The 56158-nt window shown below is 63.7% G+C and carries 54 protein-coding genes, 1 tRNA gene and 4 pseudogenes (1 of these 59 cut by a window edge); 20 read left to right on the top strand and 39 right to left on the bottom strand.

The features are described 5' to 3' along the window. Together GR328_RS08615 and GR328_RS08610 are read left to right on the top strand one after the other, a co-directional pair. On the top strand, positions 1-780 hold the 3' portion of the coding sequence (locus GR328_RS08615) for an ABC transporter ATP-binding protein (protein ID WP_160884124.1). 9 nt of this gene lie to the left of the window's left edge; 780 of the gene's 789 nt are visible here — the last part of the coding sequence; the start codon falls outside the window, past its left edge; the stop codon is at positions 778-780. 15 nt (positions 781-795) lie between these two features. Continuing rightward, on the top strand, positions 796-1305 hold the full coding sequence (locus GR328_RS08610; protein ID WP_160884123.1) for an OsmC family protein: 510 nt from the start codon (positions 796-798) through the stop codon (positions 1303-1305). 140 nt (positions 1306-1445) lie between these two features. On the opposite strand, the gene GR328_RS08605 is transcribed toward GR328_RS08610, so the two are convergent. Next, positions 1446-2747 carry a penicillin-binding protein activator gene (locus tag GR328_RS08605; RefSeq protein WP_160884122.1) on the bottom strand — a complete coding sequence of 434 codons (1302 nt, stop codon included), beginning with the start codon at positions 2745-2747 and terminating at the stop codon, positions 1446-1448. A gap of 138 nt (positions 2748-2885) precedes the next feature. On the opposite strand from GR328_RS08605, the gene rsmI reads away from it, so the two are divergent. After that, entirely contained in the window at positions 2886-3824 is a 939-nt protein-coding gene (gene rsmI / locus GR328_RS08600; RefSeq protein WP_160884121.1) for a 16S rRNA (cytidine(1402)-2'-O)-methyltransferase, read from the top strand. Continuing rightward, on the top strand, positions 3821-4198 hold the full coding sequence (locus GR328_RS08595; RefSeq protein WP_160884120.1) for a YraN family protein: 378 nt from the start codon (positions 3821-3823) through the stop codon (positions 4196-4198). The genes rsmI and GR328_RS08595 overlap by 4 nt, the downstream gene beginning before the upstream one ends. A gap of 204 nt (positions 4199-4402) precedes the next feature. On the opposite strand, the gene GR328_RS08590 is transcribed toward GR328_RS08595, so the two are convergent. Next, complete coding sequence (locus GR328_RS08590; protein WP_343039329.1) at positions 4403-5275, bottom strand: LysR family transcriptional regulator; 873 nt, start codon at positions 5273-5275, stop codon at positions 4403-4405. 102 nt (positions 5276-5377) lie between these two features. Between GR328_RS08590 and GR328_RS08585 the strand changes: the two genes are divergently transcribed. Further along, entirely contained in the window at positions 5378-5596 is a 219-nt protein-coding gene (locus GR328_RS08585) for a YjiS-like domain-containing protein (RefSeq protein ID WP_160884118.1), read from the top strand. A gap of 45 nt (positions 5597-5641) precedes the next feature. On the opposite strand, the gene GR328_RS08580 is transcribed toward GR328_RS08585, so the two are convergent. After that, entirely contained in the window at positions 5642-6511 is an 870-nt protein-coding gene (locus GR328_RS08580) for a lipid kinase (protein ID WP_160884117.1), read from the bottom strand. A 183-nt stretch (positions 6512-6694) separates the two neighbouring features. On the opposite strand from GR328_RS08580, the gene gshB reads away from it, so the two are divergent. Beyond that, on the top strand, positions 6695-7642 hold the full coding sequence (gene gshB / locus GR328_RS08575; protein WP_160884116.1) for a glutathione synthase: 948 nt from the start codon (positions 6695-6697) through the stop codon (positions 7640-7642). A gap of 169 nt (positions 7643-7811) precedes the next feature. Here gshB and hemW read toward each other — a convergent pair whose 3' ends face one another. After that, positions 7812-8972 carry a radical SAM family heme chaperone HemW gene (gene hemW, locus GR328_RS08570; RefSeq protein ID WP_160884388.1) on the bottom strand — a complete coding sequence of 387 codons (1161 nt, stop codon included), beginning with the start codon at positions 8970-8972 and terminating at the stop codon, positions 7812-7814. Positions 8973-9177: 205 nt separating this feature from the next. Between hemW and GR328_RS08565 the strand changes: the two genes are divergently transcribed. Next, a complete protein-coding gene (locus GR328_RS08565) occupies positions 9178-9855 on the top strand; it encodes a TetR/AcrR family transcriptional regulator (RefSeq protein ID WP_160884115.1) in 678 nt (225 codons plus the stop codon). 114 nt (positions 9856-9969) lie between these two features. Further along, positions 9970-10446 (top strand): DUF2852 domain-containing protein, encoded by a 477-nt coding sequence (locus tag GR328_RS08560; protein WP_160884114.1) that lies wholly within the window; start codon positions 9970-9972, stop codon positions 10444-10446. A gap of 48 nt (positions 10447-10494) precedes the next feature. On the opposite strand, the gene GR328_RS08555 is transcribed toward GR328_RS08560, so the two are convergent. The 3 genes from GR328_RS08555 to rph are packed head-to-tail and all read right to left on the bottom strand — an operon-like array spanning position 10495 to position 12292. Continuing rightward, positions 10495-10902: a DUF5063 domain-containing protein gene (locus GR328_RS08555; RefSeq protein WP_160884113.1), complete on the bottom strand. Its 408-nt coding sequence runs from the start codon at positions 10900-10902 to the stop codon at positions 10495-10497. Between the two features lie 32 nt (positions 10903-10934). Next, positions 10935-11582 (bottom strand): RdgB/HAM1 family non-canonical purine NTP pyrophosphatase, encoded by a 648-nt coding sequence (rdgB, locus tag GR328_RS08550; protein WP_205789877.1) that lies wholly within the window; start codon positions 11580-11582, stop codon positions 10935-10937. Then, positions 11579-12292: a ribonuclease PH gene (gene rph, locus GR328_RS08545; protein ID WP_160884111.1), complete on the bottom strand. Its 714-nt coding sequence runs from the start codon at positions 12290-12292 to the stop codon at positions 11579-11581. Before rph ends, rdgB begins: the two co-directional genes overlap by 4 nt. A 144-nt stretch (positions 12293-12436) precedes the next feature. Between rph and hrcA the strand changes: the two genes are divergently transcribed. Both hrcA and GR328_RS08535 read left to right on the top strand, forming a co-directional pair. Further along, positions 12437-13528: a heat-inducible transcriptional repressor HrcA gene (gene hrcA / locus GR328_RS08540; protein WP_160884110.1), complete on the top strand. Its 1092-nt coding sequence runs from the start codon at positions 12437-12439 to the stop codon at positions 13526-13528. Between the two features lie 212 nt (positions 13529-13740). After that, a complete protein-coding gene (locus tag GR328_RS08535) occupies positions 13741-14148 on the top strand; it encodes a hypothetical protein (RefSeq protein ID WP_160884109.1) in 408 nt (135 codons plus the stop codon). A gap of 32 nt (positions 14149-14180) precedes the next feature. Here GR328_RS08535 and GR328_RS08530 read toward each other — a convergent pair whose 3' ends face one another. Further along, positions 14181-15548, bottom strand: a complete 1368-nt coding sequence (locus GR328_RS08530; protein ID WP_246215767.1) for an APC family permease — start codon at positions 15546-15548, stop codon at positions 14181-14183. Between the two features lie 331 nt (positions 15549-15879). On the opposite strand from GR328_RS08530, the gene GR328_RS08525 reads away from it, so the two are divergent. Next, positions 15880-17358, top strand: a complete 1479-nt coding sequence (locus GR328_RS08525) for a SulP family inorganic anion transporter (RefSeq protein WP_160884108.1) — start codon at positions 15880-15882, stop codon at positions 17356-17358. Positions 17359-17638: 280 nt separating this feature from the next. Further along, positions 17639-19444, top strand: coding sequence for a translation elongation factor 4 (gene lepA, locus GR328_RS08520; RefSeq protein ID WP_160884107.1), 1806 nt, complete (start codon positions 17639-17641; stop codon positions 19442-19444). Between the two features lie 34 nt (positions 19445-19478). Here lepA and GR328_RS27230 read toward each other — a convergent pair. From GR328_RS27230 to GR328_RS08500, 3 pseudogenes are all read right to left on the bottom strand, one after another. Next, a pseudogene (locus tag GR328_RS27230) lies at positions 19479-20283 on the bottom strand (arsenic resistance protein); the annotation flags it as partial. Positions 20284-20354: 71 nt separating this feature from the next. Then, positions 20355-20875: pseudogene (locus tag GR328_RS08505) on the bottom strand (arsenate reductase ArsC). Further along, positions 20868-21163: pseudogene (locus GR328_RS08500) on the bottom strand (ArsR/SmtB family transcription factor). Before GR328_RS08500 ends, GR328_RS08505 begins: the two co-directional pseudogenes overlap by 8 nt. A 394-nt stretch (positions 21164-21557) precedes the next feature. On the opposite strand from GR328_RS08500, the gene GR328_RS08495 reads away from it, so the two are divergent. Next, on the top strand, positions 21558-22808 hold the full coding sequence (locus GR328_RS08495) for an MFS transporter (protein WP_160884104.1): 1251 nt from the start codon (positions 21558-21560) through the stop codon (positions 22806-22808). 8 nt (positions 22809-22816) lie between these two features. Here GR328_RS08495 and GR328_RS08490 read toward each other — a convergent pair whose 3' ends face one another. The 4 genes and pseudogenes from GR328_RS08490 to GR328_RS08475 form a co-directional block, all read right to left on the bottom strand. Next, on the bottom strand, positions 22817-23596 hold the full coding sequence (locus tag GR328_RS08490) for an SDR family oxidoreductase (protein WP_160884103.1): 780 nt from the start codon (positions 23594-23596) through the stop codon (positions 22817-22819). Between the two features lie 101 nt (positions 23597-23697). Further along, positions 23698-23850 (bottom strand): annotated as a pseudogene (locus tag GR328_RS08485) (thioredoxin domain-containing protein); the annotation flags it as partial. Between the two features lie 11 nt (positions 23851-23861). After that, a complete protein-coding gene (locus GR328_RS08480) occupies positions 23862-25196 on the bottom strand; it encodes an HWE histidine kinase domain-containing protein (protein ID WP_160884102.1) in 1335 nt (444 codons plus the stop codon). Positions 25197-25346: 150 nt separating this feature from the next. Continuing rightward, on the bottom strand, positions 25347-25985 hold the full coding sequence (locus GR328_RS08475; protein ID WP_160884101.1) for a hypothetical protein: 639 nt from the start codon (positions 25983-25985) through the stop codon (positions 25347-25349). A gap of 138 nt (positions 25986-26123) precedes the next feature. Between GR328_RS08475 and GR328_RS08470 the strand changes: the two genes are divergently transcribed. Beyond that, positions 26124-26957, top strand: a complete 834-nt coding sequence (locus GR328_RS08470) for a lytic murein transglycosylase (RefSeq protein ID WP_160884100.1) — start codon at positions 26124-26126, stop codon at positions 26955-26957. Positions 26958-27018: 61 nt separating this feature from the next. Here the strand turns inward: GR328_RS08470 and GR328_RS08465 are convergent, their stop codons facing one another. From GR328_RS08465 to GR328_RS08440, 6 genes are all read right to left on the bottom strand, one after another. Next, positions 27019-28107, bottom strand: a complete 1089-nt coding sequence (locus GR328_RS08465) for a TRAP transporter substrate-binding protein (RefSeq protein WP_160884099.1) — start codon at positions 28105-28107, stop codon at positions 27019-27021. A 182-nt stretch (positions 28108-28289) separates the two neighbouring features. Continuing rightward, positions 28290-28463, bottom strand: coding sequence for a DUF1328 domain-containing protein (locus tag GR328_RS08460; protein ID WP_160884098.1), 174 nt, complete (start codon positions 28461-28463; stop codon positions 28290-28292). Positions 28464-28550: 87 nt separating this feature from the next. Continuing rightward, on the bottom strand, positions 28551-29642 hold the full coding sequence (locus tag GR328_RS08455) for an ATP-dependent DNA helicase (protein WP_160884097.1): 1092 nt from the start codon (positions 29640-29642) through the stop codon (positions 28551-28553). Next, positions 29639-30505, bottom strand: coding sequence for a DMT family transporter (locus tag GR328_RS08450; protein WP_160884096.1), 867 nt, complete (start codon positions 30503-30505; stop codon positions 29639-29641). The genes GR328_RS08455 and GR328_RS08450 overlap by 4 nt, the downstream gene beginning before the upstream one ends. Before the next feature lie 502 nt (positions 30506-31007). After that, positions 31008-31808, bottom strand: coding sequence for a hypothetical protein (locus GR328_RS08445; protein ID WP_205789844.1), 801 nt, complete (start codon positions 31806-31808; stop codon positions 31008-31010). 343 nt (positions 31809-32151) lie between these two features. Continuing rightward, positions 32152-32562 (bottom strand): PRC-barrel domain-containing protein, encoded by a 411-nt coding sequence (locus GR328_RS08440; RefSeq protein WP_160884094.1) that lies wholly within the window; start codon positions 32560-32562, stop codon positions 32152-32154. A 199-nt stretch (positions 32563-32761) separates the two neighbouring features. On the opposite strand from GR328_RS08440, the gene GR328_RS08435 reads away from it, so the two are divergent. Continuing rightward, a complete protein-coding gene (locus GR328_RS08435; protein ID WP_160884093.1) occupies positions 32762-33925 on the top strand; it encodes an SDR family oxidoreductase in 1164 nt (387 codons plus the stop codon). 237 nt (positions 33926-34162) lie between these two features. Beyond that, positions 34163-35074, top strand: coding sequence for a penicillin-insensitive murein endopeptidase (gene mepA, locus GR328_RS08430; RefSeq protein WP_160884092.1), 912 nt, complete (start codon positions 34163-34165; stop codon positions 35072-35074). 45 nt (positions 35075-35119) lie between these two features. Here the strand turns inward: mepA and msrA are convergent, their stop codons facing one another. Together msrA and GR328_RS08420 are read right to left on the bottom strand one after the other, a co-directional pair. Further along, complete coding sequence (gene msrA, locus GR328_RS08425) at positions 35120-35779, bottom strand: peptide-methionine (S)-S-oxide reductase MsrA (RefSeq protein WP_160884091.1); 660 nt, start codon at positions 35777-35779, stop codon at positions 35120-35122. Between the two features lie 82 nt (positions 35780-35861). Then, positions 35862-36182 carry a PetM family of cytochrome b6f complex subunit 7 gene (locus tag GR328_RS08420; protein WP_160884090.1) on the bottom strand — a complete coding sequence of 107 codons (321 nt, stop codon included), beginning with the start codon at positions 36180-36182 and terminating at the stop codon, positions 35862-35864. 203 nt (positions 36183-36385) lie between these two features. Here GR328_RS08420 and GR328_RS08415 point away from each other — a divergent pair. Next, a tRNA-Ser gene (locus GR328_RS08415) sits at positions 36386-36475 on the top strand. A 528-nt stretch (positions 36476-37003) separates the two neighbouring features. Next, the gene (locus tag GR328_RS08410; protein ID WP_160884089.1) at positions 37004-39184 is read left to right on the top strand and encodes a PAS domain-containing sensor histidine kinase; all 2181 of its coding nucleotides are present in this window, start codon (positions 37004-37006) and stop codon (positions 39182-39184) included. A gap of 153 nt (positions 39185-39337) precedes the next feature. Here the strand turns inward: GR328_RS08410 and GR328_RS26845 are convergent, their stop codons facing one another. From GR328_RS26845 to GR328_RS08400, 3 genes are all read right to left on the bottom strand, one after another. Then, on the bottom strand, positions 39338-39586 hold the full coding sequence (locus tag GR328_RS26845; RefSeq protein ID WP_205789843.1) for a hypothetical protein: 249 nt from the start codon (positions 39584-39586) through the stop codon (positions 39338-39340). A gap of 181 nt (positions 39587-39767) precedes the next feature. Further along, on the bottom strand, positions 39768-40190 hold the full coding sequence (locus GR328_RS08405; protein ID WP_246215766.1) for an MAPEG family protein: 423 nt from the start codon (positions 40188-40190) through the stop codon (positions 39768-39770). Between the two features lie 45 nt (positions 40191-40235). After that, on the bottom strand, positions 40236-40481 hold the full coding sequence (locus GR328_RS08400; RefSeq protein ID WP_160884088.1) for a BrnA antitoxin family protein: 246 nt from the start codon (positions 40479-40481) through the stop codon (positions 40236-40238). 187 nt (positions 40482-40668) lie between these two features. Between GR328_RS08400 and GR328_RS08395 the strand changes: the two genes are divergently transcribed. Continuing rightward, positions 40669-41112, top strand: coding sequence for a hypothetical protein (locus tag GR328_RS08395; protein ID WP_160884087.1), 444 nt, complete (start codon positions 40669-40671; stop codon positions 41110-41112). 76 nt (positions 41113-41188) lie between these two features. Here GR328_RS08395 and GR328_RS08390 read toward each other — a convergent pair whose 3' ends face one another. From GR328_RS08390 to proV, 3 genes are all read right to left on the bottom strand, one after another. Further along, complete coding sequence (locus tag GR328_RS08390; protein ID WP_160884086.1) at positions 41189-42076, bottom strand: glycine betaine ABC transporter substrate-binding protein; 888 nt, start codon at positions 42074-42076, stop codon at positions 41189-41191. Positions 42077-42145: 69 nt separating this feature from the next. Next, positions 42146-43060, bottom strand: a complete 915-nt coding sequence (locus GR328_RS08385; RefSeq protein WP_160884085.1) for an ABC transporter permease — start codon at positions 43058-43060, stop codon at positions 42146-42148. Positions 43061-43087: 27 nt separating this feature from the next. Further along, positions 43088-44329, bottom strand: a complete 1242-nt coding sequence (proV, locus tag GR328_RS08380) for a glycine betaine/L-proline ABC transporter ATP-binding protein ProV (RefSeq protein WP_160884084.1) — start codon at positions 44327-44329, stop codon at positions 43088-43090. 73 nt (positions 44330-44402) lie between these two features. On the opposite strand from proV, the gene GR328_RS08375 reads away from it, so the two are divergent. Then, a complete protein-coding gene (locus GR328_RS08375) occupies positions 44403-44621 on the top strand; it encodes a hypothetical protein (RefSeq protein WP_160884083.1) in 219 nt (72 codons plus the stop codon). 489 nt (positions 44622-45110) lie between these two features. Here the strand turns inward: GR328_RS08375 and GR328_RS08370 are convergent, their stop codons facing one another. The 10 genes from GR328_RS08370 to GR328_RS08325 form a co-directional block, all read right to left on the bottom strand. Then, the gene (locus tag GR328_RS08370) at positions 45111-45905 is read right to left on the bottom strand and encodes a putative hydro-lyase (RefSeq protein ID WP_160884082.1); all 795 of its coding nucleotides are present in this window, start codon (positions 45903-45905) and stop codon (positions 45111-45113) included. Between the two features lie 24 nt (positions 45906-45929). Further along, complete coding sequence (locus GR328_RS08365) at positions 45930-47285, bottom strand: amidase (protein ID WP_160884081.1); 1356 nt, start codon at positions 47283-47285, stop codon at positions 45930-45932. A gap of 41 nt (positions 47286-47326) precedes the next feature. After that, positions 47327-48010 carry a DUF2848 domain-containing protein gene (locus GR328_RS08360; protein WP_160884080.1) on the bottom strand — a complete coding sequence of 228 codons (684 nt, stop codon included), beginning with the start codon at positions 48008-48010 and terminating at the stop codon, positions 47327-47329. 44 nt (positions 48011-48054) lie between these two features. Next, positions 48055-49338, bottom strand: coding sequence for a TRAP transporter large permease (locus GR328_RS08355; RefSeq protein WP_160884079.1), 1284 nt, complete (start codon positions 49336-49338; stop codon positions 48055-48057). Positions 49339-49343: 5 nt separating this feature from the next. Further along, positions 49344-49955 (bottom strand): TRAP transporter small permease subunit, encoded by a 612-nt coding sequence (locus GR328_RS08350; protein WP_160884078.1) that lies wholly within the window; start codon positions 49953-49955, stop codon positions 49344-49346. Between the two features lie 110 nt (positions 49956-50065). Then, positions 50066-51115 carry a TRAP transporter substrate-binding protein gene (locus tag GR328_RS08345; RefSeq protein WP_205789842.1) on the bottom strand — a complete coding sequence of 350 codons (1050 nt, stop codon included), beginning with the start codon at positions 51113-51115 and terminating at the stop codon, positions 50066-50068. A gap of 234 nt (positions 51116-51349) precedes the next feature. Next, positions 51350-52261 carry a LysR family transcriptional regulator gene (locus GR328_RS08340; protein ID WP_160884077.1) on the bottom strand — a complete coding sequence of 304 codons (912 nt, stop codon included), beginning with the start codon at positions 52259-52261 and terminating at the stop codon, positions 51350-51352. A 141-nt stretch (positions 52262-52402) separates the two neighbouring features. After that, a complete protein-coding gene (locus tag GR328_RS08335; protein WP_205789841.1) occupies positions 52403-53206 on the bottom strand; it encodes a hypothetical protein in 804 nt (267 codons plus the stop codon). Between the two features lie 688 nt (positions 53207-53894). Then, positions 53895-54173 carry a DUF6894 family protein gene (locus tag GR328_RS08330; RefSeq protein WP_343039327.1) on the bottom strand — a complete coding sequence of 93 codons (279 nt, stop codon included), beginning with the start codon at positions 54171-54173 and terminating at the stop codon, positions 53895-53897. A 916-nt stretch (positions 54174-55089) separates the two neighbouring features. Next, positions 55090-56158: hypothetical protein (locus GR328_RS08325; RefSeq protein WP_160884075.1), on the bottom strand; the 1069-nt coding region annotated here is incomplete at its 5' end.

Raw genomic sequence — 56158 nt, 5'->3', positions numbered from 1 at the left:
CTCGAACACCTTTCCAAAACCTACGCCGACGGCACGCGTGCGCTGTCCGACATCAATCTCTCCGTTCGCGAAGGCGAGATCGTTTCTCTCATCGGCGGCTCGGGCTGCGGCAAGACCACGCTCCTACGCCTCATCGCCGGCCTAGACCGGGCGAGTGGGGGCGCCATCCGCCTCGATGGCGAAGCGCTCTCGGGCCCGCATCCATCTGTCGGCATCGTGTTCCAGGAGCCGCGCCTCCTGCCATGGCTCACGGTTTCCGAGAACATTGCCTTCGGGCTGGATCACCTCAGTGCGACCGAGCGCAAATCCCGCGTGAGGCATGCACTTGAGAAGATCGGGCTGTCCGAACATGCCGAACGCTGGCCGCGCGATCTCTCCGGCGGCCAGCAACAGCGTGTCGCCATTGCCCGCGCCTTCGTGACCAACCCGAAGGTGCTGCTTCTCGACGAGCCCTTCTCGGCTCTCGACGCGTTCACCCGCGCGAGCCTGCACGAGCATCTGCTGGGCTTGTGGGAAGAGACGCGCCCAACCGTCGTTCTCGTCACACACGACGTGCAGGAAGCGGTGACGCTCGCTGATCGCGCCATCGTCATGCAGCCGAAGCCGGGCCGAATCTTCGATGAACTGCCGCTCACCCTCGCCCGCCCGCGCGACAAGACGGGCTTGGCCTTCGAAAGCTCCGTGCGCCGTGTCTTGACGGCGCTCGATCATTCCCTCAACACCTCTCGACAGCAGCCGCAACGCGAGCGCGACCGCCAGGCCGCCGCTTTGTGGTGGTAACCAAGGACCGGCACCATGGACTCGACCGAACTGCGCGCCCTTCAGGCGCCACTGAAGGATCAATACCGCAGCAACCCCGAAGCCGCCGTCATCACGCTCAAAGCGCAAGGAACGCTCGATGACCAGCACATCGCCTGCAAGGTCGAGACCGGCCGGGCGCTGGCGGTGGCGGGCCTTCACCCGGCCACCGGCGGTTCAGGCGCGGAGCTGTGCTCCGGCGACATGCTCCTCGAGGCGCTCGTCGCCTGCGCGGGCGTGACCCTGAAGGCGGTCGCAACCGCGCTCGAAATCGATCTTCGTCATGGCTCCGTGAAGGCGGAAGGCGATCTCGATTTCCGTGGCACGCTCGGCGTCGACAAAACTGCGCCGGTCGGCTTCAAGAACATCCGCCTTTCCTTCGAGGTAGATACCGACGCGCCGCAGGAGAAGATCGATCAGCTGCTCAAGCTGACGGAGCGCTACTGCGTGGTGTTCCAGACCCTCAACCACAAGCCCGATCTGAGCGCGACGCTGACGCGCAAATAGAGTTGGAGCGCTGCGCTCTTCCCCATCGGGATCACCGGCACGAGACCGGTGATGACAATATCTGACTGGTTTTCCCGCTCACCCAGTCGGCCCCCAACCCTTCCGCATGGGGTGAGAAGAAGGGCAGTCGATCGATGTCCTCAGTAGCTCGCCATCAGAGTGCGCGGCGCGGTGCTGATGACGGCGGCCGTGCCGCCCCGCACCTCCTGAACGGTCAGGGCGCGGTCGTTGGTGCCGTTGGGATTGAGGCGGAACACACCGTCGGCCCCGTCGAAGCCCGCCCCATTCGTGAGCACACTGTCATTATAGGCCTGAGGCCCCTGCATGCGGGCGAGAGCCGCCGCCAGGGTCACCGCATCGTAGGACAGGGTGGCAAGGCGCACCGGCTCGTTGCCGAAGCGTGCCCGGTACCGCGCGGCGAAATCCGTGAAGCCGCGCTTGTCCGGCGCCGCGAACCAGCCGCCCTGGAGACCTGGCAGGGCGAACACGCGCGCCTCGTCCCACAGACCGGTGCCGAGCGGCTTCACCTGCTGCGCATTGAAGCGAACCGCCCGCAGCGCCTGAGCGACCGCAGGCAATCCGTCGCCATTGTCGGGAATGAACAGCGCATCGGCCTGCGGCGACGGACCGCCGACGATGGCGCCCAGGCGCGACACGGCGCCGTAGGGCTGTCCGGCCGGATAGCGCTCGACGGCGACGATGCGGATGCGGTTCTCGGCAGCCGCCTCCCGCATCTGCGCCTCGGCCACGTGGCCATAGGTCGTATCGGGAATCAGGGCCGCAAGGGAGCGGCGGTTCTGCGAGGCGGCATAGGCAACGATGCGGTCGACCTCAGCCTGGACCATGAAGCTCAGGAGATAGACGCCCTGCGTGGCGGCCGCCCTGTCGGAGGAGAAGCCGATGAGAGGCTTGCCAGCCTCCCGCGCCACCTGCCCCGCCGCCTGGACGGAGCCGGCGAAAAGCGGGCCGAGGATGAGTTGGGCTCCTTCCGCAAGGGCCTTGTGGGCAGCCTCCCGCGCGCCTTCCGGCGTGCCGCGATCGTCCTTCACGAGAACGCTGAGATCCGCGCCCGGAAACTCGCCGACCGCCAGTTCGGCGGCGTTGCGCATGCTCTGCGCCACCGCGGCTCCCTGCGAGGAGCCGGACAGCGGCAGGATCAGCGCGACCTTCACAGGGCCGCTGCCGATGACGGTGTCTCTCACCGGAGAGTGGGGTCCCCCGGCGGCGTAATCCTGCACCGGAGCAACGAAAGCGCCCTCCGGAGAATATTCAGCGTGGGAGACTGGCTGATGGGAAGCGGCTTTCGGAACGGGCCGGCTCGGCTTCTGCGCCCGGCGAGGAGATCCCATGCATCCAGAAAGCGCCAGCGCGCCCATCATCAGCACAGTCAGGGCCGCCCCGGCGGCGAGCCCCCTCTCCCTATCCTTGAAAGACGACGCCATCTCCCCCTCCTGGAAACAGCCTTATTGGATCTAGAATCGATCCTGGGCCCAAAAGGTAAACATTGTTTCTCTCGCCGTTCCTTCGGGGAAACGAGGCTGCTTCCGTCCGACGGGGCGTTCGTGCGAAAGTGAAAGGTGATGACACAGAGAATCGACAACCGGACTAGACGGCGCGAGCCCGGCGAGCGGACCGCTACCTTCACCGCCTTCGGCCTTGCCGCCGAGGCCAGTCCCCTGAGCCCCGGCCTCTATGTGGTCGCGACCCCCATCGGCAACCTGCAGGACGTGTCCTTCCGCGCCCTGAACGTGCTGGCATCGGCGGATGCGATCCTCGCCGAAGACACGCGGGTGACGAAGACTTTGCTCGCCCATTACGGCATCACCACGCCGCTGGTAGCCTATCACGAGCATTCCAACGATGCGGTGCGCGAGCGCATGGTTCACCGCATCCGCGAGGGGCAGTCCCTGGCGCTCGTGTCGGATGCGGGTACGCCGCTCGTCTCCGATCCCGGTTACAAGCTCGTCCAGGCCGCCATCGAAGAGGGATTGCCGGTCACGCCCATTCCCGGCCCCTCGGCCGTTCTTACCGCCCTCGTGGCTTCGGGCCTGCCGACGGACCGCTTCTTCTTCGAGGGCTTCCTGCCGCCCAAGAGCACGGCGCGGCGCGCGCGGCTCGCCGAGCTTGCCGCGATCCCCGGCACCTTGATGCTCTTCGAGGGTCCGCACCGCCTGCCCGACATGCTGGCGGACGCCGCGGCGGTTCTCGGCGAGCGCCAGGCCGTGGTGGCGCGCGAGCTCACCAAGATGTTCGAAACGATCCGGCGCGGCACATTGCCGGAACTCGCGGCACAATTCGCGGAGGAAGGCCCGCCGAAGGGCGAGATCGTGGTGCTGATCGGCGAAGCCACGAAGCAAATGCACGCGGAAAAAGCCGACGCGGCGCTCGACGGCAAGCTCGAATCCGCGCTCAGGAACCATTCCATCAAGGATGCCGCGGCGCTCGTCGCTGCGGAGCTCGGCCTGCCCAAGCGCGAGGTCTATGCCCGTGCCCTCGAACTCGCGAAAAGGAACGTATGAGGACGGCGCTCGAGAGACGCCGGGCGACCTTCCTGCGCGGCCACTATGCCGAGTGGATCGCGCTGCTCCTCCTGCTGTCCAAGGGCTATCGCCCGCTCGCGCGCCGCTATGCGGCGGCCGGCGGCGAGATCGATCTCATCGTGACGCGCGGCGACACCATCGTCTTCGTCGAGGTGAAGGCGCGGGGATCGATGGAGGATGCACTTTCCGCCATTACCGCCACCAAGCGCCGGCGCTTCTCCCGCGCCGCGCGCGCATGGCTCTCGCGCCACCCTCGCGCGCAGGGGAGGACGTGGCGCGCGGACGCCGTCTTCATCGCACCGCGACGTCTTCCGCGGCACGTCATGTCGGCGTTCGAGCTGGAGGTGTTTTAATGCAGATCTTCCGTCGTCATGCTCAGGCCTGTCCCGGGTAGCCACGCCTTGAACCGCAGAGGACGTGGGTGGCCGCACCACGGGCGGCCATGACGAATTGGCACGTTCGCTAAAGCCTTTTTCGGTGAGACGGGATCCGTCCCACCGCCCGAAAAACGCGGCACATCAAGGAAGAGAGACGATTCCACGCCAGCGGCAACAGCTCTAAGCCGCCAGCTTCCGCGGATCGCGCACCGCGTCGCGGATCATGCGCGCCATTTCCTGCACGATGTGGTTGCCGCCACCTTTCGGCAGGTAGAGGTTGACCATGAAGGGCGGAAGCAGCGGCAGGCCCGTTTCCGGCCCCAGCACTTCCAGGTTCGCCGGCACGGTGGAGGCCATCCAGGCCATCACGGCGGTGTCGGCGGCGACGGTCGCCACCTGAGCCGGCGTGTTGGTGGAATCGAACACCGAGCGCCACTCGATCCCCGCCTTCTGCAGGGCTTCGCGCACCGGCGTGCGGAATGCACAATCGGAACAGCCGATGGAAACGGGCAGCGGCCGTTTCCAGGCCGCCTCCCCGCCTCGTGCCCCAACCCAGACGAGACGGTCCATCACGAGGTTTTCGCCATCTGCGTCGCAGGCGAGTTCGGTCGCCATAACGACGTCGACCTTCCCGGCCGCGAGCCTCCCCCGCAGTTCGGCGCTCGAACCGCTCTGAAGCGTGATCTGAACGCGCGGGTAGTTTCGTGCGAAATCCTTCAGAAAGGTGGGCAGATAGGTGGTGATGATGTCGCTCGGAATGCCGAGGCGGATCTCGCCCTCGAACTCGGGGGTTGTCATCTCGGTCCAGATCTCGTCGTTCATGGCCAGCAGACGCTTGGCGCGCCCGAAAAGCCGTTCGCCCGCCCTCGTCAGGGTCATGCCCCGCCGGTCGCGGGTGATCAGCTCCTCGCCCAAGGTTTCCTCGAGCCGCTTGATCTGCTGGCTCACCGCCGCCTGGGTGAGGTTGAGAACGGCGGAGGCCGCCGTCATGCCGCCGGTATCCACCACGGCGACAAAGGCTCTGAGAAGACTGACGTCGAGATTGTGAGGCACGAGCTGATCCATAAACAATCGTTATTTTTGATATAATGAACATTCGTTTCCATTATGCAAGGGGCGACCTCATACTCTTCTCATCAACTCAAGGAGAGCGCCATGTCGGACTTCTCAAACACCTGCACGGAATCTTATGAAACCTCGGCGGCCCGTGCATCCGGCCTCAGAAGCTTCTTTTCGGCCGTCATGCGCGAAATCCGGATCCGGCGCGCCCTACGGGAAGTGAGCGCCCTGGACGACGCGATTCTCCAGGACATCGGCCTCGGCCCGAGCCACAGCGGCATCGAGAGCGCAATCCGCAACGGACGCGATTGCTAATGGAAGGTACGGATAAGCATTCCCCGCTGCCTGCTCGCGGATCGTCTAAGGCGCAAACACTGTCACGGCAGATGGTCTGATGGAAAAATGCGCGGGCGTCTGGGTCACGATCTCGCCATCCGCATTGACGGGTCTCGGCTTTCTCGTGCGGATATCGAATTCCTTGGCCCGGATCGCCCGCACCTCGCTCCAGGCCCCATGTTCGCCATAACGGAAGGAGCGCGCCATGAAGGCAAGCTTCCAGGCGCGCTCAAATTCGAGGCTGTAGAGATCGAGATGCTGATCGTCGATGGCCGCATCCTTCTCCACCGCGTTGCCGCCACCGTAGAAGCGTCCGTTTCCGACCGCGATCTGCAGCGTTCGCACCCGCGCGGACTCGGTTTCGCTCGTGATCGTCGCGCGGAAGGGCTTGGCCTGCGCCAGAACCTTCATGGCCACGAGCGCATAACCGAGTCGCCCGAAGCGGCGCTTGATGTCCCGGGTCAGCTTCTGCGCCAGTTCCGCAGAGAGCCCGAGACTCGCCACGTTGAAGAAGGGCTGGCCGTTCACCAGTCCGAGATCAATCCTGCGGGTGTGGCCGTCGGCGATGACCTGGGCCGCGCCATCGAGATCGAAGGGTATGCCCAGCGTCCGCGCCAGATCGTTCGCCGTGCCGAAGGGCAGAATTCCGAGCGGCAGACCGGCCTCAATGACGCCGAGAGCGGCGGCGTTCAAGGTCCCGTCACCCCCGCCCACGACGGCGCAATCGACCCCGTCCCGATGTTTCACGATCAGAGGCGACAGGTCCTCCCGCCGGCCGCATTCCACATGGATGGGCTCAATCCCATGCGTTTCGAGCGCTTCTATGGCTGCTTGCGCCTGGGCTTCGCCGCTGCGGCTCTTGGCGTTGACGATGAGGAGGGCGCGGCGTGACATGACCAATCAGATGTGGAAGCTTGAGCTTGTCCGCAAGGGTCCCGAAGAGACTTCAAGCGGAGCCATTCGATAACACTCCCCCGGCTTTTTCGTTCACTCGAACCCGCGCAAGAGTTGCGTTCCTCGTCAAACAGTCCAATAAACCCGCTTCCCCAGGAAGGCTTGCCCAAGGAGGCTTGACCCATGACCCTCACCGTTGCGATCCAGATGGATCACATCAACAGCATCAAGATCGCGGGCGATACCGGCTTTGCGCTGCTGCTCGAAGCCCAACGGCGAGGCCACCAGATCCTCCACTACACCCCGGACCGCCTGTCCCTGCATGGCGGCAAGGTGGTCGCCCTCGTCGAGCCCATCGCGGTGCGGGACGAGGAGGGCAACCACTTCACGGCGGGCGCGCAGGAGCGGGTCGATCTCTCGAACGTCGACGCGGTGCTCATGCGCCAGGATCCGCCCTTCGATCTCGCCTATATCACCGCCACGCATTTCCTGGAGCGCATCCATCCGAAGACGCTGGTGGTGAACGATCCCACACACGTGCGCAACGCGCCCGAAAAGATCTTTGTCACGCAGTTCCCGCATCTCATGCCGCCGACGCTGATCTCCCGCGACAAGGTCGAAATCGAGGAGTTCCGCCGCGAGCATGGCGACGTGGTGATGAAGCCTCTCTACGGCCATGGCGGCGCCAGCGTGTTCAAGGTCGCCCGCGAGGATCCGAATTTTGGCTCGCTCTACGATCTTTTCTCCAACCTGTTCCGCGAGCCGTGGGTGATCCAACGCTTCCTGCCCAAGATCACGGAAGGCGACAAGCGCATCATCCTCGTCGACGGCGAGGCGGCGGGCGCGGTCAATCGCGTTCCGGCCGCCAACGACATCCGTTCCAACATGGTGCGTGGAGGTGCCGCGAACCCCACCGATCTCACGCCGCGCGAGCGCGAGATCTGCGAGACCATCGGCCCCGATCTCAAGCGCATGGGCCTCATCCTCGTCGGCATCGACGTCATCGACGGCAATCTCACCGAGATCAACGTCACCGCTCCGACCGGCATCCGCGCCATCAAACGTCTGGGCGGGCCGGATCTCGCGGTGAGCGTCTGGGACGCGATCGAGAGCAAGGTGAAGCGGGTTTGACAACCGATCCCTGACAATCAGGGTGAAGCGCAGCTTCCCTCAGGGGACCGAAGCCCTGTTCGCCGTTCCAAAACTTTGTCAGGGGATCAGTCCCGGCCATCCCCACGAGAAAGGGACGGCGCTCGTCGGATCACCGGCACAGGGCCGGTGACGACGTTCGGCCGGGCGCTCAGGCCGCCAGTTCCGCGATCACTGCGTTGAGCACCGGAAAGCCCTTCTCGGTCACCGCAAGGCGTGAACCGTCGACGCGGATCAGGCCTTCCCCTTCGAGAATGCGCAAGCCCCGCGCATTGAGCGGCTTTCCCGTAAAAGCCTCGTAGCGGCGCGCATCGATGCCCTCCTTCAGGCGAAGCCCCATGAGAAGGAACTCGTCACCCTCCGCCTCGGATGTCAGCACTTCCTCCTCCATGACGCCATGGCCCTCGCGCTCGACATGCTCGAGCCACGTTTCCGGATGCTTCTCGGTAGAGGTCGCAAGCCGCGCATTGCCGGTGACGAGACGTCCATGCGCGCCGGGTCCGATACCCGCATATTCTCCGTAGCGCCAGTAGAGCAGATTGTGCCGTGATTCCGCTCCGGGCTTGGCATGGTTCGAGATTTCGTAGGCTGGAAGCCCGTGTTTCTCGCAAGTTTCCTGGGTGATGTCGTAGAGCGCGCGACCCGTCTCTTCGTCCGGCACCGTGATCTTGCCGGCATCGTAAAGCCGCTGGAACCAGGTGCCCGGCTCGATCGTGAGCTGGTAAAGCGAGAGGTGTTCCACCGCATAGCCGATGGCCTGCTCGAGCTCGGCCGCCCAGGCTTCGGGCGTGTGCCCTGGGCGCGCATAGATCAAATCGAAGGAGTAGCGCTCGAAAATGGCGGCCGCGATCTTCACGGCGGCCAGGGCTTCTTCGACGGAATGCATTCTCCCCAGGCGCCGCAGGTCCGGATCATTGAGCGCCTGCACACCCAGCGACACGCGGTTGATGCCGGCGCTCCGATAGCCGCGGAACCGCTCCGCCTCCACGCTGGTGGGGTTGGCTTCCAGCGTCACCTCGGCGCCAGGGTCGATTGACCACGCGCCGCCGATGGCGTCGAGGATCGCCTCGACCGTCTGCGGCTTCATGAGCGAGGGCGTACCGCCGCCGAAGAAGATGCTGGTGACATGGCGCCCGGGAATGCGCGCCGCCGTATGGGCGATCTCGCGCCTGAAGGCCGCCAGGAACCGCTCCTGATCCACCGGCTGGTGACGGACGTGGCTGTTGAAGTCGCAATAGGGGCATTTGGAGGCGCAAAAGGGCCAGTGCACGTAAACGCCAAAGCCCACGTCGCGCGTCGGATGATCGATCATGAGGCGTATATGGCAGTTCTCGACCTGAAGGTCACGGGTGGCGTTGTCGCGTTCTCCCACTCCCGCAAAAGAAAGGGGGCACTGCGGCGTGAACTTTTCTGAACCTCTTGCCGAAGAGGTTGTTCATCCCTCATGAGGCCTTCGCTCTAGCCTCTCCGGAGGCCGGGCCTTAAGATCGGCACGAGTTGAGTTCAAAGGACCCATCATGCGGCATTGGCGCGGCCCATTCGACCGGCAGGGCTATCACCACGGCAATCTGAAGGAGGCGCTGATCGATGCGGCGCAGCGCTTCATCGCCGAGCGTGGCCTTGGCGGGTTCACCCTGGCGGATGCCGCCAAGCTCGTGGGTGTCACGCCCGCCGCCCTCTACCGTCACTTCCGAGGCCGTGAGGCCCTTGTGGCGGAGGTGGCCTTCCGGGGCTTCGACGAACTCGCCAAGCGGCTGGGCAAAGCCCTCCAAAGCGAAGGCACAGCCCTCGAGCGCTTCACCCGCATGGGCGAGGCCTATCTCGCCTTCGCGGAGCAGGAGCCGGGCTTCTACACCGCCATGTTCTCCGCCAAGCCGATGGAGAGCGAAGGCTGCGGCCTCTGGGCCAAGGGAGCTGCGGACAAGGGGCCGGAAGGTGCTCGGCCGGCAGGCAATGCCTTCGATTATCTGGTTCAGGCCCTGTCGAAGACCTTCCCGGAGGGCTTCCAGGGAGTCGACACCCGCTTCATTGCCATTGAGGTCTGGGCCCTCTCCCACGGGATTGCGACCCTGGACGCCGCAGGGCAACTGCCCAAGGGCCCGGGTCTGCCGGACAAGTACGAGCTGTTGCGCGCCGGCGTTCTCGCCCTCGTCCACGGCGCCCTCAAGGGCAAGCCGGACGCGACGGCTCGCTGATACTCTTCAGCCCAGCCCCAGCCAACTTTCAGAAAATCGAACTTCCCTCCCTTGAAAGCGCCAAAATCCATCCGCATGTTAATGTTGTTAGCATTAACATAGGACGACCCACCGATGTCTGACTCTGCTTCAACCGCCTGGAATCAGGGGCCTCATGCGGGTCCTTGGAATGCCGGCGCTCACCGTCGCTGCGGACGCTCCCCCCGACGCGGTCTGGAGATCGTCGCAATCATCCTGGGCTTCATCTTTGCCTGGCCGCTCGCGCTGGCCTACCTGGTGTGGAAAATGTGTGGATATCCCAAATACGACGAGGCGAAAGCCTTCTTCCGCGACACCGTCGGCCGAGCCGCCGAGGACATGTTCGGCTCGCGCCGCTCCACCGGCGGCTTCGCCTATGCGAGCTCGGGCAATGCGGCCTTCGACGATTATCGCCGCAGCGAATTGGAGCGTCTCGAGGAAGAGCGCCGCAAGCTCGACGAGGAGGCCCGTGCCTTCCGCGACTTCGTGGAGGAGCTGAAGCGCGCCAAGGACCGCGAGGAGTTCGACGCCTTCATGGCCAAGCGTCGCGGCAACGGCCCCACGAACGTTTAACATTCAATACAAATGAAGCGCCCTCCGGGGCGCTTCTTAGCTTTGAGATCAGAATTGCTTCGCGTGGAGATAGAAGCGGAGCCCGTGCAGATGCCGGCCCCAATGGGTCTGATAGCCGAAACGAAAATGCCAAATGGCATCGTCCGCCCCAAGATTCTGCCACCGCCATAGGATCTCTTTGAGGTCGAGTGCGATGTCACTGATATCGTCGATGGCATCGCCAACCAAGGCTTCTTCGTTCGGCACTTCCAAGGGATCGGCGGTCGCGTAAAGGCCTAGGTCAGGGAATATTCGCCCGACGTGTTGGCGAATGAGCCGGTAATCGTCCCGTGGCGGCTCAGCTTCAGCATCTGAAGGCCTCCCTGAAGGCGTGTCGTGATAGACTGCGGCAAGGGCATCAAGGGCTCGGGCGAGTGCTTCATCGCTGATAGACTCGCCCCGGTCGAGCAAGCTCAAGAAGCCCCTTACCGCATCTATCATAGGCGTATTCAAGCAGACGCTTTCTTCAAGCACCCCGCCGCGAGCTTCAGGAAAGCGCGCGCCCGGTGGGAGAGGCCTTCCGGCTCCGGCTTCGACCAGTCGATGCCGTGCTTTTCTTCCGACGACAGCTCGCCGAAGGTCTCGACGAAGCCGTCCGGCTGGAACATGGGATCGTAGCCGAAGCCCCTGTCGCCCCGCGGCGGCCAAACGACCTCGCCGAACACCCGCCCCTCGAAGAGTTCCTCATGGCCGTCGGGCCAGGCGATGACGAGGGCGGAGACGAAATGCGCGCGCCTGTCCGTGGCCTCACGCTTCTCCAGCTCGCGATGGACGCGCTCCATGGCCGCGCGGAAATCCCTGTTCGGACCCGCCCAATCCGCCGTGAACAGACCCGGCGCACCATCGAGCGCATGGACGCACAGCCCGGAATCGTCGGAGAACGCAGGCAGGCCGGTCGCCTTGGCGGCGGCGTGGGCCTTGATAGCGGCGTTCTCGGCGAACATGTGCCCCGTCTCGTCGGGAACCGGCAGACCGAGTTCGCCCGCGGATACGGCCTCGATCCCGAAGGGGGTCAAAAGCTCCTGCATCTCGCGCAGCTTGCCCGCGTTGTGGGTGGCGATGACGACCTTGCCTGTGAGAGGACGATGCCGCATCAGGCCACCGCCTTCTTCTGAAGCTCGACGAGCTGGGCCACACCTTCCTTGGCAAGGCGCAGGAGGCTCAGGAACTCGTCCTCCGAGAAGGGCTTGCCCTCCGCCGTGCCCTGCACCTCGACGATGCCGCCCGAACCCGTGATGACGAAATTCGCATCCGTCTCGGCGGCGGAATCCTCGGCATAATCGAGATCGAGCACCGGCTGTCCCTGGTAGATCCCGCAGGAAATGGCGGCCACCGGCTCGCGCAGCGGGTTGATGGAGATGATCGAGCGGTTCTGCATCCAGGCGAAGCACTCGTGCAAGGCCACCCAGGCGCCGGTGATGGAGGCGGTGCGGGTGCCGCCGTCGGCCTGGATCACGTCGCAATCGAGCACGATCTGACGCTCGCCGATGGCGGGCAGGTTCACCACCGCGCGGAGCGAGCGGCCGATGAGGCGCTGGATTTCCTGTGTGCGGCCGGACGGCTTGCCGGAATTGACTTCGCGCCTGGTGCGCTCGTGCGTGGCGCGGGGCAGCATGGAATATTCCGCCGTCACCCAGCCCCTGCCGGTGCCGCGCAGCCAAGGCGGCCCCTTTTCCTCGAGCGAGGCGGTGCAGAGCACCTTGGTATTGCCGAAGGAGACGAGGCAGGAGCCCTCCGCATAGCGCGCGACGCCGCGCTCCAGGGTGATGGGACGCAGTTCGTCGGGGGCGCGGTTCGAGGGACGCATGATCGTGATCTCCTGAGGCTTGTCTGGATGCCTGTTTGAGGCCAGAGCGCGCTTTAGGCAAGCTCGAGCCTTGCCGAAAGCCTCTTTCGTCCGCACATAATGCGGACTTGCAGGGTGGAATTGTGAAAGCGTAGAACCCTTTACATGCACGCAACCGGTCCCTTCTCGAATCTCTCGGACGCCCGCGCCATCGCGGAACTGAACGACCGATCCCGCGAGATCTTCCGCCAGATCGTCGAGAGCTATCTCATGACCGGCGAGCCCGTCGGCTCGCGCCATCTCTCCCGCATCCTGCCGATGACGCTCTCACCGGCCTCGATTCGCAACGTGATGGCGGATCTGGAGGCGGCGGGCCTGATCTTCGCGCCCCATACCAGCGCCGGGCGGCTGCCGACGGAAATCGGCCTGCGTTTCTTCGTCGATGCCATGCTGGAGATCGGCGACGTGTCCGCCGACGAGCGCGCCCGGATCGAAGCCCAGATGCGGGCCGCCGCCAGCGGCCACACCATGGAATCCGCCCTGGCCGAGGCCTCGGCTTTGCTGTCGGGCGTGTCGCGCGGCGCGGGCGTGGTGGTGACGTCGAAATCGAATGCCCGCCTGAAGCATATCGAGTTCGTGCGGCTCGATCCCACCCGTGCGCTCGTGGTGCTGGTGTCGGAAGATGGCTCCGTCGAGAACCGCCTTCTCGACCTTCCCGCAGGCCTGCCCGCCGGCGCGCTCACGGAGGCCGGCAACTTCCTCAATGCGCGCATCCAGGGCAAGACGCTCGGCGATCTCAAGCAGGAGATCGTCTTGCGCCGCGAGGAGATGGAACGCGCTCTGGACGCGCTTACCGCCAAGCTCGTCGAGGCGGGACTGGCCACGACCGTCGGCCCTGCGGACTCGCGCCAGCTCATCGTGCGCGGCCAGGCGAACCTGCTCGACGACCTGAAGGCCGTGGAGGACCTCGAGCGCATCCGTTTGCTTTTCTCGGATCTGGAAACGCAAACCGACGTCATCGACCTGCTCAGCCGCGCCGAAGGCGGTGAGGGGGTGCGCATCTTCATCGGATCGGAAAACAAGCTCTTCTCGCTCTCCGGTTCCTCGATGATTGCCGCACCTTTTCGTGACGGCAATCAGAAGATCGTCGGCGTTCTCGGCGTGATCGGCCCGACACGGCTGAATTATGCGCGCATCGTGCCGATGGTGGATTACACGGCCAAGGTGATCTCGCGCATTCTTGAACAGGGGCACTGAGCGACAAGCCCAGCTTTGCGCTACTGCGCGTCTGTACCCACGAAACCTTGAAAATCAAGGGACTGACGTCGATTTCGCCCGAGGCGAAATGGCTGCGCGCTTCTTCGGCAGCCCGCAGCATATTGCCTCGAACAGGAAACCATCTCCTCCCCAGGCGTTAAACCTCCGGCTCGCCAATGCGGCCCATTTTCCTATCAACCGAGGAGGTTTCTGTGAAGACGCTTTCGATCGTTGCCAGCACCGGTTTCATGGTGCTCGGAACCATCGGCCTTGCGCAGGCTCAGGTCAGCGGAACGCCCAACTCGCCCTTCCCCCATGCCGCTCCCCACGAAATCCGTACGATCAACGGCGTTCCATGCCGAACCGTCCTTGATCACAACAGCGGTCAGCGCATCCCTGTACAATGCGCTGCCCCGACCGGCATGGTCGGCATGGACCCGATGTCAACCGGCAGCATTCTCGTTGGACCGCCGGCTGGCGGGGCCGCTGTCTCGGGCACCCCGACCTCGCCCTTCCCCAACGCCGCGCCGCATGAGATCCGCGTGATCAACGGCGTTCCGTGCCGCACCGTCCTCGTGCAGGGCACGGGGGAGCGCGTTCCCGTCGAGTGCGCTCGCTGACCGGATTTTCCAAGGCATGACAAGTGCGTTCTCTAGCCGCGCGCTTGTCGTGCCATGGGCCGGAACAGTACGTAGAGCAGGAGAATTCCGGCGAGCAGCGCTCCTGCTAAGGCGGGCGCCCGCCAGTCGCCGGCTGCAACGCGCACGATCACGAGGCCTGCGCAGACGAGAGTGCCGAGGATCGGCAGAGCTTGCGGGATCTCGAAACGTCCGCGCGGCTCGCCGTCACGGTTCTTCAGGATCACGAGCGCCCCGTTGAGGCTTGCGAAGACCGTGAGCAGCAAGAGTACGGTCGCGGAGGCGAGTTGGGCGATGGTACCGATGACGGCAATCGGAGCCGCAACGGCGAACAGCGCCAGAATGGCGAGATGCGGCGTGCGACGCCGCTCATGGACGCGTCCGAGCCATGCCGGCAGCAATCCCTGATGTGCCATGCCATAGGCGAGGCGCGAAGCCGTCACGTAGTTGACGAGCGCGGTATTGCCGACAGCAAAGAGCGTGATGGCCGTATAGACGATGGGCGGCAGCCAGGGTGCGGCCTTTTCCATGACAGTCGTGAGCGGACCCGGCGCGGCTGCGAGCTCACGCCAGGGCAGGACCGACACGGCTGTGATCGAAACCGCGACATAGATCACGGCCGAGATCGCCATGGCCGCGATGAGACCGATGGGGATGGTGCGCTCCGGATCGCGGCACTCCTCCGCCACGTTGATGGTGTCCTCGAAGCCAAGGAAAGCGAAGAACGTGAGCACCGCACCCTGCAGCACGAGCAGGACCATCACGTCGCTTGCGCCCTCTCCTGGCGGCGGGATCTCCAGAAGATCGACCGACCCCCAAGAGCTGATGCCCACCGCCACCACCAGCAGCAGGCCGCCCGCCTCGATGCAGGTGCAGAGCACGTTGACCCACATGGATTCGCGGATCCCCCTCAGCACGAGGCCCGTGAGGAGGAGAAGGAACCCCAGCGCCAGCAGCGTCACGGTTTCCTCTCCGCTGCCGGTCAGGCTTGCAAGATTCGCCGCGAAGACGCGCGATTGCGTGGCGACCGAGGTCAGGGCTGAGCAGGCCACGGCCAAGCCTACCACGAAGCCGACCAGAGGCGAGCGATAGGCGCGCTCCGCCACATAGGCCGCGCCGCCCGCGCGGGGGTAGCGGGAGCCGAGGGAGGCATAGGTCAGGGCCGTGAGCAGAGCCGCTACCAAGGCCACCAGGAAGGCAAGCCAGATCGCATTGCCCACCTGCCCTGCCGCCTGTCCGATCAGGCCGTAGATGCCAGAACCCAGCATGCTGCCGAGCCCGTAGAGGGTCATCTGGAAGGGGCCGATGGAGCGGTGGAGTTCGGGACGCTCTTTCTCACCGTAAATGCCCGCCGCATCCGTCATGACAGGAGGCTTCGCCATGGCAACCTTTCGCACCTCTCTCCACCGTCAGCAGGAAGTAGGGCGCACAGGCCCGTCGCGAAACTGGGCCATCGTTCACATACGCCGAGAGCATGCCAGAACGGGATCACACGGTTTTCAAAGCGGCGTCATGCTGTTATGGAGGGGTCATGATTCTTGCTGCCGCCTCTTCGAAGCTCTTGCGGATGACGCCGCCGTAGCGCACGCGCACAACCTGAATCGACCATTTTCAAATCCTGGAGCCCGCTAGCCTGCCCCCCTTGCGGTGGCAGCGTGGTTGTGAGCGGTGCTTTCAACAGCCCTGGCGACCAGGGGCTTAGAGGCCTTTTCTATGACATCTCTCTCCCGCCTCAAAGCCGAGTGGTTCCCGAACGTCCGTAACGATCTCCTCGCCGGGACGGTGGTGGCTCTCGCGCTTATCCCCGAGGCCATTGCGTTTTCGATCATCGCAGGTGTCGATCCCCAAGTCGGCCTCTATGCCTCCTTCTGCATCGCCGTCGTCATTGCCTTCGCCGGCGGGCGCCCCGGCATGATCTCCGCCGCAACGGGCGCCATGGCTCTCGTAATGGGATCCCTCGTGAAGGATCACGGGCTTCAATATCTGCTGGCGGCCACGCTTCTGACGGGCGTGCTTCAGATCCTCGCGGGCCTCCTGCGCCTCGGAGATCTGATGCGCTTCGTCTCCCGCTCGGTCGTGACGGGTTTCGTGAATGCGCTCGCGATTCTCATCTTCATGGCGCAGTTGCCCGAGTTCAATGGCGCGGGACCGCTCATGGTCGGGATGGTAGCCGTCGGGCTCGCCATCATCTACGGATTGCCGCGTCTGACGAAGGCGGTTCCCTCGGCCCTCGTCACCATTGTGCTGCTGACGGCGGTCTCCATCTATTTTGGGTTCGATCTTCGCACCGTCGGCGACATGGGCCAGCTGCCGAGCGATCTGCCGACCTTCGCTCTGCCCGACATTCCGCTCAATTTCGAGACGCTCGAAATCATCCTGCCCTATTCGCTGACGCTCGCCATGGTAGGCCTGCTGGAATCCCTCATGACGGCTGCCATCCTGGACGAGATGACGGACACGGACAGTTCCAAGAACCGGGAATGCACGGGCCAGGGCATTGCCAACATCGTGGCGGGCCTATTCGGCGGCATGGCGGGCTGCGCCATGATCGGCCAGTCGGTGATCAACGTCTCCTCGGGCGGGCGCGGGCGCCTGTCCACCCTTTGGGCGGGCGCGTTCCTGCTCTTCCTCATTCTGGTGCTCGACGAGTGGGTGCGTCAGATCCCCATGGCCGCCCTGGTTGCCGTGATGATCATGGTGTCGATCAACACCTTCCAATGGGGCTCGATCCTCGCCATGCGCCTGCACCCGAAGAGCTCCACCATCGTTATGCTGGTGACCGTGGCCGTGGTGGTCCTCACCCACGATCTCGCCAAGGGCGTGCTGGCAGGCGTGATCCTCAGCGGCATCTTCTTCGCCCGCAAGGTCGCCAAGTTCTTCCGCGTGGACTCCAGCCGCGAAGGCAGGGTGCGGACCTATCTGGTGAACGGCGAAATCTTCTTCGCTACGGCAGAGGCCTTCCATAGCGCCTTCGACTTCCGCGAGGAGGACCTGGAGAAGGTCGTCATCGACGTCCACGCCTCCCATTTCTGGGACATCACCGGCATCAACGCCCTAGACCGGGTCGTGCTGAAGTTCCGCCACCACGACATTCCGGTGGAGATCGTGGGTCTCAACGAGGCCAGCGCTACCCTGGTGGACCGGCTAGGCATCCACAACAAGGAGGGAGCGGCGCTCCCCTCGGCGCACTGAGCCTTCCGGCCCGCACGGCACCCGCGCGGGCACGACATCCCACAGGGGCAGGCGGATGGCGCCTGCCCCTGTGGGGCGGATCGAGAGAGGGGGTGGGTTTAACCCCGTCCCTGCCCTGACTACATGAGGGGATGTACCGTCCTTTTGAGAGGCCAAGCCTCACTTCTTGGGCTTTTAGGCCTGTCTACGGGGCTCTGCCCTTGGCGCGGCACCGGCTTCCCTTGGCTTTGGAGAGCCTTGCTGCTATTGCGGCCTCAACCATTCTTATCCTTGTAAGATTATGACCGCTCGCACCTTCGACAACATCCGGAACTTCTCCATCGTGGCGCATATCGACCACGGGAAGTCGACCCTGGCCGACCGCCTGATCCAGGCCACCGGAGCGCTCTCCGCCCGTGAGATGACGGAGCAGGTGCTCGACAACATGGACATCGAGCGCGAGCGCGGCATCACCATCAAGGCCCAGACCGTGCGCCTGGAATACAAGGCTCAGGACGGCAAGACCTATATCCTGAACCTCATGGACACCCCCGGTCACGTGGACTTCGCCTACGAGGTCTCGCGCTCCTTGGCCGCATGCGAAGGCTCGCTTTTGGTCGTGGACGCGTCCCAGGGCGTCGAGGCCCAGACCCTCGCCAATGTCTACCAGGCCATCGACGCCAACCATGAGATCGTGCCCGTCCTCAACAAGATCGACCTGCCCGCCGCCGATCCGGACCGGATCAAGGAGCAGATTGAGGAGGTGATCGGCATCGACGCTTCGGACGCCGTGCCGATCTCCGCCAAGACCGGCCTCAACATCGAGGGCGTACTGGAGGCCATCGTCCAGAAGCTGCCTCCGCCGAAGGGAGACCTGGAGGCGCCGCTGAAGGCGATGCTCGTCGATTCCTGGTACGATGCCTATCTCGGCGTTGTCGTGCTCGTGCGAATCATCGACGGCACTCTGAAGAAGGGCCAGACCATCCGCATGATGGGCACCGGCGCCACCTATGGCGTCGACAAGGTCGGCGTGTTCCGGCCCAAGATGACGGACGTGGATCAGCTCGGCCCCGGCGAGGTCGGCTTCCTCACGGCTTCGATCAAGGAAGTCGCTGATACCCGCGTCGGCGACACCATTACCGACGAGCGCAAGCCCACCGCCGAGGCGCTGCCCGGCTTCAAGCCCGTGCAGCCGGTGGTATTCTGCGGCCTCTTTCCCGTGGATGCCGCCGATTTCGAAGCCTTGCGCTCCGCGATGGGCAAGCTTCGCCTGAACGACGCGAGCTTCACCTACGAGATGGAGACCTCCGCCGCGCTCGGCTTCGGTTTCCGCTGCGGCTTTCTCGGCCTCCTGCACCTCGAAATCATTCAGGAGCGCCTTGAGCGCGAGTTCAACCTCGACCTCATCTCCACCGCACCCAGCGTGGTCTACCACCTGCGCATGACCGACGGCACGTTGAAGGAACTCCACAACCCGGCCGACATGCCGGATGTGATGAAGATCGAAACGATCGAGGAGCCATGGATCCGCGCCACGATCCTCACCCCAGACGATTATCTCGGCGCCGTGCTCAAGCTCTGCCAGGACCGCCGCGGCGTGCAGATCGATCTCAACTATGTCGGCAAGCGTGCGATGGTGGTCTACGACCTGCCTCTCAACGAAGTGGTGTTCGACTTCTACGACCGCCTGAAGTCGGTCTCAAAGGGCTACGCCTCGTTCGACTATCACATCTCCGATTATCGCGAGGGCGACCTCGTCAAGATGTCGGTGCTCGTCAACGGTGAGCCCGTGGACGCGCTTTCCATGCTGGTGCACCGCACACGTGCGGAAGGCCGCGGCCGCGCCATGTGCGAGAAGCTGAAGGAGCTGATCCCACCGCACATGTTCCAGATCCCGGTGCAGGCGGCGATCGGCGGCAAGATCATTGCCCGTGAAACCATCCGCGCCCTGCGCAAGGACGTGACCGCCAAATGCTACGGCGGCGACGCCAGCCGCAAGCGAAAGCTGCTCGACAAGCAGAAGGAAGGCAAGAAGCGGATGCGCCAGTACGGCAAGGTCGACATCCCGCAGGAAGCCTTCATCGCCGCTCTGAAGATGGATTCGTAAGGGCAAGGCCATCAGGCCTTTCTCACCGCCATTTCCCGAGCTCGGCGGACGGGGCCGCAACGCAGTGCTTCTCACCCGCGCCGATGAGAAGATGGACCGGTCCGGAAATGAAACAGACCTGGATCAGGATCGGCACCGCCAGCATCGCGATCACCAGGGGCTGCGCAAGAATCTGCGCGTCCTGGAAGCCGAAGGGAAGCATCAGCCTCGCCAGCCGCGCCGCGAGCGACAAAGGCTGAAGCACGCGCAGCAGGTTAGCAAACGTCCCTCGCTTCCTTCGCCAGCAGCGCGTGGCGAAGGGCCTGTGCGGCAACCATCGGCAACGGAAATACAGCACGATCGATAGAACCAGCCCGTCCCAAGACACCGTGATGGTCGAGATCCCGAGCAGGAGGCCGATGATCGGCACGAGGGCGAACACCTGACCGCGTCGTTGTGCGCGACCTGCGAGAGCGTGAAATAGGGTCCGCCTTTCGTCAGGTTGCTCCAGACGAACACCATCGCCGCGCAGGACCCGCCGCCAGGAGGATGGCGCCCGCGATACAGGGGTTGATCCCGCCCTCAGGCAGATCGGGCCTGACCACGAATCCGGGGAAGAACCAGATGAGCTTCGTCATGGAGAACGGCTTCACCGCCCGGTTGATGAAGAGGGTCACGCCGATGCCGCACCAGTGTCGGCGCAGCTTGCCCAAGGCTGCGAGATCGATCCTAATCGGCACCGGAACGATCATCAGCCAGATCAGCGCCGCGACAAGCAGATTGACCTTGGCGATCTCGGCCGTACCGACCACCTGAAACACGCCGGACACCGTATGTCCGAGCGCAATGCCCGCGACGATGCTGAGCGCGGCTCAGAGGGTGAGATAGCGTTCAAAGGCGGACATGCCGTGCTCCCGCTTCCTGCTACTTGTCATATGGCATCGACTGGCGCGGCCGTCGCGCCCTCGATTCGGCCAATCTCACGCAACCCGCGCTCGAGAGCCGTTGCATCGAGCGTATCGAGGGGCAGGCTCAGGATAAGTGAAATGCGGCTCTTGAGATATTCGAAGGCTTGCACGAAGGCGGCTTCCTTCTCGATATCCGTCCCTGCACTGCCGCAGGGTCCGCGCTGCCCCGATGGGCCGTCGCGGGATGTCCGGGCCAAACGGGACAGGCCTCGCCCGCAGCGCTCTCGCAGACTGTGAAGACGAAATCCATCTGCGGTGCATCTTGACCGGCGGGTTCATCCCAGCTCTTCGAGTGGTAAAGGCGGGATCCATCGGATTCGAGCACCTTCACGGCAAAGGGGTTCAAGGTGCCCTTCGGCTAGCTTCCCTCCGAGAAGGCGCGAAAACGCCCCTCCCCCTCCTTGCGCGGGATGCCTTCTGCGAGGATTGAACGGGCGGCGTTACCCGCGCAGGAGAACAGGACGTTGGAGATGCGCTCAGCCATGGGCCGGCTCCTGCGGTGGGCAGCACGGAACGAGATCCGCGATCAGCGGCGCGCAGACATCCGGCCTGCCGCCGCAGCAATCCTTGAGCAGGAAGGTCGCAACAGGCCGAGAGCGGTCCAGGTCGGATCGGTAGATGATCGATAGGTTGCGCCGCTCGGAGCGGACCAGTCCTGCCCGCGTCAGCACGGACAAATGCGCCGACATGGTGTTGGCGGACACTCCAATCCTCGGGCGATATCTCCGGCCGCCATGCCCTCCGGCTCATGGGCGGCGAGGAGGCGGAACATCTTGAGGCGGGTGGACTGGGCAAGGGCCGCAAGGGCCAGGATGACGGCCGATTGCAAACCCTATTTTGGCTCTTCGCCTGACCGGAGGCCGGTTCCCTCGGCCCGCGCCTGACCGTGCCCGTTCATCCCGTTCCGCTCCCCGCCTGAGACGATACGGCGTGGTCCTGCAGCGCTCGACCTCAGGGCTTCGATCCCGGGTCGAGGATCTGCGCCAGCTCCCGGACGAGGGGGAACCCGTCCCTCCGGTCCGAGTTCAACCCAGGCACAGGGCCTGCCCCCAACGTCTCCCGATGAGCACGGTGCCTCCTCGAGCGCCGGGCTTTGGCATGTCGAGGAGGTGGCGGCGTGCGGGCCTTCGACCAGACAAAAATGAACTCCGTTTTAAGGAGAGTCCATGTCCTCCTCCCTGCGCTCTGTGCTGCCTACCCTGCTCGCGCTTCTTCTCGGCTACGCCCTCATGCAGATGGGGAACACTCTGCAGGGCACCCTGCTGAGCGTACGCGGAAGCCTCGAGCAATTTTCGCCGACCCAGATCGGCGCCGTCGGCGCTGCATTCTGGGTCGGAATCGTCATCGGCTCGCTGTGGGCGGGCCGGGTGATCCAGCAAGTGGGCCATGCCCGAACCTTCGCGGCGCTTGCGGCTATCGGGTCGTCTGTCGCGCTGCTTCACCTTCTGGTGATCACCCCCATGGTCTGGATTGCTGCAAGAGCGGTCACCGGCTTCTGCTTTGCCGGATTGTTCATCGTGGTGGAAAGTTGGCTCAACGCATCCGCGACGCCCCAGAACCGCGGGCAGATCCTGGGCTTCTACGGCATGACCGGACTGATCGCCGGAATCGGCGGCCAGATGCTCCTGCCGACGGGCGACCCGGCGGGTTTCAGGTTGTTCTGCTTCGCCGCCATTCTCATCTCTCTCGCGCTCGTGCCGACGGCTCTTTCACGCGCCAGCGCGCCGGCCCACGCCGTCGGGGAGGTCTCGATCAACCTGAAGCGCCTCTACCGCCAGTCTCCCTTCGGCGTGGTCGCCGCCATTCTCTGCGGCGTCACGACGAGCTCGTTCTTCGCGCTCGGACCCGTCTGGGCTCAGCAACGCGGGTTGAGCACCACCGAGATCGCCGTCTTCATGGCCTGCGGCACTCTGGGCGGCTTCCTGACCACCTGGCCGCTCGGCTGGTTCTCCGACCGCATGGATCGACGCTACGTGATCATCGGCGCATCCGCCATGGCGGCCACCATTCTGGCGGCCCTCGTCCATTTCGTACCTTCGGACGCGGCCCCTTGGCTGCTGTTCGTTTACGGGGCAATCTTCGGGGGCAGCGTCATTCCGACCTACAGCATCGTCACCGCGCACGTGAACGACATGGTCAAGCCGGGCGAGTTCGTCTCGGCCTCAGGCGGCCTTCTCATCCTCCAGGGACTGGGAGCCGCATCGGGGCCAGTGATCTCGGGCATGGCGATGTCCGAGTTCGGGCGGGTCGGGCTTCCCTACGTCATCATTCTGGCCCAAGCCCTGATGGCCCTGTGGGGCGCCTATCGCAGCATCCAGCGCCCAGTGGCCTTCGATGCGGACAAGGAGAGCTTCGTTCCCGAGCCGACCGTCCCCGTGGGCACCGTGCTCGCCCCGGCCCACGAGGTTGCTCGCTAAAGGGCCCGTCACACCAGGAGCGACTGCCCGCCGTCGATCCAGACCGGAGTGCCGGTGATGTGCCGGGAACGGTCGGAGGCGAGGAAGAGCACGAGTTCGGCCACGTCCTCGCTCGTCCCCGCCTCGCTTCCCGTGAGCGGAATGGGACCTTGGGGATATTCCGCGGGCACCTTCGCCTCCTCGGTGTTCCGTTTCTGCGTGTTCTTCTGGATCTCGGTATCGATCCTGCCCGGGCAGACCGCGTTCACGCGGATCCTGTGCTTGGCGAGTTCGACCGCCAGCATCTGTGCCATGGCCACCTGTCCTGCCTTGGTGACGGAATAGGCGGTCGCTCCGGCGCTCGTGAAGGTACGCGAGCCGTTGATGGAGGCCGTGATGATGATCGAGCCGCCCGCCTGCTTCAGGTGTGGCACGGCATGATGAAGGGTCAGATAGGTTCCGCGCAGATTCGTATTGATGGTGCGGTCCCATTCCTCCGGCTGCAATTCGTCGATAGGCGCCCACACACCGTTGATGCCTGCGTTGGCGAGGACGATATCGAGGCGGCCATAAGCCTCCACCAGATCCCCGATCGCCTTTCTCATCTGGCCGTCATCCGCCACATCCGCCACGAGCGGAATGGCCTTGCCGCCGGAGCGCCCAATCTCCTCCGACGTCTTGCGGATCTCCTCTTCGGTGTGGCTCAGCACACCCACCATCGCGCCCTCGCGTGCAAAGCGAAGGGCCGCCGCCTTGCCGATGCCGGACCCTGCGCCTGTTATGAGCGCAACCTTACCCTGAAGCTCCATGCCGTTCTCTCCTCGATGACGGACCGTCATGGCCTTGAACCGGAGGAGAGGATGCTTGTTCCTTAAGCGGTGCCGGCGCGGCGCCCGGACGCGTCGGCCGCTCCCATGCTCGCGATGAGCTGACGCAGGAGAAGACGCGTCTGCGAGATCTTCAGGTACTCGACGATGTGCCGCTCGATGCCGGCGTTGCGGATCAGGCCCGGGGTATTGCGCGAGGTGCCGCATCGGGGATTGTGATGGATGATCACGTCCATGATCCGTCTCCTCAAGGATCTCCCAAGGGTATCCTGATCAGGCATTCCAAACCGGCCGAAGCATAATTCATTTCGACGGCACCGCCGAGCTCGTGCGCGATGCTGCGGTCGATGAGGCGCGTTCCGAACCCCCGGCGCTTGGGCTTCGCGACCGGGGGACCGCCCTGCTCGCGCCAGTGGATGAGAAGTTCGCGCGAACCATTGCCGAGCGTGTCGACGGTCCAGTCGATCGAAAGATGCCCCAGAGACGCGGAGAGCGCACCATACTTGATGGCGTTGGTCGCCAGTTCGTGGCAGGCCATGCCGAGGCTCAAGGCCTGCTGGGGCTTGAGCCTCACGGACTCACCCCGGGCTCTGATGCGCTGCTGATCGATGCCGCCATGGGGCCGCAATTCGGCTTCGAGCACATCGTGCAGGGACGTGCTTTCCCAGTAGGTCTGCGTCAGCAGATCGTGCGTGGCTGAAAGCGCCATCAGCCGCGCCATGAAGTTGGATTGGAATGCCTCCGGATTCGGGCTGCTGCGTATCGTTTGAATGGCAAGGGACTGGACCGTCGCCAGGGTGTTCTTGACCCGGTGGTTGAGTTCGTGAATCAGAAGCGCCTGACGCTCCTCGGACCTCTTGCGGCCCGTGATGTCCAGGCAAGCACCGATCATGTAGTGCGGCCTTTTTTCGGCATCGTAGATGATGCGGCTGCGATCGTAGATCCACCGCTCCTCGCCGCCAGGGAGCAGGGCCCGGAACTCGTACTCGACCGTTCTCCCGGTCCTGAGGGCGTCTTCGATCACGCTCCTTGCGCAGTCACGATCGTCGGGATGAATGAGCGCGGAGAACTCCTCTACGTTCCGGGGCATCTTCTGGACACCGAGACCGAAGACGTTGACCATCGCCGGATCCCATTCGACGATGTTCCTCTGAATATCCCAGCGCCATGTGCCGGTGCTGGAGGCATCCAGGGCCGCGAGGAGCTTCTCCTGGGCCTCCTCGAGGCGCTCGACCGCGCGCCTCATGGATGTCGCGACGAGAGCCATGAGCAGGGCACCCACCATGAACAGGACGATGCTGGTCACGTCCGACGCGGAAAGCGCTCCGAATCCCCAATTCGGCGTGAAAAAGAAATACCAGGTCGCCAGAATGCTCAACCCGGTGGCCAGCAGGCCAGGCCAAAATCCTCCGATGACCGCCGCAAGCAGAACCGCCGGGAACATCGTGATGAAAGGAGTCGTGGATCCGATGACCGGCGTCAGGACAACTCGCACGAGCCCGGCGACGACGACGCAGCCAGCCGCGATCCCCATCGCGAGAGGCGAATTGGCTGGGACGAGCTTGGTGTACCGGGTGAGCAAGAAATGAGCTTTGCGCGTGAGAGGGAAGAACGGCTTCTACATAGAGCAAAGGGCTGCGGGAAGAAATGCATGCCAGGGCGGTGTCCTGGAAAGGTTCTCCGAAGCCTCCGCAACTTTACGAAGGCCGTGTTCCCCCGTTGAAAGGGCTTCTCAGAAGGACACGCGGCCTATACAGCTCGCTCCCTCCCGCAAGCTCAGATCCGTCAGCAGGCCTCGGATCAGGCCGTCGTATTCCTCCTTCGCCTCTATGTTGGAGAGGGAGAGTTCGAGCACCCAGTCATCTGAGAGGGGAAGGATGAAAGCCTCAACCGTCATCGGACCGCCCGGGAGATGGCCATCGACCCAGGTCGCCGACCAACGGACCGCTCCCGGGGCCAGGGAGGCAAGGGAAACCGATTGCGCGGGACGGCCGAGAAGGTTCTCATAATCCCGCTGCAGCAAGGCCGCATCCCGGCTCGCCAGATCGGGCTGAGGCAAGCCGTGGAGCTCATGCGAAGGGCGAAGGCTCACCACGAGTTCCGCATCGGAAGATGCCGATTTCAGGCGCGTCTCCAGACTGCCAGTGGTGGAGCGCCACTCCTGCGGCAGCGTGAACGAGAAGCACTGCCCGGAACCGGCGCGACCGGCCACGAGGGTGCGGCGCGACCCGGCGTCGAACTGCACCTGAACGCCGCCCGCGGGGCCGAAGGAAGCCTGCGACTGCGCTTTGGCCGCATGGGCCACCGGCGCTCCGCAGAGCGCAACCGCCAGGCCTGTGATGCAAGACAGCCGTGCAAAGCTCTTGCCCATGTGGTGATGATCCTCAAACTGCGATCTGTTGGTAGCAACGCCTGAGAACTGTGCCGGTTGCCTTTCCTGCCTTGGCCTTGAGTTGCCCGGCAATGACCCTACCTCGCTCAAGAACCGAACGATTTTGGGAGAGAGCACATGCAGGCTTCGTTGCGCGCCTCGGTCTTTGCAATCCTTCTTGCTGCGGCGGGACAGGCTTCGGCCGCGACCTGCCGGGATCCCGCCGGGTTCGAGAAATGGCTCGACGACATTGCGCAGGAGGCCATCGCCCAGGGCATATCGCCGGAAGCGGTCAGGCGCGGATTGTCGGGTGTGACATTCGATCAGAACGTCATCAAGCGTGATCGTGGCCAGGGCGTGTTCAAGCAGAGTTTCGCACAATTTGCCGGACGCATGGTGTCGTCTGCCCGCCTCAAGGGCGGAGCGAACATGCTGAAGAGGCATGCGGCCACCCTCGCGCGGATCGAGCAGCGATACGGAGTGCCGGCGCCCGTGCTCGTGGCGATCTGGGGCCTGGAGACCGATTTCGGCGCGGTGAAGGGCAAGCTCCCTGTCATCCGTTCCGTCGCGACGCTGGCCTATGATTGCCGCCGTTCGGAGTTCTTCCAGGCGCATCTCTTCGATGCCCTGCGCATCGTCGACCGGGGAGACCTGTCGCCCGGAGAGATGCGGGGCGCATGGGCCGGCGAATTGGGACAGACTCAGTTCATGCCTTCGAGCTACATGAAATATGCCGTCGATTTTGACGGCGATCGCCGCGCCGATCTGCTGCACAGCCCTGCCGACGTACTGGCCTCGACGGCGAATTATCTGAAGGGGCATGGCTGGGTGAGAGGCGGTGATTGGGTGCCGGGCACACAGAATTTCGAAGCCATCCGCGCCTGGAACAAGTCTCAGGTCTATGCGCAGACCATCGCCTATTACGCCACCAAGCTCGCAGGAAGAGACACGTCGGCCTTCCAGAGCCAGTGAGCCTCACGCAACAGAAAGGGCGGGCACAAGCGGCCCGCCCTTCTCGATCCATGAGATGCGATCAGCCCCGCGCGCGGGCGCGGATCATGAATGTGTCGTAGGCGTATTCGGCCACCTGGAACCAGAGGTACTCCTCGCCCCGGAAGGCCTTGTAGCTGTCGTAGATCTTCTTGAAGTCGGGGTTCTTGGCCGAAATCTCGTCATAGATCTCGTTCGCGGCCTTGTAGGCGGCTTCCATGATCTCCTGCGAGAAGGGACGCAGCTGCGCGCCGTTGCTGATCAGGTTGCGCAGACCCGCCGGGTTCTTGGCGTCGTACTTGGCCTGCGTATCCACGTTCACGTAGCCCGCCGCGGCCTGCATGGCGGCCTGATAGGATTTCGGCAGCTCGTTCCACTTCTTCAGGTTGATGAACATGTGGATCGCCGGACCACCCTCCCAGAAGCCCGGGTAGTAGTAGAACGGTGCGACCTTGTTGAGGCCGAGCTTGTCGTCGTCGTAAGGTGCCACCCACTCGGCGGCGTCGATGGTGCCGCGCTCCAGCGACGGATAGAGGTCGCCGCCCGCGATCTGCTGCGGAACAACGCCGAGCTTCGCCATGATCTGACCGGCGAGGCCAGCGATGCGCATCTTGAGGCCCTGCAGGTCCTGAACGGTCTTGATCTCCTTGCGGAACCAGCCGCCCATCTGGGCGCCGGTGTTGCCGGCGGGCAGAGCATAGAGATTGTGCTTGGCGTAGAACTCGTTCAGGAGGTCGTTGCCGCCGCCGTGATAGAGCCAGGCATTGGTCTGGCGGGAGTTCAGGCCGAAGGGCAGATTCGTGCCGATGGCGAAGGTCGGATCCTTGCCGACATAGTAGTAGGAGCAGGTGTGTCCCATCTCGACCGTGCCGCCCGCGATCGCATCGGCGGCCTGCGGTGCGCCGACGATCTCGCCCGGCGCGAAGGGCTGGATCTGGAACTTGCCGTCGGTGGCTTCGGACACGAACTTCGCGAAGGTCTCACCACCTCCGAAGAGGGTATCGAGGGATTTCGGGAAGGCGGAGGTCATGCGCCAACGGATCTCGGGAGCCGATTGGGCGATAGCCGGTTTGGCGATGGCTCCCGCTGCAGCACCGATGGTGGCGGCCTTGAGGAATGCGCGGCGTTTCATGGCGTCTCTTTCACGAATGAAGATTTCAACGCGCCGAAGAGACATAAAGTTTCAACTCGGCGCTCCGAAACGAAAAAAGGAGACACCGTCATAAGGATCCGGGCCGAAAAAAGCACTGCCCTGGAAGCAGGGGCCGTATGCACTGGCCGCATACCGCGCTGACGTGAAGCGGAAGCCTCAGACTAAAAGATGAGCTCGCCCGCACCCCACGCCAGCAGCACGAGAATGACGAAGACGAGCAGGAAGAGGGCGAACAGGATCTTCGCGATCGTCTTGGCGCCCGAGGCGACGCCGGTGAAACCCAAAGCGCCCGCGATCAGTGACACCACGAGAAAGATCAGAGCCCATTTCAGCATCGCGCAAGCCTCGTCGACGGTTCAGCTTGATGGATAAGCGCTCAGCTTGGCCTCGGTTCCCTTATCCGGGTCCGGCCGGCCCGCCGGTCACATCACCACGGTCACTTTGTCGGCCGCGCGGGTCAGCCCCGTGTAGAGCCAGCGGCTGCGATGCTCCCGGAAGGCATAGGATTCGTCGAAGAGCACCAGGTCGTCCCATTGCGAGCCCTGGGCCTTGTGAACGGTGAGCGCATAGCCGTAGGTGAACTCATCGGACTCGCGGCGCAGGGCGAAGGGCACTTCCTCCTCCGTGCCCTCGAAGAAGGCCTTGTGAACCGCGACCTCCACGGATCTGCGACGCACATCGTCGTCGGACACGACATCCATGCGAATGAAGTCGTTGCGGATGCCGCGCAGCGCCTGAATGCTCCAGGTGCCGCCATTGAGAAGCCCCTTCGTCTTGTCGTTGCGCAGGCACACGAGCTTCTCGCCCGCGGCCGGCATCGGATCGCGGTAGCCGTTCAGCTCGCGCAGACGCGTATTGTAGAGGCGGCGCGTTTTGTTGAGTCCCACCAGCACCTGATCGGCAGCCATGACGGCGACGGCGTCAATGTCGCGGCGGCGGAGGATCCGGCTCTCGCCATAGGTACCCGGCTCGAGCCGTCCGCCCTCCCGCACCTTCATGGACAGATGAACGATCGGGTTGTCCTTCGCCTGCCGATGCACTTCGGTCAGCATCACGTCCGGTTCGGCCTCCGTGAAGAACCCTCCCCCCTTGACGGGCGGCAATTGCGCCGGATCGCCGAGCACGAGGACCGGCTTGCCGAACGACAGGAGATCGCGCCCCAGCTCCTCGTCGACCATGGAGCATTCGTCGATCACGATGAGGTCGGATTTCGCCGCCTGACTCTGCCGGTTGAGAACGAATTGCGGCCCGTTCTCGTCACCCTCGCGCGAGCGGTAGATCATGGAATGGATGGTGGATGCGTCCGCGCAACCCTTGCTGCGCAGAACGAGGGCCGCCTTGCCCGTATAGGCGCCGAAAGCTACCTCACCATCGACGCCTTCGGCGACGTGCCGGGCGAGAGTCGTCTTGCCCGTGCCCGCGTAGCCGAAGAGACGGAATACGGGACGATCTCCGCGCCGGAGCCAATCGGCAACGGCCCTCAAAGCAGCGTCCTGCTGCGGCGACCAAGTCATGACGATTTCGCCTCGCGGTTCAGGTTGTAGAGCAGGCCGATCACGATGCAGGCGCTGCCGAGAAACACATAAGGATCGAGCGGCTCACCATAGAGCTGCCAGCCGACGAAGGCGATCAGAGGAATGCGCATGAAGTCGAGCGGCACGACCATGGTGGCATCGCCCCGGCGATAGGCATTGGTCAGGCAGTAATGCGAGAGCAGCCCCCCCGCGCAGAGTCCCGCGAGAGGCAGGACATGCGCTGGCTCGATGGAGAGCCAGAAGGCGCGCCCCACTCCGGCGAGGTTCATGGGAAGCTGCAGAAGGTTCATGAAGAAGAGGATCGAGAAGGTGCTCTCCGTACGGGTCAGCCGCTTGGTCATGATGGCCACGAGCGCGAAGGAGAACGCCACGCCCAGCATCAGAATGCTCGCCGGCTGCAAGGTTTCCACGCCTGGACGAAGAATGACGAGAACTCCTGCGAAGCCCAGCACGACAGCCACGAAACGCCCCCATGTCATCTGCTCCTGAAGCAGCGGGATCGCCAGCAGCGCGACCCATGCGGGTGCCGTGAACTCAAGGGCGAAAACGGTCGCGAGCGGCAGAAGCGTGAGGCCGAACGTCCAGCCATCGGTGCCTGCGAAATGCAGAACGTTGCGCGCGAGGTGAAGCAAGAAGCGCCGCGGCTTCAATCCCGGTCTCAGCCCGGACTTGATCCCTGCGAGCGCGAGCAGGATGGCGACGCCTGCGAGGTTGCGGATCGCCAGCATCTCGAAAACCGAGAAGGCAGGCGCAAGCGCGCGGACCGCGACGGCGGTTGCCGAGAAGGCGAGGAGCGCGCCGCTCATCCAGGCGACGACGGCGAGAAGATTGCGATGAGGCAAGGTGGACCACGGAGAGATAATTGACGCCCTTCGCTTACCGCGCCTTGCGAACCGCGTGAAGGGTCGAGCGGGAGGCAGGTTGCCGCGCGCCGGCGGTCGTTGAATCGGAGCGCCCGATTCAGTCTCATCTCCTGTCGCTACGTCATCGTCCCTGCGGAGTGATTCTTGAATCACTCGATGCGTCCATACGCATCTTCGCCACCTCCGACCGACACCTTTCCGAGCAGATCGGCGAAAAATTTTTTCGTCGTCGAGAACGGTTCGCGACACGCCTGCGAAGTGCGATCCATTGCTGTCGCGCGACCGACGCTTCCGACACGTGCCAGAGGCTGCCGGATGGTTTCAACCGGACAATCGTCTCGGGGGTAAATGATTGATATATAATGCGATTTAAGTAGCGATGCGAACTAGTCTGGTAGATCCGAAGTGATGTCGAGGAGTCCCAAGAAGAGTCTCTTCGCGTCCGATCACACGCCTTCTATCGCGTGCTGCAAGCGCAAGTTCATGCTGCTGTCGCCGTCAAAGTATCCACAGAAAAAGTACGAATTCTACTTTCTACACTTTCCGTTAATCGGAACCCGCTTGGTATAACGACGTTGCCTTGCAAGCGTGACGGTTGCACGCGAAGGCCCTTGAAGGAGGCGGCTATGCCGACAGACAACAAGAACCCGCTGACAGCGTTGTTCACGGGTGACACCGGTGCGACCAGCACCAAGAAAACCAGCGGAGCCAAGAGAGGCTCCAAGACCACTGCGAAGAAGGCCAGCACGTCCTCGGCTCGCAAGAGCACGAAATCGGCCGGCACCAAGACTGCTGCCAAGAAGACCGCTGCCAAGAAGACCACGGCCAAATCGGCCGCGAAGTCCTCGACCAGATCTTCGGCGAAGTCCTCCGGCACCAAGACGGCTGCCAAGAAGACCACGGCGAAGAAGACCGCTGCCAAGAAGACCACGGCCAAATCGGCCGCGAAGTCATCCGGCACGAAAACTGCTGCCAGGAAGACCGCTGCCAAGAAGACTTCTGCGAAGCCCGCCTCCCGGTCGGCTGCGAAGAAGTCTACGGCCCGCAAGTCCACCGCTCGCACCGCGTCGGCTCGCTCGACCTCGGCCCGCAAGCCTGCCACCCGCAGCGCGGTGAAGTCTTCCGCCAAGAAGACAGCGGCGAAATCGACGAAGCGCGCAGCCGCTGCGTCCAGCCGCACTTCCGCGACGAAGAAGTCCGGCAAGGTCGCCAAGCGTTCGACGAGCGCCCGTTCGGCAAGCGCCCGCAAGAGCCCCTCGAAGGCTCGCAAGCGATAAGCCAAGCATGCGTCAGTCGGCAGGGCTGAGTCCTGTCCTGGCGCATGGGCCTAAAAAAATCGCCCGGTGAAAGCCGGGCGATTTTCTTTTTCAAGCCGTGCCCAAATCCGGAATATTGTGCGCCCCCTGCTGGCCGCGCGGGCGAAAAGCGGAACCGGCTATCCGCTCGCTCACCCCTCTGCGCCACCACCAGTATGCGCCGGAGATCTCGCCTCCGTCGAGCGCGATGCCTTTCCCATCAGGATGGCCGGGACTGATCCCCGGACCGAGTCCAGGGGCGGCCATGACACGCTGTGCTGGCGCAACCTGCGGATCCGAAGGGCCGCCCACCATTCACATCCGGATGCTTTAGCGGCCGGTGCTCATGGGATCGCTCTCGCCCCAGTACGGAGTGGCGTTGTAGTAGCGGTGCACATGCTCCTCCCATTCACGGTCGTAGGAAGCATCATGCCCCTCGGCCGTCCGCCGGGGCGCGCCGCGCAGCTGGTCTTCCGTCAGGTTGAGCTCATAGGCATCGAGCTCGACGTTGTATTTCAGGACGCTCCAGGGAAGCGTGTAGTATTCCTCGCCCAGGCCCATGAAGCCGCCGAAGCTCATGACCGCATAGGCGACCTTGCCCGACCGCTTCTCGATCATCACGCGCTCGATGGTTCCGATCTTCTCGCCGTCCGAGCGGCGGACCGGAGTGCCTTCCACCTTGTCGCTGGCGATCAAGCTGTGGGTTTCGCGGACGTCACCACTTTGTACCGTCGTCTCCATTCTCTCTCTCCCTTCATCTGCAAGGTCTAAGGCAACGCTCGGGTCAGGGAGCCGTTCCGGTTCGAGGCCTTGCGCTTCCCAGGTCTCACTAGGCTGTTACGGTTCTCATCACCTGCGGCAGCAAGCGCTGCCATAGGAACCGCACCATGACCCTCACGTTGACCCTCGCTCTTGCCCCAGGACAATGAAGGAGATTGCCATGCCCGTTCGCCAGAAGCCTGTCGAGGAGCAAGTGGTCGTCATCACGGGCGCTTCCAGCGGCATCGGCCTCGCGACTGCCCATCATTTCGCGTCGCGCGGCGCCAGGGGCCTCGTTCTGGTGGCCCGTAACGAGGAGGCCCTGCGCAAGGTTGCCGATGAACTCAGCCGCGGCGGAACCCGCGCCGTCGCGGTGCCGGCGGACGTGAGCAAGCGCGAGGATCTGGAGCGTATCGCCCGCACAGCCATCGACACGTTCGGCGGATTCGACACCTGGGTGAACGATGCGGCGGTCGCTCTTTATGGCCCCCTCGACAAGATCCCTCTTGAGGATCAGCGACAGCTCTTCGAAGTGAATTACTGGGGCGTGGTCAACGGCTCGCTGATCGCAGCGGAGCACCTGCGCAGCCGCGGCGGCACCATCATCAATGTCGGTAGCGTTCTCTCCGAGCGTGCCATGATGCTTCAGACACAGTACTCGGCGTCTAAACATGCGGTGAAGGCCTTCACGGACGGTCTGCGCATGGAGCTGGAGGAACAAGGCACGCCGATCGCCGTGACCCTCATCAAGCCGTCCTCCATCGACACGCCCTATGTCGAACACGCCCGGAACTATCTCGACAAGGAAGCGGCCGTTCCGCCGCCGGCCTATGATCCGCATCTGGTGGCCAAGGCGATCGTCTTCGCCGCCGAGCACCGCAGACGCGAGCTGACCATCGGCTTCGGGGGATGGGTCATCGGCGCAATGGGCAAGGTCGCGCCGCGCATGATGGACAAGGCCATGGAACTGACGGGCTACGGTGCTCAGACGACCGACCGGCCCGAGCGCCGGCAGATGCACGACAATCTCTATCGCGCGCGCGAGGACGGCGACATGTATTCGTCTCTTCCGGGAGAGCCGCGCAAGACAAGCCTGCTACTCGAGGCGCAGCTCCATCCCTTAGCAACCGCAGCCGTTCTGGCAGGCGTCGGCGCCATGGTCGCAAGCGTTCTCCTTGCCCCGTTCATGAGCGGCTCGCGCCAGGCCCCTCGTGCGAAGCGCCCTATGCCGCGCTACCAGCCCACCATGCGCCGCACCGGCAACGGACACGACAAGCGGACGATGGGCCCCGGCCATATCAGCCAGCGCAGCGCCGGCGAAGGCCGGCCGCAGCCGCGGCACTGATCGGCAGCGCAGCCCGGCCTCATCGCAGGGGGCCCTTATGCGGATCACGTCGCCATGGCCGGGCTCGCTCCGGCCATGGCGATGCGAAGGGCGCTGCGCTGTTCCGATCGTCCTCACCGACCCAAGGCCAGTGAGGACGCGGAAGAGAAGGCCGCCGACACGAAGGCGCTCCACGTGCGGCGCATCGCCCTCTCCGACCCGGGTCCACATTTGCGCACGATGCGCTAGCCTTTCCGTATGAATCCGATTCGCTCTCTTGCCTTCATCGCCGCCTTCACCCTCGGCGGAGCAGCCTTCGCCCAGGACAGGGGCACGCTCGAGCCGAAGCCTCTGCCGCCCCTTTCCAACCCGAACGACCCGAAGCTCGCCGCGAAAGAGCTGTTCGGCCGGAGCAGCGCCCCGGCCTCCCTTCGAGCCCGCTCCATCGGCGGCTATGCGCGGGGCTGCGTGGCAGGCGCCGCTGCGATCCCGACCGACGGCGAGACCTGGCAGGTGATGCGGCTCTCCCGCAACCGCAATTGGGGTCATCCGCAGCTCATTGCGCTGCTGCAGCGCCTCTCCGCGCGCATGCCGAGCATCAATGGATGGCCGGGTCTGCTGATCGGCGACATCTCGCAGCCGCGCGGCGGACCGATGATCACGGGTCACGCCTCGCACCAGATCGGCCTCGATGCGGATGTGTGGCTCACGCCGATGCCCGATCGCCGCCTGTCGCGGCTCGAGCGCGAGGAGATGTCCGCCACCAACGTGGTGCGCAGCGACTGGCTCGATGTGGATCCCGCGGTCTGGACGCCGCAGCACACGGCTCTCATCCGCGCCGCCGCGAAGGAGAATGACGTCGCGCGCATCTTCGTGAATCCGGCGATCAAAAAAGCCCTCTGCCGCGAGGCCGGGGAGGACCGGGGATGGTTGAGGAAGGTGCGGCCCATGTGGGGCCACAACTACCATTTCCACATCCGCCTCGCCTGCCCTGCGGGGGACGCCGCCTGCTCTGATCAGGCGCCGCCGCCAAGCGGCGACGGATGCGGTGCGGAACTCGCACGCTGGTTCACGCCGGCGATGCTGCGCCCGAAACCGGGCAAGCCTCGCCCGCCCCTGACTCTGTCTCAGCTGCCGGAGGAGTGCCGCCGCGTGCTCGCGGCACCGTGAGGCGCGGACGGCGGCTGCCCGTCCGCGCTTTCTCGCCCTTTTCCGCTACTCGGCCGCGACGCCCGTGCCGATCGGGCAGGACACTCCCGTTCCGCCGAGGCCGCAATAGCCGTTCGGGTTCTTGGCCAGGTATTGCTGGTGGTAATCCTCGGCGAAATAGAACGGCCCGGCATCGAGGATCTCAGTGGTGACGGGGCCGTAGCCCCGCGCCCCAAGCGCCTGGGCATAGGCGGACTTGGAGGCCTCGGCGGCCCTGCGCTGTGCCTCGCCGAACACGTAGATGCCCGAACGGTACTGGGTGCCCACATCGTTGCCCTGGCGCATCCCCTGCGTGGGATCGTGGTTTTCCCAGAACGTCCTCAGGAGCGCGTCGTAGGACGTCTTCCGAGGGTCGAAGACGACGAGCACCACCTCGTTGTGCCCGGTCATACCGGTGCATACCTCCTCATAGGTCGGATGGGGGGTGATGCCAGCGGAATAGCCCGCCGCCGTGATCCAGATCCCGTCTCCCATTTGCCAGAACTTGCGCTCGGCGCCCCAGAAGCAGCCTAGCCCGAAGAGAGCCTTCTCCATCCCCTCCGGGTAAGGCGGCTGGAGGGGGCGTCCATTGACGAAATGGGTCTCGGCCGTGGGGATCGGGGACGGGCGGCCCGGCAGCGCCTGGTCGGGCGTGGGAAGGGTGGCAGGTTTGCGGAAGCTGAACATGAAGGCCTCTCGTGTGACCCGCCTTATGTAAGCCTTCCTTGTCGCCGAAGGGAGGGTCTCCCCCTCACCTTGCCGTGAGGGCCTACCGTCCGGCGAAATAGCCCACGGGCTCGAGAGGCTTCTGGCCGAGCCAGAGAAGCAGCGCGCCGACGAGGAAGGCCGTGACGGAGGCCGGGAGCTGGAGGAACTGGATCAGGAAGGGATCCCAGAGCCAGGGATAGGTGCTGGCGGCTAGCTGCCCCTCAAGGCCCGTCGCGCCGCCCGGGAACAGGGTGCCGGCCGCGCTTGAGATGGAGGTGAACGACACCGTGTGATTGACGATGGACCGCGTTCCATCGATCACGAGCCCGATGAAGCCGGCGGCGACCAGCAGAAGCCCCAAACTACGCGCTAGGAATTTCAAGGAAGTATGCCTCTCCAAACAGAGAGGGATTATCTAGAGCCTTTTGAGACTGCCGCAAAGTCACCCACGCCAAACTTTCTTCAGTTCGGTCTTGCTTTTCGTCTCATTTTGGAGCTAAACGAGCGCTCCGCAGAGATGCGGGGAATCTCATCCGGTTCGCGGCTCACGCGAACGATGTTGCAAGACCGGAAAGGTTCAACGCTGGAGGGGTGGCCGAGTGGTTGAAGGCGCACGCCTGGAAAGTGTGTATACGGGAAACCGTATCGCGGGTTCGAATCCCGCTCCCTCCGCCATCTATCCACCAAGCCCCTGAAAGAAGAGTATATTGAGATTATGGGGGCACATAGCCCACATTCTGATATGCCTTCTGTACCATTGAGGGCATAGCGCACGATCACGGTCGCGGCAGATCCCAACCAGAATCACCACCCTGTATGCGTGCTTACTCCAGTTGGCTTAACCGCGTTGGATTCAAGCTGGGCTACTTCTGGCACACAACTTAGAACCTTCTTGTGCCCCGCAATGTGAGGGCCGGGTCACGGCCAGTTTTGGGCGCGACGCTATCGAGCTTGCTTACCGATCGGCTGTCGGAGTTCGGCTCGTATCAGCTCCAGGGCCACCTCCAGAAATGTCCGTCCCAGGGACATTAATCTTGATGAACTATCGAGATTGGCTGAGAACGCCCTATCTGGAGATTGTTGCCACTGGCCCGAGGGCAATTGCCATCATTCGGGCGGGACTGTGTTTCTTCCGAGGCGTGTCGGTCGTTGCCCCGGTCTGCCCCTGAGAGAAGTGGTTGGTTCAAAGGACAATGAACTGCTATGACGGTAGCCGCCTTCTCCTCCAGCAATCCCTTGCCTCAACCCAGCTTACAGGAGCTTGCCACCGTCAGCCAGGCCGTGCTTGATGCCATACCCGCAGCCATTTATATCTGCTCGGCAGACGGGATCATCCGGCGCTATAGCAAACGGGCCGCCGAACTGTGGGGACGCCAGCCCCGCCTTGGCGAAACGGACGAACGTTACTGCGGGTCCTTTCGCCTCTACCACCTGGATGGACGCCCCCTTGCTCACGCAGACACCCCAATGGCGCAGGTCCTGCGCTCCGGCAAGCCCGCTCACGGGCTCGAGGTCCTGATCGAGCGTCCGGATCAAAGCCGCCGCACCGTGCTGGCTCATATCGAGCCGCTACTCGACAGCCAGGGCGGCATTCTTGGCGCGATCAACTGCTTTCAGGACATCTCCGACCGCAAGGACATAGAGATTGAGCTGCGTCAGAGCCGGCAGGATCTTGAGGACTTCTTCGAGAATAGTGCTGTTGGCCTCCACCTGGTCGCCGCGGATGGCACTATCCTGCGCGCCAACCGGGCTGAGCTTGATCTCCTCGGCTATAGCGCAGACGAGTACATCGGCCGGCCGATCGCCGACTTTCATGCCGATGCTCAGGTGATAGGAGACATCCTCCGTCGCCTCTCCCGAGGGGAGACGCTGGACCGGTATCCGGCCCAGCTGAAGGCCAAGGACGGCTCGATCCGGCATGTCCTGATCACCTCCAACGTGCACTTCCGCAATGGCGAGTTCCACAACACGCGCTGCTTCACGGTTGATGTGACCGACCAGCACAGGGCAGACGAGGCCCTGCGGGAGAGTCAGCAGCGACTGGCCGTGACCTACGAGAAGGCTCCCATCGGCATTGCCGAAATGGACGCCGCCGGTCGATTCGTTCGCGTCAACCCGGCTCTCTCGGGCATCGTCGGCTATGCTTCCGAGGAGCTTGTGGGGCGATCCTTCGTCGAGCTGACCCACCCTGAGGACCGAGACGACGATGCCGAGCACTATGCCCGCCAGGTGCGGGGCGAGCTCGCCCATTACTCGATGCAGAAGCGCTTCCTGCGGAAAGACGGCGGCATTGTCTTCGTAAATGTCCTCAGCGCGTCCGTGCTCGACGCGCAGGGGCGGTTCCGCTATGGCGTGCGTGTGGTCCAGGACGTGACGGAGCAGCGACAAGCCGAGGAACGGCTGCGCGAGAGTGAGCGCCAGGTCCGGGAACTCCTTGAGGCGCTGCCGGCTGCAATTTACACCACGGATGCCGAAGGCCGGATCACCTACTACAACCAGGCCGCCGTCGATTTCTCCGGGAGAAGGCCCATCCTGGGCAGTGATGAGTGGTGCGTGACGTGGCGCCTCTTCACGCCAGACGGGACGCCGCTGCCGCACGATCAATGCCCGATGGCTGTTGCCCTGAAGGAGGGCCGCGTTGTTCGCGGTGAGGAAGCGATTGCTGAGCGCCCGGACGGCAGCCGCGTTCCATTCATTCCATTCCCCACACCGCTGCGGAATGCCTCCGGCAAGGTCGTCGGCGCAATCAACATGCTGGTGGACATCACGGAGCGGAAGCGAGCCGAGGAGCATCAGAGGGTGCTGATCGACGAGCTGAACCACCGGGTCAAGAACACGCTCGCCACCGTGCAGTCGATCGCGAGCCAGACGATTCGAACCTCGGCCGACATCGAGAGTTTCTCCGAGAACTTTGAAGCGCGCCTTTTGTCCTTGAGCAAGGCCCATGAGCTGCTGACGCGCCAAGCGTGGACGGGCGTCAACCTGCGCGACATCATCTGTCAAGAACTGGAGCCCTACCACGGTGGCTCAGCCATGCGTGTTCGACTGGAAGGCGCGGACCTCATGCTGGCGCCTCGGGTCGGCCTCGCCCTCAGCCTGGTCCTGCACGAGCTGACCACCAACGCCGCCAAGTACGGCGCCCTGTCCAACGAGCAGGGTCTCGTCACCGTGTGGTGGGAGGCTCCCGAGTACGGGACTGTCGATGTCCTTCGGATTGAATGGATCGAAAGCGGTGGTCCGGCTGTCACGCCGCCTGTCAAGCGCAGCTTTGGGACTCGCCTGATCGAGCGCAGCATGACCAAGGATCTTCAAGGCATGGCCCGGCTCGACTTCGATCCCGCAGGCCTGCGCTGCATCCTCGAGTTTCCGCTGAAACAGCTCTGAGGCGGTCGAGGTCCGTACTGAGTGGACTGCGCCTCGTGGTGGGAGATGAGAGCCATGTGGCGACGCTGGGCGAAGACATGCTGGCGACATGCGCTGCCAGGTGGTCGCGAGCGCGGCCAGAGTCTCCGAAGCCTTGAGGCCGCTTGAGACGACCTACATTGATGCGGCGGCGCTGGACGTCAATGTCGCCGACGATAAGGCGAGACGAACCCTCTCGCTCACCTTGTTGATGCGCAGCTTGGCCGCAAAGGTCGGGACCTCGTTGTAGGGCGGCGCCGGGTGATGGCCATCACAGTCATTTTGCTTTGGGAGTCCTTTGGTGACGCCTTCAACCGGGTTCTCCCCGTTGCGGTACCCTGCGGCCTTGGCTCGGTCGAGGACGGTTCCAATCCGTTGCCGCACGCGGCGCACCGTCTCGGGCTTCGTCAGGCAGATCGGGCCTCAGGCGCGGAGCACAACGGGCGTATCGATCTGGTCAACACGCAGCGAGCCGAGTTTCGGAAAGGCATAAGGTGCCTTACCCACCGCAAATTTCCGTCTGCCCGATGTGCCGGACTATTCACACGTTGGCGGCGCCCCCGGATCAGGCCGCCGGAAGCAGGATCGCGACCAGGATCAGGATGATCCCGAGGAGGGACACGAGCCACACGACCGATCTGATATAGGGAATGCCGAGAGCATAGAGCGGCAGGTAGACGATGCGAGCCCAGAAGTAGAGCATCGCTCCCCACCAGGTCAGCGCCCCGTTCCGGCCCGCAAAGTGCGCTATCACGATGGCGGTCGCGACGACGGGCAGCGTTTCGAAAAGGTTGCTCTGTGCCCTTTGGAGGCGCCCTGTGATCTTCCCGACCGGCGGCCCCTCATGGTCGCGTGCGCTTGCATTATAGCTCACGCCTGTCTCGCCAGTGCGCAAGGTCGCGGGAAGGAGGATCTGGACGAGGGCGAGGACGAGCGTCCAGGCGAGAAGAGTAAGCTCGGTGGTCATGGCTGCCGCGAAATGCGTCATGGGAAAGGTGCATTATGGAGCGCGGCAAAGACCGGGCAATCGGCCTCACCCGTCGGACTTGCCCGCCGCCTTGCGGAGAGCCGCATTGATGCGGTCCTGCCAGCCGGGGCCATCCTGCTGAAAGAACTCGAGCACCTCCTGGTCGATGCGGAGCGTGACGACCTCCTTCACGCCCGGAATGGCGGGCGCCTTGGCGGGCCCCTCGACCGGCTTCGTCGTGACCTTCTTGAAAGCCGCCTCTGCAGCCTTCAGCGGATCGGACGGACGACGTCCCCCTGGCGATCTCGACATGATTCGGTTCCTCCTCGTCCCTGCCTGGGGCACATCCTCCTACAGGCGCCGCCACGGAATCAACTCTCCCTTGAGACGCGGGGGGAGAGTTTTCATCCTCGCGGCAGTCACCGAGGACACAAAATGGCCGCCGATGTCGTGGATGCCTCGCCTCCCGCAACACGTCAGGAAACGTACAGACCCAGCCATGGGCATCATCACCGCCGCAATCCTCCTCGTCATCGGCTACGTCGTCATCACCAAGGTCGTCGGCCTCGCCTTCCGGCTTGTCGTGCCCGTCGTCCTGATCGCGATTCTCGCGGGTGCGGGGATCTTCACGGATCTTCTGCCGGGTGATCGCTCCGCCCGCTATCCTGCGGATCACGACCGGCCTCACCGCATGCCCGCGGACGGCGGCCGTTGGGGAGACATCCGCCTCGGCGACATCGCCGATGCCGTCATCGCCGCGGCCCAGTCCTTCCTGCACGGCACCCAGAGCCTTCTCGACCGCGCGGCCGAGCCCCGGGTTTCGGAGCAACCACCCCCCTCCTCCGACTTCCGTCACAGGCCGCGGACCCGGTACGGGGAGGAGATGCCCGCCTACGACGATCCGCCATCATGGGATCGGGGCCGGTCGGGGCAGGCGTACTGACCAGAACGAAACAGGCTGCCGGGAGATCCCGGCAGCCTGCTATCGAAGGTGCGACGATGCAAGTCTCACACATCCCTTACGATGCGGAGGTCATCTCGCCGGTCAGCCAGTACTTCACCCGCGCCTGATGCTCGCTGATGTAGTTCTCGACCGCCTTGTCGACCGAGGATTCGTTGGCATCGGACATGGCAGCCTGGAGCTCGTCCAGCGGAAGATGCATGCGCATCAGGAACTGGGCGATCTCGGGATATTCGCTCTGGAATCCCTGCCGCGCGATGGCGTAGACGCGCTCGACACCACCGAGCGCATTCTTCGGATCGTCGAGGTAGCGCAGCTCGTACTTGCCGAACATCCAGTGGGGGCTCCATCCGGTCACGACGATCCACTCCTTCCGGCGAATCGCGCGGTCCAGCGCGGACACCATGGCGGCATCGCTGGCCGTGGTGAGGTCGTAGCCACTCAGATCATAGGTCTTGAGAGCTTCCTTCGACAGGCGGGTGAGGCCTGCTCCGGGATCGATCCCCTGCACCTTGCTGTCGAGCTTTTCCTTCACCTCGGGCTTAGCGAGATCGGCGATGGATGCCACCTGATCCTCTGGAACGTAGTTCGGAACGACCCAGCCGAGCTTGGCATCCGTGTAGAGCACGCCGAGAGGGACGACCTTGTTGCCGACGCGCTCCCAGTAATCCTTGTGGGTCTCGGGCAGCCAGGCCATCATCATGGCGTCGATGTCGCCCTTCGCGACGCCCTGATATTGCGGCGCGATGTCGGTCTGAACGAGCTCGACCTTCTGGGAATAGTTGTCCTCGATGAGCTTCTTGGCGAGCTTGGTGACGAACTCGGCATCGGCCCAGGCGGTCCAGCCGATCTTCACCGGCTTCTTCTCCTCCTGCGCCTGCAGCGTGCCGGCAAGGCCTGTGGTCAGGGCCGCCGCGAGGGCGATCCGGGCGAAGGTCTTGAGCATGGGGGTTCTCCTTTCAGCTCTTGGGTTTTGGTCGAGCGCCGGGCCGGGACTCCGGTCCGGCGCCCGGCGTCAGGCGCCTGTCTTGGCAGGCGCGGTCTTCAGGCTGGCGATCTCCGGCGCTGATCTGGAGCGCCGAAGCGCCCAGTACGGAAGCGGGAAGGCGGCCGGCCGCGAGAGGCTTTGCGTCAGACGGTCGAGAATGATGGCCAGGATGACGACGGCGAGACCACCCTCGAAGCCGAGCCCCACGTCGAGGCGCTGGATGCCCGTGAGCACCGTGTTGCCCAAGCCGCCCGCCCCGATCATGGAGGCGATCACCACCATCGACAGGCCGAGCATGATGGTCTGGTTCACGCCCGCCATGATGGACGGCAGGGCAAGCGGAAACTGCACCTTGAACAGGAGCTGACGATCCGTGCAGCCGAAGGCGAGACCCGCTTCCACGAACTCGCGGTTGACCTGGGTCAGCCCCAGCGCGGTCAGGCGCACGACGGGAGGCATTGAGAAGATCACGGTTGCGATGGTGCCGGGCACCGCGCCAAGGCCAAAGAACATCGCCGCCGGAATCAGATAGACGAAGGCCGGCATCGTCTGCATCAGATCGAGCAGGGGGCGCGTGACTGCGGCCAGGACGGCGCTTCGCGCCATCGCGATACCGAGCGGAATGCCGATCACGATCGCGATCGCCGTCGCCGCGATCACGAGGGCGAGCGTCTCGACGGTCTCCTTCCACAAGCCCATTCCGACGATGAGAAGAAGGGCAACGCCGGCGACGAGAGCGAACTTCCAGCCAATGCGCCAGAGCGCAAACAGCGAGACGAGCGCGATGAGCGCCCATGACGGCAACCCGAGCAGAGCATCCTTGATGCCGTCGGCGAACAAGCCGATGCCGTCCGCGATCGCATCGAGTGTCGGGGAGAAGTTGTCGAGCATGTACTCGACGACCGCGCTAGCGCCAGCGCCGATACTGATATCGAAATCCATAAGCAATATCCTTTACGCGCCGGTGTTTCAGCCGGCGCGGTCGAGGGTCATGAGGAGGGAGGACTTGGAGATGGCGCCGAGATAGTGGCCGCGCTCGTCCACCACCGGAACGGGCCAGTGGCTCTCCGCCACGCGTCCCATGACCTGGGACAGCGGCGTGTCAGCCTCGATGGGATTCATGTCGGGCAGGAAGGCCTTCCGATACGGATCCTGCCCGCCCGCGCGTACCGCCTCCTTGAGCGAATCCGCGCTGACCATGCCTTGGTAGCGCTTGTCGCGGGCGATCACGATGGCGACGTCCCTGTCGTGCGCACGCATCCGCTCGAGGGCGGCATTGACGCTGTGCCCGCTCCGCTCGATCAAGGTGAGCTGATTGTGGCGGGCGATGTCGCCGGCCCGGAAGACGTGACTGACGTCCACGTTGCGGAAGAACGAGCGGACGTAATCGTTGGCCGGGTTCATGACGATGTCCTCTGGCGTGCCGACCTGCACCACGACCCCGTCTTGCATGATCGCGATCCTGTCGCCGATGCGCATGGCCTCGTCGAGATCGTGGCTGACGAAGACGATCGTGCGGCTGTGTTCGGATTGCAGCCGCAGGAGCTCGTCCTGCATCTCCGTGCGGATCAGCGGGTCGAGAGCAGAGAAAGCCTCGTCCATCAAAAGAACCGTCGGCTCGTTGGCAAGCGCGCGGGCCAGGCCGACGCGCTGCTTCATCCCGCCGGACAGCTCGTCCGGGCGGCTCGCTGCGTAACGGGCGAGCCCGACCGCCTCGAGAGCCGAAAGAGCCTTCCGGTTGCGCTCCGCCTCGGGAACGCCCGCGATCTCGAGACCGAAGGCCGTGTTGTCGAGAACCGTCCGGTTGGGCAGAAGCGCGAAACTCTGGAAGACCATGCTCATGTCGCGCCGGCGCAAGGCGATCAGGTTGCGCTTGCTCATGCGGGTCACGTCCTGCCCATCAATCAGGATCGAGCCCATTGTCGGCTCGATCAGACGGTTGAGAAGGCGCAGCAGGGTCGATTTGCCCGAGCCGGAAAGTCCCATCACCACGAAGATCTCGCCCTCGCGAATGCCGAAGCTGGCGTCGTTGACGCCAATGGTGCAGCGGGTCTCCGCCTGAACGGCGTCCTTGCCCTTGCCTGCCTGGATCATTTGGATCGCACGCGAGACGTCCGAGCCGAAGAGCTTGAACACGTTGCGCAACACGATCTTTTCCGCGGGAGTGCCGACGCCAGCCTCGACGCGCACGTTACCGTCCTCGATAATCATCAAAACTCCATTGCCCCCGGTTCTAAGATTAGGGAAACCTCCACTGCGTAATCTCAGTCAGGAAAATAGTTGAATGAGCGAAAGCGATAACAAGAGCACATCAGGAGATGCGCAACTTTGCCAGCTTCCAGCGAAGCATCCAACGAATATCGTTGCCGTTATCGATATTTGTCTAAACCGATTGGCGCGAAAAGCCAACCCCTTGACACGAATTGGCTACATTTCCCGCTTATGCGGCAAGAACATCTGTCGCCGCCGCATCTTCATTTTTGTTTTTGGCACAGTAGCTTAAGCGTTCGCCGGAGGCTTGAGCGGCTCCGTGTCCACAGGGCTCCGGGAGAGTTCCCTGCGGGACCATCGAAGTGGCATCATCGTGGTGGCGGAGATGGCTTTCGCGCATCCGATCCGCACACGAATCCGCCGGATCCGCCCGCGAGTGCGCGGACGGCTCGCTCGCCTCATTCAAACCGTGAGGTGCGGATGCAGGAAGCATCCCGCCCCCTCATCACCAGTCCCATGCCGGTGATTTCGATCTGTTGAGCGGGGCGCTGTTCATCCATCGGGATGGTCGGGATTGATCCCCGGTTCAGGCCCGGGGGCAGCCATGATAGGAGGCACAAGCGCATCCTACGAGCCCGGGAGGCCCGCGTTGAACGGTGCGCTGTTCAGAAAGTGGAGCATCGGATTGAATCCCCAAAACGAGTCCACTTTGGGGTTCGATGCTCTTGGCCCAGGATGGATGAACGCGAGCGACCATCACCGCCCGCGTTGACGGATCGGGTCAGATCACCGCGATCGAGGAATTCAGAAGATCGGTGACAAGCATGTGGCCCGGCGCGTGCGTGATGCAGAACTCCGGACGGACGTTGGCGATGACCGATTGCGGTGTGACACCGCAGGCCCAGAAGACCGGAATCTCGCCCTCCCGGATCTCGACTGCATCGCCGTAATCGGGCTTGCTGATGTCGGTGATTCCGATCAGGGAGGGATCGCCGAGATGCACTGGCGCACCGTGAACGGACGGAAAGCGCGACGTCACCTGCACGGCGCGGATCGCGTCGGCGGCCTTCAGCGGACGCATGGACACGACGAGCGGCCCCGAGAAGGGCCCCGTCGCTACGGTCGGAATGTTCGTCCGGTACATCGGCACGTTGCAGCCCTGCTCGATGTGGCGCACCGGCAGGCCGTCCGCCAGCATCGCCTCCTCGAACGAGAACGAGCAGCCAATCAGGAAGGCCACCAGCTTTTCATTCCACAGGTCACGGATATCGGTGGGCTCCGCCACTAGTTCGCCGTTGCGCCACACGCGGTAGCGGGGAATGTCGGTACGGATGTCGATATCCTGGCCCAGCTCCGGCAGCGACGGGTCTCCCGTCTCGGAGACCGCGACGAGCGGGCACGGCTTGGGATTGCGCTGGCAGAAGCGCAGGAAGTCGTGCGCGAGTTCCTCCGGCAGGATAGCGAGGTTGGCCTGAACATGCCCGGGAGCGAGGTTGGCGGTCGGGCCGGTCAGGATGCCCGCGCGGGCATCCTGACGGGCTTTGTAGGCGGCGCTGTTGTCGATCTTTGCGGGCATGTCCAATCCTTCTGCCGGTGCGCGTTACGCCTGATCCTGCAAGCGCAGAGCTTCGACCGCCATGCCGATAGCGAGCATCCTGCGGTCGGATCCGGCAGGCCCTGCGATCATCAGACCAACGGGAGCTCCGCCGGGTCCGTGACACGGAACGGACAAGGCGGCTCCGTCGAGGAAGTTGATCAGCGTGGGATTGCGAAGGATCAGGCCGTTCATGGCATAGTAGACATCGTCGTTCGCCGCGAGTTCCGCAATAGCGGGTGCGACGACCGGAACGGTCGGAAGCAGAAGCGCATCATAGCCTTCGATCCGCGCCTCCACCTTTTCTCGCCATGCCTTGCGGGCCTCGAGCAGATCGAGGTAATCGGCGGCGGAGATGTCCTTGCCTCGCCGGATGCGCGTAACGACGCGCGGATCGTAGCGGTCGCCCGCGCGCTCGATCAGATCCCGGTGCCAGGCCCAGGACTCCGCTGCCGTGAAGCCGCCATTGGCGTTGATGGCTGCAAGTTCGGCGAATTCCGGCACGGCGATCTCGTCAATCCGCACACCGGCGGCCGAAAGCCTTGCGAGCACGGCCTCGAAGGCGCGGGCTACGTCCTTGTCCATTCCATCCAGCGCCAGGGTCGTGGGCACGGCGAAGCGCAGCCTACCGAGCTCGGCTGGACGCGGGAGCGGCCTCCCGTCGGCGGCCATGATCGCATCGAGAACCGCGCAGCACGCCACCGAGGGCGCGATCGCACCAACGGAATCGAGGCTGAAGGAGAGCGGCAGGACGCCATCCATCGGCACCCTCGACGCCGTCGGCTTGAAGCCCACGAGGCCGCAGAGCGCCGCCGGGATCCGGACGGATCCACCCGTATCGGAGCCGATCCCGGCCACAGCCATCCCGTCGGTCACCGATACCGCGGCACCGGACGATGACCCGCCCGGAATGCGTCCGGTCTCGCGATCCCATGGGTTGCGCGGCACGTCGTAATGCGGGTTGAGGCCGAGCCCCGAATAGGCGAACTCGGTCATGTTGGTGCGGCCAACGATCACCGCGCCCGCCTCCCGCAGGCGCCTGACGACGAGGGCATCCTCCGCAGCCGCCGGCTCGCCTGCGCGCGCGACCGACCCTGCCATCGTGACATCGCCCGCGACGTCGAACAGATCCTTGATCGATATCGGCAGCCCGTCGATGGGAGAGCGGGTCATCCCGGCCTTGCGCAGGATGTCGGAGGCCTGAGCGGCGGCGCGGGCCTGATCGGGATACAGCTTCGTGAAGACACGCGCGCCCTCCCCGCCCGGGTCGGCCGCGCGGCTCAGCGCCTCCTCCGTCAGGTCCATTGACGTAGTGCGCCCTTGCGCGAGTGCCTGCTGCTGTTCGTTCACTGTCGTAGTCATGTTGCGTCAACCATGGGATTGGGTTGCATCGGGCTTCCGGATCAGGCAACTTCCGGCAGAACCTCGATGTCGTAGCTGTGGCTCAAGGTGCGTCCGCGGCGCGGATCGAACAACTCCATGGTGAAGGAGGGAGCGGGCCGAATTCCGCCCTTTGCACCGACCGTTCCGCAGATCATTGCGACGCCTTCTGGAAGCGTGTCCTGGCCGGCAAAACCCGCGACGAGCTCCAGCGGAGGACGGAGAGAGGCGAGCGTGCCCTCCTGATAGAGCACGCGCTCACCGTTCTCCTCGATATACGACCGGATGACGAGCTCGTCCCAGTACTCGGCCACATCGGCATAGAGCCACGCCTGCGTAGCGACAGGTTTCGCGCAGACCTGCTTCGACAGGGCCACGCTGTGCGTCTCAAGCTTGCGATCGGTGTGGTCGGAGGCGATGCTCACATAAAGCTCGCCACCCGCCCGGAACACGATGGTCTCCACCTCTCCCGAGGTCTCGCTGCCCACGACCTGGATGCGCGAGGACTGGGTCAGCTGGTTCTCCGCGACGCGATAGTAGAGCGGCACGGAGCTCGGCCGCGGCACGCCGATGGCGAACAGCTCCTCGATGTGGTGCTCGATGGCATGCTGGTCACGCCCGGCCCATCCTGCGACGACGAGGGAGGCAATCTCGACGTCGATCGTGCGCGAGCCCGATTGGCTTTCGGTCTTGAAGGAAAGTTTCATGGTCAATCCATAGGAGTTGAGAAACTGCGGTTGAATTCGGGCGCCTAGCTGAAGACGCTCGGGAGCCAGAGCGCCAAGCCCGGGAAGAACGACAGCAGGGCAAGCAAGGTGAACATCGCCAGCACGAAGGGCAGCGCCCCCGTGATGACGGCGCCCATCGAGCCGCTCTTGCGCAGGCTCTGCACGACGAAGAGATTGAGCCCGACCGGCGGCGTGATCAGGGCGGCCTCCACCAGAACGATGATGACGATGCCGAGCCAGATCGAATCGAAACCGAGAGCAAGCATGATCGGCGCGACGATCGGAATCGTCGTGATCATCATGGAAAGCGTCTCCATGAAGCAGCCGAGCACCAGATAGAAGACGATGATGATCAGCAGCATCCATCCCGGCGAAAGTCCAAGGCCTGTGATCGAACTGGTGATCGCATCGGTAAGGCCCGTGGCCGACATGATGAAGTTCAAGAAGGCGGCACCGATCACGATCAGCATGATCATCGCCGTGGACCGCATCGTTCCCTCGACGGATTCGCGCAGCATCGTCCAAGTCAGACGCCGGAACCATGCCGCGAGAATGAGCGCGCCCAGAACACCCAGAGCGGCGGCTTCCGTGGGCGTCGCGAGACCGGCATAGATCGAGCCTACGACGAGGAAGAAGATTCCGAGCGGCGGCGCCAAATGGATCAGGCTCTTGAATCGCTCGCCCCAGGTTGCCCGAATCTTGTGCCCGCCCCAGGACGGCTTCGCGATGCAGCTCCCAACGATCACCAGCATGAACAGGCCAGCCATCAGGAAGCCCGGGATGATGCCGGCGAGATAGAGCTTGGGCACGGACGAGTTCGTGAGAACGCCATAGATCACGAGGTTGATCGAAGGCGGAATGAGAATGCCCAGGGTTCCGCCAGCGGCGAGGCTGCCGAGAAAGAGCGGCTCGTTGTATCCGTAGCGCTTGATCTGCGGGATCGCGACTGTGCCGACGGTCGCGGCGGTGGCAACGCTCGATCCAGAGGTTGCCGAGAACAGGGTGGATGCGCCGATATTCGCGTGCATCAGGCCGCCCGGGAGCCAGGAGAGCCAGAGGCTCATGGCGGCATACATCCGCTCGGCGAAGCCCGCCCGCAGCAGGATCTCTCCGAGGAGGATGAACAGAGGTACCGCCACCATCAGGAATTCGTTGTTCGTGCTCCACGCCAGCTCGCCGATGGCCCGGGTCAGGGGCAGCATGGAATAGAGCGGGTCGAGGATCAGCCCGAGCACCCCGAGAGCGGCGCCGACAGGAATGCTCAGACCGATGAGGACGAGCAGGAGGATCAGTGCAGTGGCAACCATTTCGCTTAACCCTTGACCATGCGCTCGCCTGCGGCGGCTTCCTCTTCGGCTTCCTCCTTGGTCGAGCGGACGCCGGCGATCGCCTTGACGTCGTCGATCCGGCCCATAACCAGCGCCCACGAGGCGCGCACCAGCATGAGAGCCAGAACCAGGCACATCCAGATCAGGCCCAGCAGCCACAATCCCTGCGGAATATACAGCGGCGTCGCCAGAGGCGTGTTGGCGGCGGAATTCTGCACCCAGGAGGTGGCGGCGACGTCGTAGGCGTAGAAGGTCATCATGACCATGAAGATGCCGAGCGTCACGAGGGAGAGCCAGTCCAGGACGGCCGACAGGCGAACGGGCAGATACTGGTAGAGCACGTCGACGCGCACATTCGCGCGCTGGAGAGTCGCGAAGGCGAACGCCCAGGACGTGCTGATCGCGAAGGCATAGCTCGACAACTCGTCCGCGCCGCCAGTGCTGAAGCCGAAGAACTTCCGCACGATGACATCGAAGGAGATCAGCAGCACGCTGCCGATCGTCAGAGCGCCGCCGAACCATACGGCCCAGCGCGACATGTGCTCGGCCGCGTTCAACAGGCCGCCGAGAGGGGATGGTCGTATGGTCGGTGCCATGATTATGCCTTTGCCTGGACGATCACTGCCGCATCGAGCCTCGGGGTATCGGCTCTAAGGCAGATTGGTGCGCGCCGGTCCGCTGCCGGATCCGGCGCGCTCTCGTCTGGTTACTTGGAGACCTTGATGTCCAGCGTCTTGCCGATCGTGTCGTTGAAGCTCTGCACGCATTCGGCCGAGCAGCGCGCCGCCCATTTCGGCAGGATGGATTCCTGCAGCGCCTTCTTCAGAAGGTCGCGGTCGGCATCGCTCGGTTGAACCAGCTTCATCTTGCCCTTGACGGGCAGAGTGCAGGCGTCCGAGCCCGTATTGCAATCATAGCCCTGCTTGGTCTGCTCGTCGGCGGCCTTCCAGATGTCGTCCATCAAGGTCTTGATATTCGTCTGGAGGAATTCCTGAACCTTCGGATCGAGCTTGTCCCAGGTCGCCTGGTTGACGGCGTGGATCTGCTGGTTCCAGTTGATGGGAAGCGCGTAGAGATGGGTCGAGACCTCGTACCATTTGGCCGAGTAGCCCGACAATGAACCGGTGATGGCGCAATCGACGACCTTGTTCTGCAGCGCCGGCACCACTTCGCCGAAGGCCATCGTCACGCTCGAACCGCCGAAGGCCTCGACGAACTCGGCCTGGGTGCGGCTGCTGGTGCGGACCTTCTTGCCCTTCAGGTCGGCGAGGCCGTTCACCTCGGCGTTGCAGAACAGAACCTGCGCCGGATAGGTGGAGATGCCAAGAAGCTTGACCCGCGAGCCTTCCCCGTAGAATTTCGCATAGACCGGCTCGAAGGCTTCCGTGACTTGGCGTGCCGTCTTCACGTCGGGCGCAAGGCCTGCGAGGTCGATCGCCTCGTTGATCGGATTGTCGCTGGCGAAGTAGGACAGCGTCGCCGTGCCGAACGGGATGACGCCTTGCGACATCAGGCGGAGGATTTCAGGCCCTTTGAGGCCCATCTCATTGAAGCCTTTGATCTCGGCGGTGACCTGCCCCTTCGAGAGTTCCGGAATCGTCTTCGTCCAGAACGGCTTCTCGAAATCGTTATAAGCCGTGAGATTGCTCAGCCCCCCGACGATCTGAAGATGAGTTTTCGGCAGATCCTGAGCCAGCGCCGCACCGGATAGGCTGAGCAGGGCTGCGGCTCCGGCGGTATAAACGAATCTTTTCATGATGTGTCATCCTCTGGTTCGGTATTGCGGCTGAGCGAAGACACATGCAGGTCGGACGAATTGTCTCTATCCGCCCCCATTTTCGGAGACGTCGGACGATCACCGTGAGTCCGGTGGCGCGAAATCGCGCGTTGCGTTCTGAACCTAGCCGCCATTCCTCAGCCTGGCCGCATTGCATCCCAGGAACCTTCAGCTTGTCTATTCGTTTGTTTTGATAGGGGATATAAACGAGATTTATATCCCCTTCGGCGCTCTGCCTCCGGTACGTACGGCGACTTCCTGTGCGAGCACGGCGATTGAGCGCATGGAGCGACTGTCCAGGCCATCGACCCAACTCGCGGTAAAACTCAGGTCCGGAAGTGGATCGCTCTCCACATCGAGGATCTGCAGTTCGCCGGAAGCAAGCTCCCGATCCAGGAACACCGGCGTGATCACGGCGGTTCCAATACCGTTCAGAGCCATGCGCACGATCATCGAAACGGATGCGCTGCCGTACATCTGCGGCGTCCTCACACCGGCGCGCATGAGCATGTCCCGCACCACCCTGTAAGGGCTGCTGCCGGACGAGTGCGTGATGATCGGCCTCTCGGCGATACGTTCCAGCGTGACGCGAGCATTCCCAAGTTGCAGCGTCGGACTGGCGACCCATGAGAGCGAATAGGTGCACAGCGGCAGGTTCTCCACACGCTCTTCGAGGACGGGCCCCATCAGAAATGCGATATCGATCTGCCGCGACACCAAGTGGGAGCGAAGGATGTGCGAACTGTCGACTTCGATCTCCAGGACGAGAGCTGGATAGGCATTGTGCACGTCCTTGATGAATGTCGACAGCCACGTCTGCACGATCGTTTCCGCAACGCCGATCCGGATCGTGCCGCTCATCACGTTCTGATCCTGGGCCGCTTTCAGCATATCGCGGCGGGCCTGCATCATGCGCTCGGCATGTGAGAGCATCTCCTGGCCCTTCGCGGTCAGCGTCACGCCGCGCACATCCCGCTCGAACAGGCGCACTCCGAGCGCGGATTCCAGAGAAGCGATCCGTTGCGATACGGCGGGCTGTGTCGTCCCGAGTTTTTCCGATGCCGCCCTGAGACTGCCGAGCGCAGCCGCCCAGAAGAATGTTTCAATGTTCCTGAAATCGATCATCAGCTGTTCGTTCGGCGATCACAGTGATCGTCCATCCTGCGAAGAGCATACCCGGAGTCATCGCCGGCTGCGATAGACCCAGTGTCGCCTCGGGATGCGCGGTAACGCAGCCTTCGCCTAAGCCTGCAGGTCTGCTGCCCGTCAGACTCCGACGCGCCCCAGCAAACGCCAGCGCCTCGCCGCCATCAAGGACGCGTTCCACCCGATACTCACCCCCAGAGCCAGGATCAGCGATAAGGCAGCTCCAAGCCGTACTGCGCACAGGTGCAGAAGGCTCAGCGCCCCGACGAACCCAATCATGCCCGGCACCCCGTTGGCGACAACGGATGCCGTCGCAGCACCGCCCACCCGCGGGTGCAGGATGAGGGCCAAGCTCATCAGGACGACGGGAGCCAGCGCAGCCGCAGCCGCAATCGAGGGGCCGAGAGTTCTCCCCGCGACGACGGTCACGCCGACGACAAGCATGACCAGGGCTGCCCGGAAGGGAATGTCCCATGCCCGCTTCTTTGCAGAAACCGGCATGCCTGCCGCGGAGAATTTTCGCGCGAGCGGGATAGCGACGGCATAGACGGCCCCGTTCAGCGCGAGGGCGCCGCCGAAAGACCACTGGCCCTTCAGGATGACCGAGATCGAGACAGCCCAGACCGCCAAGGCGGAGCCGACGCTCGCGAGAACGCCCATCCTCTGCGCGGCGGCCGCGTAGACGAGCATATAGACCACGGTCGCCGCAGAGACCTTGAGGCCCGCCAGAGCACTCGCTGAGATGAAATCGGATCCGTGGTCGAGCGCCAGGAAGGCGTAGGCAGGGCCGGCCGAAATGGGCAGTGTCGCGATCATGGCCCCCACGAACGGGCCGCTTCGCTCCACAACCAGCGAGGCTGCGACCACAATGGCAGCGCTGGTCAGCATCTTCATGATGAGAGGCAGCCAGAAGGAAACGTCCAAAATCTGCGACCTTCGAAATTTGCCGGAGAGCGGAATCCCGTCTCGTCGGATCTCGGCGACCCTGCGCGACAATCAGGCTCTCTCCAGATGGGATTGGCTCACACGATCATGCCAGCCGGAGGCGGAGTTCGCGCAGCCGAAGCAGGATCACAAGGGCTTTAGAGCATCGGACTTCAAAATGGAAACCACTTTCAGGACTGATCGGATGCTCACTTTATCATTCAATGGCGCATCGTTAGGCGCACCCTTCGGATCCGTACGATGTACTGGCAATTCCCGGAACCGAAGTCAAAGCCGCTCTGCTCGCCCCACCGCACAGGCGGCATGCGCAGGAACCGCCAGGTTCACTTGCGTCGGGGCGACGGCAGCCGCCAGGAGATCTCGCCTGTGCCCGCCCCATTTTGCCGATGCCGCATTCGACTAGCTCGTCCGCGCCCATCTTCCCGTGCGAGGCATGAAAAAGGCGGGGAGGCGGTACATCCGCGCACTCCCCGCCTGCCTTTCGGCCACACCAATCATCGGCCAGTAATAGTTAATCAATCGTTAACCGGGTGCTGGGAAAAGGAGATCTGAGCGTCGCCAGCGACTTTCCGTTCCAACGCCCGTCAGGACGAGGCCGACAGTCACGGGCCGCGGGTCATCAGATCGTCTGGAACTGCACGATCTTCATCGTCGGCCCTGCGCGGCTTCAGTGAAGAGAGGCGCAAAGAGGGATGGAGGCAAGGATGTTCCCCCGAGAACAGACGATGTGCAGTTGCCAGCCCGCCCAGTCCTGAAGCACGTCATCGGATTCCCGGAGCAGTTCGCTGATCGCGCGCAGGGCGGAGGCTTTGGCGCCGTCGAGATTCGGCACGTCGACCCCCGTGTCATCCAGTATCGTTTCAGCGCCATTGACCAGATGAAAGAAGCAGCGCATCAACCTGTCCGAGATATTTACGAATGTAGCGCCGCCTGCGACGGTGGTCACCGGGAACGGGTCGGCCTACTCGGCCGAGTCCCTAGGCGCCCCTAAGACGTCCTGTACATCGAGAGGCTGCAGATTCTTCAAGGATACCCATCCGATCGTAGGTTGGGGAAGAGGAACGAGGTAGGCTTGGTCAGCCTTGATGTGTTCGATCCTGCAGGGAACAGCCCTTTGATCGCCTGGGGGGCGATAAACGACCACCGTGCCGACTTGAAGCCGGCCCTCGGAGGAACCCCTCGCTTGCGAAGCATTCTGCGTGGGGCCCTCCCCCGCCTCTGCGGCATCCCTCGCGCCTCTGAAGCGCTCAAGGGCAGCGATCGCCACACGCGCCCTGTCCCTGTACCGCTCGCTGACGGCTCTCAGGAGAGGGCCGCTCGTGCGCCCCGGATACCAGGAGGCGCCGCCGACCTTTGCGAGTTCCCGGGCGACCGCCTCGACCTCATCATCTGTCATCTGCTGTTACCCAATGTGACCGTTCTCGAAAACAAAGATGCCATGTCCGATCGTCGAGAAAGAATCGATGCACCCCTTACCTTTCAAAAAGACGGCACGGTTGAAAAGTGCCGTCATATGCTTTGAAGTGAACGCGTGACATCTCGGCTACCCCCCTCAGTGTAGGCAGTTGTCTTTCATGTCCATATAATCCTTTCGAATTACTTCCCACGTATTCCGTCGTTCCTTCTCTTGCCGTACCTCCCCTGAATCAGATACCGCTCAGCTCGCCGTAGGGGGCCTGTCGGTAAGGGCCGCATCCGAAACGAACAAGAATCCGGGGCGGCCCTTACTCTCTCATCCGCCTGCCCCGACCACGGACGTCCAACTCTCCTCCTCTCGGCGGTGGCCCCGAGAGGCTCCCGGTCCTGAGACATACGCCGCCGCTTCTCTGTCGAAGCCCTGGCGCTTTCATCACCGGGAACGCTCAGGACCAATTCACTCGACCGATATCGACATGGAAATCGCTGACGGATTGAATGCTGTCGGAGACGGGATGCTCGTGTTCCGCCAGAGGATCGGGTGCAGCGGCGTCGAACTTCGGTTCGGTGTGATCCGTCCATGATCCGCCGATGGTATCGCTCGTGTCGCCGTCGCTATTGCTCATCAGCAGAAGGATATCCGCTCTGAAGTCATCCTGCGCCGGCCCCGACATCGTTGTGGCGAAACTCCCTTCGGTCGTGTCGCTCGACGGCTGCGCCACGTCATCCACGACCACCTCGACGGAACTCGGCTTCGAGGAAGCTCCTTCATTGTCGAGAAGCGTCACTTCAATGCTGCGCACACCTGCCGCGAGACCGGAAGCATCCGCACTCTCCAGCATCAGCGACCGCAGAACCTCCGCATAGATGTCGGGCGAGGCATTGCCGCTCAAGGTCAGGCTGCCCGCCTGGGAGTCGTAGCCGCCCCCCACCAGTTCGATGCCCGTATCGCCGATCATCACACGCCCCTCCTCGGTGCGGAGTTCGAAGCCTTCGAGGGTGAGCGTATCGCCGGGATGGGCGTCGGAAAGAACCACGCTTGCGCCGCTCAGGTGATCGCTGTCGATATCCTGTGCCTCCACGCCGCCGATCGCGCTGGCGGTACGGGCGCCGGCGCCGGAATGTTCCGGCGGCGTCAGAGCGAGCTCCGGCGCGTCGTTGACGGGCGCAACGGTCACCGTGAACGTGGCCGACGCCGTCGCGGCATCGTGCGAAGCAGTCTCGACACTCATGGCATAGAGGGTCAGCTGCAGCGTTCCGTTCCAGTTCTGAGGCGGCGTCAAGCACAACTCCGGCAGTTTGTCTGCGGGCACCTGCCACTTGTCGCCTTCGACGATCGTGCCGTGTGAGAGAGTAAAGCCATCCGGCAGCCCGGACAGGAACACGGCGGAGAGTTCTTCCGATCCGTCGGTGTCGGCCAGCGCAGCCGACAGGTCGAGCCCGATCGGCTCGTCCTCCCGCCCGGCCACGTCGAGCGCCATGACGCGGGGCGCGTCGGCCACCGCATCCACCCGC

The sequence above is a fragment of the Microvirga makkahensis genome (genome assembly GCF_009830105.1).
Classification (GTDB): domain Bacteria; phylum Pseudomonadota; class Alphaproteobacteria; order Rhizobiales; family Beijerinckiaceae; genus Microvirga; species Microvirga makkahensis.
The sequence above is the reverse complement of the archived record's forward strand: the minus strand, read 5'-3'. Positions and strand labels throughout refer to the sequence as shown.

What these genes read in the sequence shown, in the direction of transcription:
- GR328_RS08610 (WP_160884123.1), top strand. Translation starts at nt 796, where the DNA reads ATGGACTCGACCGAACTGCGCGCCCTTCAGGCGCCACTGAAGGATCAA.
- GR328_RS08605 (WP_160884122.1), bottom strand. Translation starts at nt 2,747, where the DNA reads ATGGCGTCGTCTTTCAAGGATAGGGAGAGGGGGCTCGCCGCCGGGGCG.
- rsmI (WP_160884121.1), top strand. Translation starts at nt 2,886, where the DNA reads ATGACACAGAGAATCGACAACCGGACTAGACGGCGCGAGCCCGGCGAG.
- GR328_RS08595 (WP_160884120.1), top strand. Translation starts at nt 3,821, where the DNA reads ATGAGGACGGCGCTCGAGAGACGCCGGGCGACCTTCCTGCGCGGCCAC.
- GR328_RS08585 (WP_160884118.1), top strand. Translation starts at nt 5,378, where the DNA reads ATGTCGGACTTCTCAAACACCTGCACGGAATCTTATGAAACCTCGGCG.
- GR328_RS08580 (WP_160884117.1), bottom strand. Translation starts at nt 6,511, where the DNA reads ATGTCACGCCGCGCCCTCCTCATCGTCAACGCCAAGAGCCGCAGCGGC.
- gshB (WP_160884116.1), top strand. Translation starts at nt 6,695, where the DNA reads ATGACCCTCACCGTTGCGATCCAGATGGATCACATCAACAGCATCAAG.
- hemW (WP_160884388.1), bottom strand. Translation starts at nt 8,972, where the DNA reads ATGATCGATCATCCGACGCGCGACGTGGGCTTTGGCGTTTACGTGCAC.
- GR328_RS08565 (WP_160884115.1), top strand. Translation starts at nt 9,178, where the DNA reads ATGCGGCATTGGCGCGGCCCATTCGACCGGCAGGGCTATCACCACGGC.
- GR328_RS08560 (WP_160884114.1), top strand. Translation starts at nt 9,970, where the DNA reads ATGTCTGACTCTGCTTCAACCGCCTGGAATCAGGGGCCTCATGCGGGT.
- rph (WP_160884111.1), bottom strand. Translation starts at nt 12,292, where the DNA reads ATGCGTCCCTCGAACCGCGCCCCCGACGAACTGCGTCCCATCACCCTG.
- hrcA (WP_160884110.1), top strand. Translation starts at nt 12,437, where the DNA reads ATGCACGCAACCGGTCCCTTCTCGAATCTCTCGGACGCCCGCGCCATC.
- GR328_RS08530 (WP_246215767.1), bottom strand. Translation starts at nt 15,548, where the DNA reads ATGGCGAAGCCTCCTGTCATGACGGATGCGGCGGGCATTTACGGTGAG.
- GR328_RS08525 (WP_160884108.1), top strand. Translation starts at nt 15,880, where the DNA reads ATGACATCTCTCTCCCGCCTCAAAGCCGAGTGGTTCCCGAACGTCCGT.
- lepA (WP_160884107.1), top strand. Translation starts at nt 17,639, where the DNA reads ATGACCGCTCGCACCTTCGACAACATCCGGAACTTCTCCATCGTGGCG.
- GR328_RS08495 (WP_160884104.1), top strand. Translation starts at nt 21,558, where the DNA reads ATGTCCTCCTCCCTGCGCTCTGTGCTGCCTACCCTGCTCGCGCTTCTT.
- GR328_RS08490 (WP_160884103.1), bottom strand. Translation starts at nt 23,596, where the DNA reads ATGGAGCTTCAGGGTAAGGTTGCGCTCATAACAGGCGCAGGGTCCGGC.
- GR328_RS08475 (WP_160884101.1), bottom strand. Translation starts at nt 25,985, where the DNA reads ATGGGCAAGAGCTTTGCACGGCTGTCTTGCATCACAGGCCTGGCGGTT.
- GR328_RS08470 (WP_160884100.1), top strand. Translation starts at nt 26,124, where the DNA reads ATGCAGGCTTCGTTGCGCGCCTCGGTCTTTGCAATCCTTCTTGCTGCG.
- GR328_RS08465 (WP_160884099.1), bottom strand. Translation starts at nt 28,107, where the DNA reads ATGAAACGCCGCGCATTCCTCAAGGCCGCCACCATCGGTGCTGCAGCG.
- GR328_RS08460 (WP_160884098.1), bottom strand. Translation starts at nt 28,463, where the DNA reads ATGCTGAAATGGGCTCTGATCTTTCTCGTGGTGTCACTGATCGCGGGC.
- GR328_RS08455 (WP_160884097.1), bottom strand. Translation starts at nt 29,642, where the DNA reads ATGACTTGGTCGCCGCAGCAGGACGCTGCTTTGAGGGCCGTTGCCGAT.
- GR328_RS08440 (WP_160884094.1), bottom strand. Translation starts at nt 32,562, where the DNA reads ATGGAGACGACGGTACAAAGTGGTGACGTCCGCGAAACCCACAGCTTG.
- GR328_RS08435 (WP_160884093.1), top strand. Translation starts at nt 32,762, where the DNA reads ATGCCCGTTCGCCAGAAGCCTGTCGAGGAGCAAGTGGTCGTCATCACG.
- mepA (WP_160884092.1), top strand. Translation starts at nt 34,163, where the DNA reads ATGAATCCGATTCGCTCTCTTGCCTTCATCGCCGCCTTCACCCTCGGC.
- msrA (WP_160884091.1), bottom strand. Translation starts at nt 35,779, where the DNA reads ATGTTCAGCTTCCGCAAACCTGCCACCCTTCCCACGCCCGACCAGGCG.
- GR328_RS08410 (WP_160884089.1), top strand. Translation starts at nt 37,004, where the DNA reads ATGACGGTAGCCGCCTTCTCCTCCAGCAATCCCTTGCCTCAACCCAGC.
- GR328_RS08405 (WP_246215766.1), bottom strand. Translation starts at nt 40,190, where the DNA reads ATGACGCATTTCGCGGCAGCCATGACCACCGAGCTTACTCTTCTCGCC.
- GR328_RS08400 (WP_160884088.1), bottom strand. Translation starts at nt 40,481, where the DNA reads ATGTCGAGATCGCCAGGGGGACGTCGTCCGTCCGATCCGCTGAAGGCT.
- GR328_RS08395 (WP_160884087.1), top strand. Translation starts at nt 40,669, where the DNA reads ATGGGCATCATCACCGCCGCAATCCTCCTCGTCATCGGCTACGTCGTC.
- GR328_RS08390 (WP_160884086.1), bottom strand. Translation starts at nt 42,076, where the DNA reads ATGCTCAAGACCTTCGCCCGGATCGCCCTCGCGGCGGCCCTGACCACA.
- GR328_RS08385 (WP_160884085.1), bottom strand. Translation starts at nt 43,060, where the DNA reads ATGGATTTCGATATCAGTATCGGCGCTGGCGCTAGCGCGGTCGTCGAG.
- proV (WP_160884084.1), bottom strand. Translation starts at nt 44,329, where the DNA reads ATGATTATCGAGGACGGTAACGTGCGCGTCGAGGCTGGCGTCGGCACT.
- GR328_RS08375 (WP_160884083.1), top strand. Translation starts at nt 44,403, where the DNA reads ATGAGCGAAAGCGATAACAAGAGCACATCAGGAGATGCGCAACTTTGC.
- GR328_RS08370 (WP_160884082.1), bottom strand. Translation starts at nt 45,905, where the DNA reads ATGCCCGCAAAGATCGACAACAGCGCCGCCTACAAAGCCCGTCAGGAT.
- GR328_RS08365 (WP_160884081.1), bottom strand. Translation starts at nt 47,285, where the DNA reads ATGACTACGACAGTGAACGAACAGCAGCAGGCACTCGCGCAAGGGCGC.
- GR328_RS08360 (WP_160884080.1), bottom strand. Translation starts at nt 48,010, where the DNA reads ATGAAACTTTCCTTCAAGACCGAAAGCCAATCGGGCTCGCGCACGATC.
- GR328_RS08355 (WP_160884079.1), bottom strand. Translation starts at nt 49,338, where the DNA reads ATGGTTGCCACTGCACTGATCCTCCTGCTCGTCCTCATCGGTCTGAGC.
- GR328_RS08350 (WP_160884078.1), bottom strand. Translation starts at nt 49,955, where the DNA reads ATGGCACCGACCATACGACCATCCCCTCTCGGCGGCCTGTTGAACGCG.
- GR328_RS08345 (WP_205789842.1), bottom strand. Translation starts at nt 51,115, where the DNA reads ATGAAAAGATTCGTTTATACCGCCGGAGCCGCAGCCCTGCTCAGCCTA.
- GR328_RS08340 (WP_160884077.1), bottom strand. Translation starts at nt 52,261, where the DNA reads ATGATCGATTTCAGGAACATTGAAACATTCTTCTGGGCGGCTGCGCTC.